This window comes from Pseudomonas sp. JV241A (genome assembly GCF_900275665.1).
Taxonomy (GTDB): Bacteria; Pseudomonadota; Gammaproteobacteria; order Pseudomonadales; family Pseudomonadaceae; genus Aquipseudomonas; species Aquipseudomonas wadenswilerensis.
Genome location: NZ_OPYO01000018.1, coordinates 1 through 57,671 on the forward strand (window position 1 = coordinate 1; position 57,671 = coordinate 57,671).

General features: G+C 63.9%; 41 protein-coding genes (1 of these 41 running past the window's edge). 12 read left to right on the top strand and 29 right to left on the bottom strand.

Annotated features, from left to right (window positions below; translation table 11 throughout):
- Nucleotides 1-229: 229 nt before the first annotated feature.
- The 4 genes from JV241A_RS11255 to JV241A_RS11270 are packed head-to-tail and all read right to left on the bottom strand — an operon-like array spanning nt 230 to nt 5,726.
- Nucleotides 230-1,609: a curlin gene (locus tag JV241A_RS11255; protein WP_134062524.1), complete on the bottom strand. Its 1,380-nt coding sequence runs from the start codon at nt 1,607-1,609 to the stop codon at nt 230-232.
- A 16-nt stretch (nt 1,610-1,625) separates the two neighbouring features.
- Nucleotides 1,626-2,096 carry a curlin gene (locus tag JV241A_RS11260; RefSeq protein ID WP_115086497.1) on the bottom strand — a complete coding sequence of 157 codons (471 nt, stop codon included), beginning with the start codon at nt 2,094-2,096 and terminating at the stop codon, nt 1,626-1,628.
- Nucleotides 2,097-2,112: 16 nt separating this feature from the next.
- Nucleotides 2,113-4,344, bottom strand: a complete 2,232-nt coding sequence (locus tag JV241A_RS11265; RefSeq protein WP_134062526.1) for an Ig-like domain-containing protein — start codon at nt 4,342-4,344, stop codon at nt 2,113-2,115.
- A gap of 35 nt (nt 4,345-4,379) precedes the next feature.
- On the bottom strand, nt 4,380-5,726 hold the full coding sequence (locus tag JV241A_RS11270) for a hypothetical protein (protein ID WP_134062528.1): 1,347 nt from the start codon (nt 5,724-5,726) through the stop codon (nt 4,380-4,382).
- 249 nt (nt 5,727-5,975) lie between these two features.
- Here JV241A_RS11270 and JV241A_RS11275 point away from each other — a divergent pair, with 249 nt between their 5' ends.
- The 3 genes from JV241A_RS11275 to JV241A_RS11285 all read left to right on the top strand — a co-directional run bounded on the left by JV241A_RS11275 (nt 5,976) and on the right by JV241A_RS11285 (nt 10,467).
- Complete coding sequence (locus JV241A_RS11275) at nt 5,976-7,448, top strand: HAMP domain-containing sensor histidine kinase (RefSeq protein WP_134062530.1); 1,473 nt, start codon at nt 5,976-5,978, stop codon at nt 7,446-7,448.
- Nucleotides 7,449-7,574: 126 nt separating this feature from the next.
- The gene (locus JV241A_RS11280; protein WP_115086501.1) at nt 7,575-9,071 is read left to right on the top strand and encodes a HAMP domain-containing sensor histidine kinase; all 1,497 of its coding nucleotides are present in this window, start codon (nt 7,575-7,577) and stop codon (nt 9,069-9,071) included.
- Nucleotides 9,040-10,467 (top strand): sigma-54 dependent transcriptional regulator, encoded by a 1,428-nt coding sequence (locus JV241A_RS11285; RefSeq protein ID WP_115086502.1) that lies wholly within the window; start codon nt 9,040-9,042, stop codon nt 10,465-10,467. Before JV241A_RS11280 ends, JV241A_RS11285 begins: the two co-directional genes overlap by 32 nt.
- Before the next feature lie 67 nt (nt 10,468-10,534).
- Here the strand turns inward: JV241A_RS11285 and JV241A_RS11290 are convergent, their stop codons facing one another.
- The 4 genes from JV241A_RS11290 to JV241A_RS11305 form a co-directional block, all read right to left on the bottom strand.
- Nucleotides 10,535-10,837, bottom strand: a complete 303-nt coding sequence (locus tag JV241A_RS11290; RefSeq protein WP_038995036.1) for a hypothetical protein — start codon at nt 10,835-10,837, stop codon at nt 10,535-10,537.
- A gap of 81 nt (nt 10,838-10,918) precedes the next feature.
- Nucleotides 10,919-12,112 (bottom strand): hypothetical protein, encoded by a 1,194-nt coding sequence (locus JV241A_RS11295; RefSeq protein ID WP_134062533.1) that lies wholly within the window; start codon nt 12,110-12,112, stop codon nt 10,919-10,921.
- Between the two features lie 87 nt (nt 12,113-12,199).
- Nucleotides 12,200-12,667 carry a VOC family protein gene (locus JV241A_RS11300; RefSeq protein ID WP_134062535.1) on the bottom strand — a complete coding sequence of 156 codons (468 nt, stop codon included), beginning with the start codon at nt 12,665-12,667 and terminating at the stop codon, nt 12,200-12,202.
- Nucleotides 12,668-12,775: 108 nt separating this feature from the next.
- Nucleotides 12,776-14,395: an NADP-dependent glyceraldehyde-3-phosphate dehydrogenase gene (locus tag JV241A_RS11305; RefSeq protein WP_115086506.1), complete on the bottom strand. Its 1,620-nt coding sequence runs from the start codon at nt 14,393-14,395 to the stop codon at nt 12,776-12,778.
- Between the two features lie 139 nt (nt 14,396-14,534).
- On the opposite strand from JV241A_RS11305, the gene JV241A_RS11310 reads away from it, so the two are divergent.
- Together JV241A_RS11310 and JV241A_RS11315 are read left to right on the top strand one after the other, a co-directional pair.
- A complete protein-coding gene (locus JV241A_RS11310) occupies nt 14,535-16,775 on the top strand; it encodes an EAL domain-containing protein (protein WP_134062537.1) in 2,241 nt (746 codons plus the stop codon).
- Nucleotides 16,776-17,545: 770 nt separating this feature from the next.
- On the top strand, nt 17,546-17,848 hold the full coding sequence (locus tag JV241A_RS11315) for a DUF3077 domain-containing protein (RefSeq protein ID WP_115086508.1): 303 nt from the start codon (nt 17,546-17,548) through the stop codon (nt 17,846-17,848).
- Between the two features lie 141 nt (nt 17,849-17,989).
- Here the strand turns inward: JV241A_RS11315 and JV241A_RS11320 are convergent, their stop codons facing one another.
- The 16 genes from JV241A_RS11320 to JV241A_RS11395 are packed head-to-tail and all read right to left on the bottom strand — an operon-like array spanning nt 17,990 to nt 35,896.
- A complete protein-coding gene (locus JV241A_RS11320) occupies nt 17,990-18,778 on the bottom strand; it encodes a ChbG/HpnK family deacetylase (RefSeq protein ID WP_115086509.1) in 789 nt (262 codons plus the stop codon).
- The gene (locus JV241A_RS11325; RefSeq protein ID WP_115086510.1) at nt 18,750-19,922 is read right to left on the bottom strand and encodes a GNAT family N-acetyltransferase; all 1,173 of its coding nucleotides are present in this window, start codon (nt 19,920-19,922) and stop codon (nt 18,750-18,752) included. Before JV241A_RS11325 ends, JV241A_RS11320 begins: the two co-directional genes overlap by 29 nt.
- A 4-nt stretch (nt 19,923-19,926) precedes the next feature.
- Entirely contained in the window at nt 19,927-20,616 is a 690-nt protein-coding gene (locus JV241A_RS11330; RefSeq protein WP_115086511.1) for an N-acetyltransferase, read from the bottom strand.
- 34 nt (nt 20,617-20,650) lie between these two features.
- Nucleotides 20,651-22,570, bottom strand: a complete 1,920-nt coding sequence (locus tag JV241A_RS11335) for a hypothetical protein (RefSeq protein ID WP_134062539.1) — start codon at nt 22,568-22,570, stop codon at nt 20,651-20,653.
- Nucleotides 22,567-23,871, bottom strand: coding sequence for an oligosaccharide flippase family protein (locus JV241A_RS11340; protein WP_115086513.1), 1,305 nt, complete (start codon nt 23,869-23,871; stop codon nt 22,567-22,569). Before JV241A_RS11340 ends, JV241A_RS11335 begins: the two co-directional genes overlap by 4 nt.
- Nucleotides 23,868-24,878, bottom strand: coding sequence for a polysaccharide deacetylase family protein (locus tag JV241A_RS11345; protein WP_134062541.1), 1,011 nt, complete (start codon nt 24,876-24,878; stop codon nt 23,868-23,870). Before JV241A_RS11345 ends, JV241A_RS11340 begins: the two co-directional genes overlap by 4 nt.
- 9 nt (nt 24,879-24,887) lie before the next feature.
- Nucleotides 24,888-26,024 carry a glycosyltransferase family 2 protein gene (locus tag JV241A_RS11350; RefSeq protein ID WP_115086515.1) on the bottom strand — a complete coding sequence of 379 codons (1,137 nt, stop codon included), beginning with the start codon at nt 26,022-26,024 and terminating at the stop codon, nt 24,888-24,890.
- On the bottom strand, nt 26,017-26,982 hold the full coding sequence (locus tag JV241A_RS11355; RefSeq protein ID WP_115086516.1) for a glycosyltransferase: 966 nt from the start codon (nt 26,980-26,982) through the stop codon (nt 26,017-26,019). Before JV241A_RS11355 ends, JV241A_RS11350 begins: the two co-directional genes overlap by 8 nt.
- Complete coding sequence (locus tag JV241A_RS11360) at nt 26,979-28,349, bottom strand: O-antigen ligase family protein (protein WP_134062543.1); 1,371 nt, start codon at nt 28,347-28,349, stop codon at nt 26,979-26,981. The genes JV241A_RS11355 and JV241A_RS11360 overlap by 4 nt, the downstream gene beginning before the upstream one ends.
- Nucleotides 28,346-29,434, bottom strand: coding sequence for a glycosyltransferase family 4 protein (locus JV241A_RS11365; protein WP_115086518.1), 1,089 nt, complete (start codon nt 29,432-29,434; stop codon nt 28,346-28,348). Before JV241A_RS11365 ends, JV241A_RS11360 begins: the two co-directional genes overlap by 4 nt.
- The gene (locus tag JV241A_RS11370; RefSeq protein ID WP_134062545.1) at nt 29,431-31,020 is read right to left on the bottom strand and encodes a lipopolysaccharide biosynthesis protein; all 1,590 of its coding nucleotides are present in this window, start codon (nt 31,018-31,020) and stop codon (nt 29,431-29,433) included. Before JV241A_RS11370 ends, JV241A_RS11365 begins: the two co-directional genes overlap by 4 nt.
- Nucleotides 31,021-31,040: 20 nt before the next feature.
- Nucleotides 31,041-32,063, bottom strand: coding sequence for a polysaccharide biosynthesis/export family protein (locus tag JV241A_RS11375; RefSeq protein ID WP_115086520.1), 1,023 nt, complete (start codon nt 32,061-32,063; stop codon nt 31,041-31,043).
- A gap of 22 nt (nt 32,064-32,085) precedes the next feature.
- The gene (locus tag JV241A_RS11380; protein WP_115086521.1) at nt 32,086-32,733 is read right to left on the bottom strand and encodes a CpsD/CapB family tyrosine-protein kinase; all 648 of its coding nucleotides are present in this window, start codon (nt 32,731-32,733) and stop codon (nt 32,086-32,088) included.
- Nucleotides 32,734-33,480, bottom strand: coding sequence for a sugar transferase (locus JV241A_RS11385; RefSeq protein WP_115086522.1), 747 nt, complete (start codon nt 33,478-33,480; stop codon nt 32,734-32,736).
- Nucleotides 33,477-34,547, bottom strand: coding sequence for an NAD-dependent epimerase (locus JV241A_RS11390; protein ID WP_134062547.1), 1,071 nt, complete (start codon nt 34,545-34,547; stop codon nt 33,477-33,479). The genes JV241A_RS11385 and JV241A_RS11390 overlap by 4 nt, the downstream gene beginning before the upstream one ends.
- On the bottom strand, nt 34,544-35,896 hold the full coding sequence (locus JV241A_RS11395) for a UDP-glucose/GDP-mannose dehydrogenase family protein (protein WP_134062549.1): 1,353 nt from the start codon (nt 35,894-35,896) through the stop codon (nt 34,544-34,546). Before JV241A_RS11395 ends, JV241A_RS11390 begins: the two co-directional genes overlap by 4 nt.
- A gap of 403 nt (nt 35,897-36,299) precedes the next feature.
- On the opposite strand from JV241A_RS11395, the gene JV241A_RS11400 reads away from it, so the two are divergent.
- The 3 genes from JV241A_RS11400 (at nt 36,300) to JV241A_RS11410 (ending at nt 48,463) form a co-directional block, all read left to right on the top strand.
- Nucleotides 36,300-38,003 (top strand): sulfatase-like hydrolase/transferase, encoded by a 1,704-nt coding sequence (locus JV241A_RS11400; RefSeq protein WP_134062551.1) that lies wholly within the window; start codon nt 36,300-36,302, stop codon nt 38,001-38,003.
- An 83-nt stretch (nt 38,004-38,086) separates the two neighbouring features.
- Entirely contained in the window at nt 38,087-43,288 is a 5,202-nt protein-coding gene (locus tag JV241A_RS11405; protein ID WP_134062553.1) for a DUF6543 domain-containing protein, read from the top strand.
- Between the two features lie 75 nt (nt 43,289-43,363).
- Entirely contained in the window at nt 43,364-48,463 is a 5,100-nt protein-coding gene (locus tag JV241A_RS11410; protein WP_134062555.1) for a DUF6543 domain-containing protein, read from the top strand.
- A 36-nt stretch (nt 48,464-48,499) separates the two neighbouring features.
- Here the strand turns inward: JV241A_RS11410 and JV241A_RS11415 are convergent, their stop codons facing one another.
- A complete protein-coding gene (locus JV241A_RS11415) occupies nt 48,500-49,465 on the bottom strand; it encodes a LysR substrate-binding domain-containing protein (RefSeq protein ID WP_134062558.1) in 966 nt (321 codons plus the stop codon).
- A 146-nt stretch (nt 49,466-49,611) separates the two neighbouring features.
- Between JV241A_RS11415 and JV241A_RS11420 the strand changes: the two genes are divergently transcribed.
- Both JV241A_RS11420 and JV241A_RS11425 read left to right on the top strand, forming a co-directional pair.
- Nucleotides 49,612-50,988 (top strand): L-serine ammonia-lyase, encoded by a 1,377-nt coding sequence (locus JV241A_RS11420; RefSeq protein ID WP_134062559.1) that lies wholly within the window; start codon nt 49,612-49,614, stop codon nt 50,986-50,988.
- A 165-nt stretch (nt 50,989-51,153) separates the two neighbouring features.
- On the top strand, nt 51,154-52,452 hold the full coding sequence (locus JV241A_RS11425) for a serine/threonine transporter (RefSeq protein WP_166675682.1): 1,299 nt from the start codon (nt 51,154-51,156) through the stop codon (nt 52,450-52,452).
- Nucleotides 52,453-52,472: 20 nt separating this feature from the next.
- Here the strand turns inward: JV241A_RS11425 and JV241A_RS11430 are convergent, their stop codons facing one another.
- Nucleotides 52,473-54,131, bottom strand: a complete 1,659-nt coding sequence (locus JV241A_RS11430) for an alkaline phosphatase D family protein (protein WP_134062562.1) — start codon at nt 54,129-54,131, stop codon at nt 52,473-52,475.
- 175 nt (nt 54,132-54,306) lie between these two features.
- Between JV241A_RS11430 and JV241A_RS11435 the strand changes: the two genes are divergently transcribed.
- Nucleotides 54,307-54,714, top strand: coding sequence for an OsmC family protein (locus JV241A_RS11435; RefSeq protein WP_134062564.1), 408 nt, complete (start codon nt 54,307-54,309; stop codon nt 54,712-54,714).
- Here JV241A_RS11435 and JV241A_RS11440 read toward each other — a convergent pair.
- Nucleotides 54,711-55,388, bottom strand: a complete 678-nt coding sequence (locus JV241A_RS11440) for a DUF3313 domain-containing protein (RefSeq protein WP_010226867.1) — start codon at nt 55,386-55,388, stop codon at nt 54,711-54,713. The genes JV241A_RS11435 and JV241A_RS11440 overlap by 4 nt on opposite strands.
- Nucleotides 55,389-55,549: 161 nt before the next feature.
- Here JV241A_RS11440 and JV241A_RS11445 point away from each other — a divergent pair, with 161 nt between their 5' ends.
- Nucleotides 55,550-56,050, top strand: coding sequence for a GNAT family protein (locus JV241A_RS11445; RefSeq protein WP_134062566.1), 501 nt, complete (start codon nt 55,550-55,552; stop codon nt 56,048-56,050).
- 302 nt (nt 56,051-56,352) lie between these two features.
- On the opposite strand, the gene JV241A_RS11450 is transcribed toward JV241A_RS11445, so the two are convergent.
- Complete coding sequence (locus tag JV241A_RS11450; RefSeq protein ID WP_115086537.1) at nt 56,353-57,099, bottom strand: enoyl-CoA hydratase; 747 nt, start codon at nt 57,097-57,099, stop codon at nt 56,353-56,355.
- A 24-nt stretch (nt 57,100-57,123) separates the two neighbouring features.
- Nucleotides 57,124-57,671, bottom strand: the 3' portion of a protein-coding gene (locus JV241A_RS11455) for a cupin domain-containing protein (RefSeq protein ID WP_115086538.1). Its footprint extends 58 nt past the window's final position; 548 of the gene's 606 nt are visible here — the last part of the coding sequence; the start codon falls outside the window, past its right edge — the gene reads right to left on this strand; the stop codon is at nt 57,124-57,126.

Below are 57,671 nucleotides of genomic sequence, written 5' to 3' on the forward strand. Positions count from 1 at the left end.
AGGTAGGAGGCACCCGGAGATCCTGAAACATGAAAGATGCAGTTGCGAATTGTTCGCATTATAGGGGTAAAAAAGGAACCGTGACCACCCTGTCGGTGAGTCACGGTCAAGTGGGGGGAGAATCAGATTGCGGCGGCCGCATCGCTGGCAAGCCAGCTCCCACAAGGTGCATGCGGTCTCTGTGGGAGCTGGCTTGCCAGCGATAGGCTGCGTAGCAGCCTCAACATGGTTACTGCTGCAACACTGTCGCCTGGTTACCCGCACCAAACTGCTGGATGTTCGCGGTCATGTTGGCGCCGCTCTGGTCGACCAGCGCCTGGTTGGCCGAGCCGCCCTGGGTCACGTAGGCGACGTTGACGCCATCGGCCTGCTTGATGCTGGCCTGGTTGTTGTCGCCATACAGCTGCCAGGTGTAGCTCTGGTTGCCGCTACCCGACTGCTCGACCTTGATACTGTTGCCAACGCCGTTGCTCAAGCCCGTGGCGTAGTTGACGGTGCCGCGCTGGTCGGCGATGAGCAGGTTGTCGCTGCCGTTCTGTTCGAAATACAGCTCGTTGTTGCTGTCGGCCTGGGTCAGGTTGGCGCTGTTGCCGTTGCCGGTCTGGTTGATCTCGGCGCGCTGGGCACTGCCGAACTGGCCACCGAGCTTGTCGCCCTTCCAGTTGCTGGCGAGGATCTTGTTGCCATCGCCGGTGGAGGTCACCGTCAGCACATGATTGTCGCCATTCTGGTAGGTGTAGTAGACGTTGCCTTGGCCGTTCTGCAACAGCGTGGTGGTCGACTGCAGCGACTCGTACTGGTCGGCGTAGATGGCGTTGAGGCCGCCGAGCTGGGTGATGCTGGCGATGTTGCCGTCGCCGAAGCTCTGGTCGATCACACTTTCGTTGGTTTGCCCGTACTGGGTCACCGTGGCCTGGCTGCCAAGCTGGGTGTCCTGCCAGACTTCACTGGAGTTGGCGCTGCCGTTCTGGCTGATGGTCACCGTGCCGCCCTGGCCCTCGCGCTGGTCGCCATAGGCCCAGTTGTCGTCGCCGGCCTGGAAGATGCCGATCTGCCCGTTGAGGTGGTTGAGGTGCTCGGCGGCGCTGTAGTTGCCGCTACCGGCCTGGATGCTCAGGGCATTGTTGCCGGCGCCACCGTACTGCTGCTCGACGAAGGCGCGGTTGTTGTCACCGTACTGCAGGGTGGTGCCCTGGCTGCCGGTCTGGGTGTCCTGGTAGACGAACGAGAAGTTGCCGGTGCCTTCCTGGGTCTGCTGGGCGGTGTTCTCGACGCCCAGCGACTGGCTGGCGTGGGTGTTGTTCAGGGCCCCGGCGTTCTGCTGGTTGATCTGGCTGCCGAACTCGAACAATTGCTCGGCGTACCCGGCGTTGTAGTCACCGGCGCCGCTTTGCTGGATCTGGCTGTTGCCGCCTTCCTGCTTGGCGGCGTGGTTGTTGCCCTGGCCCAGTTGGTTCTGGGTGGTGATACTGAGCGGCGCGGCGATCTGTTTGACCTCGGCGATGTTCTCGGTACCGAACTGGTTCTGGGTCGACAGGCTGTCGTCGGCCATGGCCTGGCCGGCAACGGCCAGGACAATGGCGGCGCTTAAAGGAGCGAGCTTGAACATGGTGGTGCCTCCAGGTTTAACGGTATTGGTTGACCTGCACGCGCTGACCGTTGCCGGCCTGGATCACCGAGCTTGAAAGCCCGCTGCCGGCCTGTTCGATGCTGGCGCTGTTGCTGTTGCCGTACTGCTCGATCTGCGCGCGGTTGTTGCTGCCGCTCTGGCTGATCGAGGCGCTGTTGCCATAGCCCTGCTGGCTGATCGAGGCCATCAGGTCGTTGCCTTGTTGCAGGATGAACGCCTCCTGCGCCCCGCCTTGCTGGACGATGCGCCCGAGCAGGGCCTGGCCGTCCTGGCCGATGGCGGCGCGGTTGCTCTGGCCGTTCTGTTCGACCAGGGCCTGCTGGCCGCTCGAAGGCGCCAGCGCCTGCATCGACATTTCGCCCAGGTCACTGCCCACGGCCAGGTCGGCGTTGTCCATCAGGTCGTCGGCCAGGGCGGCCTGACCGCTCAGGGTCAGGCAAAGCAGCAAGGTGGTCAGGCGCGCCATGGTCGTTCTCCTGTAGTTACTGCACGGTGACCGGCACGGTACGCACGGTGCCCTGGCTGCTGCGCACGGTTGCCGTCGGCGCCGCGGTCGGGATCACCGTGGTGCTGTTGCTCACCGTCAGCCGCCAGCGTCCGGTCAGCGGCACCGCGGTGCTGCCGAGGGTGACCAGGCCGGTCGGGGTGGTGACCTGCACGGTGATGGTGTTGCCGGTGGTCACCGACGAAGTGCCGGAGATGTCCCAGTTGAAGCGGTTGTTGGAGCGCGCGGTGACCGTTGCCGCCGTCACCGCGAAGGTTTCCGCCGCTGGCCGTGGCGACACCTGCACCGTGACCGTGGCCGGTGCCGACAGCGCGCCGAGGCTGTCGCGGGCGACATAGCTGAAGGTGGCGGTAAAGGCCGTGGTCACGGTGGCCGGTGGGGTGTAGGTGACCTGGCTGCCATCGGTGCTCGCCGTGCCGCGTCCGGTCGCAGGCTGGGTGACGCTGGCGACCGTCAACGGCACGTTGCCTTCCGGATCGCTGTCGTTGCCCAGGACGTTGATCGGCAAGGCCACGCCCAGGGTCGCGGCCGTGTCGTTGACGGCAGTTGGCAGCTGGTTCGGGGCGACGTTGACCGTCACTGTGGTTACCGCCGATTGCAGCCCTTTGTTGTCCTGGGCTCGGTAAGTGAAGGTGGCCACCAGCGGCGTGTTGACCACGGCCGGTGGGGTGTAGGTGACCGCGGTGCTACCGTTGAGCACCACGCTGCCCTGGCCGCTGGCCGGCTGGGTAAGCTCGCTGATGCTCAGCGGCACGTCGTCGTCCGGGTCGCTGTCGTTGGCCAGCAGGCTCAGGGTCAGTGGCACGCCGAAGCTGGTACTGCCGGTATCGGCTTGCGCCACCGGTGCCTGGTTATCGGCTTCGACCGGTGCATTGCCGACCACCACCACCGGCTCGCTGTCACTGCCGCCCGCGGCGGATTTCACCGTGACGATTGCCGGTGGCTGGGCCAGGTCGTTGACCGTCAGGGTTTGCAGCGTGCCGGACTTCGACAGCCGGCCGTAACCCTGGGCGACCAGGTCGGGCACCTGCACTTCATCGCTGGAACTGGCTTCGATGCGCAGGCGTTTGTTGGCCCAGTCATAACGGGCGGTGGTGACCTTGACCACATCGCTGAGCTTGCTCGACAGCGCGGTGGGGCGGGTGGCGCCGGTCGGGTCGGTGGCGGTGACCACGATCACCGCGGGCGGTGCGGCGCTGCTCAGGTGATGGGCGAAGAACAGGCCGTTATTGTCGGCCAGCAGGTTGAACTGGCAGGGCGAGGGCGGGGTGCCCGGTACCAGCGCCAGGGTGTCGCGCATGCACAGCGTGGCGTTGTTCGGCGCCTTGGCGAACACCTCCACGCGGGTGCCGGCCGCAGTGCGCCGGTAGCTGGCCCGCTGCAGCTCGGCAGGGGTTTGCTTGCGCGGGTCGAGGACCTTGCCGGAGACCGTGAACAGGTTGGTCTGGAGGGTCCCGGCCGGGCCCTGCATACGCACGAAGTTGGTGTTGTTGGGGCTGCCGGTCACGGCTTCGGTAAGGTTCGGGTCGCCGATGTAGGTTTCGCTGGCGCCGGTATCGGGGTTGATCTCGGTGTAGGGGCCGCCGACGCCGCGCAGGAACGGCCCGACCGCACCGTTGAGTACGCCGCTGAAATCCCCCGGGGCACCGATGCCGATGTCACGGGTGATGTTGATCGCGCGTCGCCCGGCGGTGGTGACGTTGACCGTCTCGACCCCGTACGGGTGGGTGATCACATAGGTACCGGTACGCGGCACCGAGGCACGAATGCGGATGCGCGCGAAGCTTTGCTGGTCGCCGTCCACCGGGTTCTCGCTGGCGAACGCCGCTTCGATGCCGGCGACGTAGACCTCCAGCTCGTAACCGCTGTTGCCCACCTCGGGGATCGCGGTTTCGGCCAGGTACCAGAACATCTCCGGTGGCCAGTTGTCGGGGAACACCAGCGGCAGGCTGTCGTCGTAGACGCCAGGCTCGGGCAGCAGGGTGCACATGTAGTTCGGTGGCACCGAAGCCGGCACCCGCGAACTTGCCGCCCGCGACTGGCACAGTTCCAGCGACAGGTTGCCGTGGTCCTGGTACCACATCGGGTAACGCCCGGTGGCCAGGGTGTAGGGGCCGGGATCGACCGCCTTGAGGCCGGCCCAGGCAGTGCCGGCCAGCGAGAGGGAAAGCCCGGCTGCGCAGAGCGCCAGGCGTGGCCAGTTGTTCATGCTGCCTCCTGCTACGGGACGTGGCGTAAGAGTGTTCATGGCACGAGCACCACTTCTTCGCTGTCGCTACCGCCGTTGGCGCTGGTCACCGTGACCTTGGCGGGCGGAATCGGCGACAGGCCGGTGGTGAGGGTCTTGACCGCGCCATTGCCGCTCAGGGTGCCAATCGTGGCGCCGTTGCCGGTGCGGGCGCTGAGCATCGGCGGGCTGGTTTCGTCGCTGGTGCTGGCGACCAGGGTCAACTGCCCGGAGGCCAGGCTGTACTCGGCGCGCTGGATCACCACCAGGTCGGTCAGCGGCAGGGTCAGGGTGGTGGGCGTGCTGCTGGGGATCGCCAGGTGGTTGTCGGCGGTCACCTGCAGGTTCATCGGCAGGGCCGGGTTGAGCACCGACTGGGCGTACCAGGCGCCGGTGGTGTTGGCCTCGGTGAGGGTGAGGTTGGGGGTCTGGCTGATCAGGGTGGCGCTTGCCGGTGGCGGCGGGGCCTGCACGAAGACGTCCTGCTGGGCGCGCAGGTCGCCGTTCTCGCTGTGGCGCGAGTAGGTGCTGCGCTGGGCGATTACCGGGGTTGGGCGGACGACGTCGGAGAGCTTGCCCGAGACCGAGAACAGCTCGGTGCGCAGGTCCAGGCCGTTGGGCCCTTCGATGCGCACGAAGTTGGTATTGAACGGGCTGCCGGTCACGGCTTCTTCCAGGTTCGGGTCGCCGATAAAGCGCTCGCTGGCGCCGGTGGCCGGGTTGGTTTCGGTGTAAGGGCCGCCAACGCCGCGCAGGAACGGGCCGACATCACCTTTGAGCGCGCCCATGTAGGTCTTCGGCGTGCCGATGCCGATGTCGCGGGTCATGTTGATCGCCCGTCCCCCGGCCGCGGGTACATCGAACACTTCGACGCCGTAAGGGTGGGTGACGATGTAGGTACCGGCGGTGGGGACGTCGACGCGGATACGCACCCGGGCAAAGCTGACCTGGTCGCCGTCGACCACTTCCTCGGCGGCAAAGGCCGCCTCGATGGCGGTGCCGTAGCTCAGGTCGATGCCACGGGCAGCGTCGACGATTGCGGCATCGGCGGTGAACCAGAAGGTCTCGTCGGGGTAGTTGCTGGGGAAGCTGATCGGCTGAGTGTCATCGAACACCCCGGGGGCGGGGTTGAGCACGCACATGTACGACGGCGTACCGGGGGCGCCGGGCACCCGCGAACTGACCGCCTTGGACAGGCACAGATCGAGCACCCGGCCGTGGGTGTCCTGGTACCAGGCCGCAAAGCCGCCAGTGGCCGGCAGGTAAGGGCCGGGGTCTACTTCGAACAGGGCGGCCTGGGCCGGCGTCTGGAGAATGCTCGCCAGGATCAGCAAAGCCAGTGGGTGGGGCGTTGGACGGTGCATGAGTCTTCCCTCTTGCAATCGGGCCCATGGACTTGGGTCGTCTGCACAGGCATCGGCAACATCCGTACCAACAGTTTGTCAGCGGCCTGCAGGCCGCTGCCGGCAAGGCCTGGAGAGCGGTCAACGGGTGCCGGGCGGGTTCACCGTCACGGGGCGTGGGCCCCAGGGTTGGGGGCAAGTGGGGCAAGCCTGCGGGGGAATTCCCCGGGCTGGGCTATAACCTATGGAGCGTTCATTCGGGAGTCAGTGATGAGCAGCCAGCCACGCCTCGATTCGTCATCCTTGCAGGTCGCAAGCCCGGCCCCCGCCGCCGTGCGCAAACCGTTCGACCTGCTGCGCTGGTACGCCTTCGTCAGCCTGGCGATCATTCTTTCGGTGGCGGTCGGCCTGGGGCTGATCTCCAGCCGCTTTGTCATCAACGAAAGTGTCGAACGCGACGCCTTGCTCACGGCCCAGTTCATCCAGGCGATTGCTTCAGCCGAAGTGCGCAGCGTGGCCATCCCCAATGTGCGGACCATGGGCGACCTGCTCGACCCCCGCCTGGACCAGGCCTTTGCCGATGTCAGCCCCGAGGCCCGGCGTGCTGCCCGTGGCGAGTTCCTCGACCACATCGCGCATTTGCCGGACATGCTCCTGGCCAATATCTACGCCCCGGACCGCATGGTGATCTGGTCGACCAACCCGGCCCTGATCGGCAAGATGATCGACGCTGATGACGACCTCGATCAGGCGTTCCTCTACAAGCGGCGGGTATCGGCCAGCTACCACACGGTTGATCAAGCCCGCAGCGAGCAGAAGTTCGTCACCCCGCCCGAGCAACTGTTCATCGAGAACTACATTCCGCTGTTCGACGCCGACGGCGAGAATGTCACGGCCATGGTCGAGATCTACAAGGAACCCCGTGACCTGATCGTGCGCATCGAACGTGGCCTGCTGCTGATCTGGCTGGCGATTGCCGTGGGCGCCGGGGTGGTGTACCTCGGCCTGTTCTGGATCATGCACCGCGCCGCCCGGCAACTGGCCATCCAGCAAAAGCAACTGATCAGCAATGAAACCTTCGTCGCCCTGGGCGAGATGTCTTCGGCCGTCGCCCACAGCCTGCGCAACCCCTTGGCCAGCATCCGCTCCAGCGCCGAGCTGGCCCAGGAGATCGAGGAGGGCCCGGCGCAGAAGAACATCGGCGACATCATCAGCCAGGTCGACCGCATGTCGCATTGGGTGCGCCAGCTGCTGCAATCATTGCGGCCCCTCAATGATGCAGCCGAACCTGTGGAGTTGCTGCGCATCCTGCAAGACAGCCTGCAGGCATTCGAACCACAACTGCTGCGCCAGGGGGTCAAGGTGCAGATCGACGCCGTGCCGGCGGTGCAGGTGTTCAGCCAGCCGGTACTGCTCGGGCAGATTTTCAACAGCCTGATCGCCAATGGCCTGGAAGCCATGCCCGAGGGCGGTACGTTGCGCATCGAGCCTGTGCGGCACAAGCGCCACAGCCTGATCCTGCGCCTGTGCGACACCGGCAAGGGCATGAGCGACCAGCAGCAGCGCATGGCCTTCAAACCGTTCTACAGCACCAAGCAAGGTGGCCTGGGGGTTGGCCTGGTGCTGGTCAGGCGGATCATGGAGAGTTTTGGCGGCACGGTGCGCCTGAGCAGTCGTGAAGGCAAGGGCACCTGTGTGCAGCTGAGTTTCAGGCTGGCCAGGGCCGCCCGTGAACGGCGCTGATACTGCTGTACAGGCATGGCTAAATACTATCACTGCATCTTCGCTCATTAGTATTGATGTCAGGCGCCCCGGATGGCCTGAGCTATACATTTGAAGAAAAAAAGCATCCCGGAAGGAAACCATCCGATGCAGATGCTCAACCGCCAGTTGGCCGATGAAGGCCAGCAATCCCAGGCTGCACAACACAAACCGCCGCGCCAGTTCAACCTGCTGCGCTGGTTCTCCGTGGTCAGCCTGCTGATCATCGCCTCGGTTGCCGTGGGCCTTGGCTACGTGTCGACGCGGTTTGTCGTCAATGACAGCGTCGAGCGTGATGCCATGCTCACCGCCCAGTTCATCCAGGCCATGGCCCAGGCCGAAGTGCGCCATTCGCGTATTGCGCCGGGCACGACCATGGCCGAACTGCTCGACCCGCGCCAGGACAGCCAGCACAGCCAGGTCAGTGCGCAGGTAGCGGCGGCGACGCGCACCGAGTTCCTCGATCATGTCGACAGCCTGCCCGATACCCTGCTGACCAATGTCTACGCCCTGGACCGGACCATTGTCTGGTCGACCAATCCGCAGTTGATCGGGCAGCAGATCGAGGGGGACGCGGACCTGGACGAGTCGTTCGCGTCGAAAGTGCCGGTGTCGGCCAGCTACCACCGGGCCGATGAAGAGCGCGAAGAGCAGAAATTCCAGCGTGAGCCCGAGTACCTGTTCATCGAGAACTACCTGCCGATGTTCGACGCTTCCGGCACCCGGGTGGTGTCGATGGTGGAAATCTACAAGGAGCCCCATGATCTGGTGCGGCGCATCCAGCGTGGGTATGTGCTGATCTGGACCTCGACCATCCTCGGCGGCGCGCTGATCTACTTCGGCCTGTTCTGGATCGTGCGCCGCGCGGCGAGCATGCTGCGCACCCAGGAAACCCAACTGGTGGCCAGCGAGACCTTTGCCGCCCTGGGCGAGATGTCCTCGGCGGTGGCCCACAGCTTGCGCAACCCGCTGGCCAACATCCGCTCAAGCGCGGAACTGGCCCAGGACATCGCCAGCGCACCGGCGCAGAAAAACATCGGCGACATCATCAGCCAGGTTGACCGTATGTCGCGCTGGGTGCGTGATCTGCTGGTGTCGTTGCGGCCGATGAATGACGATGCCGAAGCGGTGGAACTGGTGGCAGCCATCGACGACACCCGCCATGCATTCGCCCAGCAACTGGATCGCAACAAGGTCCAGGTACAGATCGACACACCGGCGCTGGCCTGGGTGGTCAGCCAGCCGGTGTTGCTGACGCAGATCCTCAACAGCCTGTTCGCCAACGCCCTGGAGGCCATGCCCACGGGGGGGCGCTTGAACGTGGCGGTGCAGGTGCTGGAAGACCGCCGGCAGCTGCAACTGACCCTGAGCGATACCGGCAAGGGCATGACCCAGCAGCAGGAACGGATGGTCTTCAAGCCTTTTTTCACCACCAAGCAGGGCGGCCTCGGGGTCGGTCTGGTGCTGGTCAAGCGGATCATGGAACGTTTTGGCGGCTCGGTGAGCCTGGCCAGCCGTGAAGAGGAAGGAACCCGTGTCTGCCTGATTTTCAATGTTGCAGCGGGAGGGGACCATGGAACAGAGCATCCTGGTAGTCGAGGATGATGAAATCCTTGCCGAGAACATCCAGACCTACCTTGAGCGCAAAGGCTTCGAGGTCACTGTCTGCCATAGCGCAGAAGAGGCCCTGGAACAATTGCCACGCTGCCAGCCCGATGCGGTGTTGACCGACAACTCGCTGCCCGGCATGAACGGCCACGAACTGCTCAAGGTCTTGGCCCAGCGCGAGCCGGAGCTCAAGGTGATCATGATGACCGGCTATGGCAACGTCGAAGATGCCGTGCTGGCGATGAAAGAGGGCGCGTTCCACTACCTGACCAAACCGGTGGTGCTGGCCGAACTCAAGCTGATGCTGGAAAAGGCCCTGGCCACCGAGCGCATGGAGCGCACCTTGTCGTTTTACCAGGAACGCGAGGCGCAAAAATCCGGTGGGCAGGCACTGATTGGCGAGTCACCGGCCATGCTTGGCCTCAAGCACACCATCCGCCAGTTGCTCGACGCCGAGCGGCGCATGGCCAGCGGCGACCTGCCGCCGGTGCTGGTAGAAGGCGAGACCGGCACCGGCAAGGAGCTGGTAGCCCGCGCCCTGCATTTTGACGGGGTGCGCAGCAAGGGGCCGTTTATCGAATTCAACTGCGCGTCGATCCCGGCCAACCTGCTGGAAGCCGAGCTGTTCGGCCATGAGAAGGGCGCGTTTACCGATGCCAAGGATCGCCGCGTTGGCCTGGTCGAGGCGGCGGACGGCGGTACCTTGTTTCTCGACGAGATCGGCGAGATGGACCTGCTGTTGCAGGCCAAGCTGCTCAAGCTGCTGGAAGACCGCACCATCCGCCGCATTGGCGCGGTGAAAGAACGCAAGGTCGACCTGCGCATCATCAGCGCCACCAACTGCAACCTGGAGCAGATGGTCCAGCAGGGCAAGTTTCGTCGTGACCTGTTTTTCCGCCTGCGCATCATCTCGATCAAGGTGCCCAGGCTGTATGCCCGTGGTGAAGACATCCTGTTGCTGGCTCGGCACTTTCTTGCCCAGCACGGCAAACGCTATGGCAAGCCGAACCTGCGCTTCAGCGACGAGGCCGAGGAATTGATGCTCAACTACAGCTGGCCGGGCAACGTGCGCGAATTGCGCAACATGCTTGAGCAGACGGTGTTGCTGGCGCCCCAGGAGCTGATCGCCCCGCACCAGCTCAACGTGTGCATGAGCCTGGTGGATGAGCCGCTGGAGATGCCGGCGCTTGCCGTGCACGAAGCGTACGGCAATGGCGATGCCCAGGCCTCGGCGAGCCTGCCGGAAGTGGAGCGCGACATGGTGCGCAAGATGCTTGATCGCACCGACTGGAACGTCACCAAGTCGGCGCGGCTGCTGGGTTTGAGCCGGGATATGTTGCGTTACCGGATCGAGAAACTTGGACTGACCCGGCCTGACAAGCGCCAGTGGTAGAGGTCCTGTGGGGGCTTGCCCCGCGATGGGGCCATGCCTGGATCACTTCGCGCTCAATCACAGCGGCCTAGTAGTTGCCAGCACCGCCTTCACTGTCTCCCCCTTTTTCCGACCCGGTGCCATCTTTCGGCTCGCGCCGGCTGCCATCGCTCTCACTACCACCCTGGCGCCCGGCATCATTGCCCTGGGTGCGCGGATCGGTACCGCTGGGCAGCGGTGTATCGGTGGGGTTGATGCCGGTGTTGACGCCCGGCAATGGTGTAGTCGGGGTGGTATCCGGGTTGGGATTGGTCGGGCCGGTGCCGGCAGCTACGGCCTGGGTGCCAACTAGCGCGGCGAACAGCAGAGCGGTGAGGGCGCTACGGGTCATGGTCAAACTCCTTTTTTTGGGCAGGTGTCAGCCGTTAGGCCCAGCCACCCCTCGAAGGTGCGACGCACTCGACCAACGGCGCTACTCGCGCCCGCGCATGAAGAACCCCGCCACGTACTTGCGGAAGGTATCCAGGCTCTTGAAGTCGGCATAACGCTTGAACGTTTCACCCTCTGGCTCCGGCCCCAGCGGCTGCTCGGTCAGCGACACCGACAGCACCCGGTCCTGGTCGGAGCTGAGCACCAGTGCATCCATGCCCTGACCACCCAGCACCGGCCGGCGCATGATCACCTTGACGCCCTTGCTGGCCATCCAGTCAATCAGCGAGATGAGCATCTTCAACGGCTCTCGCTCTTCATCGCGATACACCGGAAACAGCTGCCCGCGCGACAACACCGGCACGCTGGCGACATGAATCAGCTCATAGAAATGACTGCCGGCACTGGCCGGCGAGTAGATCGCCAGGGCCAGCAACGGGCCCGGGGTCTTGCTGCCGCCCCAGAGCAGGTGATGGCCCTGGAAGTCGAAGCCGTCTTCACTGCGCTCGTTGAACACCTTGCGCGCCTTGACCTGGCTGATGCAGTCGAGCAGCAGGCCATGTCGGCGATGGTTGCCAAAGGCCGTGGACTCACGCAAGCGCGCCTTGAGCATCATCATGTGCTTCATGTCCAGGCGGGTTTCCAGGTAGTTGCTGGCCGGCACCCGCTCGATCAAGGGGTAACGGCTGGCCACCCCGCGCAATTCGGCGAACTGCCCGGTGAGGTCTTTTTTCAGGTGAGTGGCGTAGACGTTCAGGCCGCTGGCCTCGATCAGGGTCAGCAGCAGCGACAGCAGCCGGTGCTGTTCGCGTTTGTCGCCACTGCCTGCGGATTCGCCTGCGCCATCGCTGGCACGCTTGAAATCGCCGATCAGGCGCAACGGCGCGTCGGGCGCGAGCCAGGCCGCCGGTGGCGAATCGTTGTCGCTGTCGCGGCTGCCACTTTCACGCTCATCCTTGATGAACGCGCAGTCTGGCGCGTGCTCGGCCGTGCCTGGGTTGTTCTTGAGGAACAGGGTGCCGGTGTTGCCATTGAGGTTGACGTTGAGCACCGGCATTGCCCTGGGCTGGCAATCGCAGGCCAGCCAGTGGCCGGCGGCGCGCACCTTCATCAACAGCTGGTTGGCCTGCAGCAGGCGCGGGCCCTCAAGATTGCCCTGGGCAAAGCCACGCAACAGCTCGTCTTCAGCAGGGGTGAGGGTGCGCACCAGCGCGATGTTTTTTTCGATGATTCGCATGGACAATCCTGGCCAGCCTTCCTTTGCCTGCCACCTTAATGCAAAGCCCGGCTGGCGAACATGCCCGCCAGCCGAACCAAGCGCTGCTTACTGGCCGCTAAACAGCTTGGCGGCGCGGGCGCGGATCTCTTCCACGGAGAGGTCTTCCTTGTGGGTGGAGACGAACCACAGGTTGCCGAACGGGTCTTTCAAGGTGCCGCTACGGTCGCCGTAGAACTGGTCTTTGACTTCAGTGACCTGGGTGGCACCGGCGGCGAGGGCCTGGGCATAGGTGGCATCGGCATTTTCGACATACAGGTGCAGGCCGATGGCGGTGCCATTGAGCGACTGGCTGCTGGTCAGCCCGCCAGACTGCTCGCACGGATCGGCGAGCATCAGCGAGGAGTCGCCGATTTTAAGCTCGGCATGGCCGACGCGCCCGTCGGGGCTGTCGAGGCGGAACATCTCGATCGCACCGAAGGCCTTCTTGTAGAAATCGATGGCCTTGGCGGCATCCTTGATGCCCAGGTAGGGGGTAATGCTGTGTTGTCCTTCGGGGATTGGTTTGACTGCCATTTTATTGATCCTCCTTTAAAGCGCCGCAGGGGAATGGCGCGAAACTGTATGTTTATACAGTTTCGGCGATTCGGCAAATCAAAATTCACAGCGCTGGACGGAAGGTCGTCAGAAAATGTAATCGGTGGTCAGGAAGCTCGACTCGCGGTTGCGGATGATGTCGCTGATCAACTGCTTGTTGCTCTCCTGGAACCTGGTCGCCACCAGCGTGCGAATGGAGAACACGCGCAGTGCGTCGTGCACCGACAGGGTGCCCTCGGCCGAGTTCTTGCGCCCGTTGAACGGGTAGGTGTCCGGGCCGCGCTGGCACTGGGCATTGAGGTTGATACGGCCGACCTGGTTGGCGAAGGTATCGACCAGCATGCCGACTTCAGCCGAGTTGCTGCCGAAGATGCTCAGTTGCTGGCCGAAGTCGGAATCGAGCACATAGTCGATCACCGTCTGCAGGTCGCGATAAGGCACCACCGGCACCAGCGGGCCGAACTGCTCTTCATGGTACACGCGCATCTGCGCATTCACCGGGTACAGCAGGGCGGGGTAGAAGAACGAGCCACGGCTGGCGCCACCGCCTTCATTGATGACTTTTGCGCCCTTGTCGACGGCATCGGCCACCAGGCCGTTGAGGTAGTCGATCTTGCCCGCTTCCGGCAGCGGCGTCAGGGCCACGCCCGGCTCCCAGGGCATGCCCGGCTTGAGCGCGGCCAGCTTGCGCTGGAACTTGTCGAGAAAGCTTGCGACCACGTCTTCATGGACGAAGAGAATCTTCAGCGCCGTGCAGCGCTGGCCGTTGAACGACAGGGCACCGGTGACCGCCTCGTTCACCGCGTTGTCGAGGTCGACCTCGGGCAACACGATCCCCGGGTTCTTGGCATCCAGGCCGAGGGCGGCGCGCAGGCGGTGCGGGCGCGGGTGGAGTTTTTTCAGGTCGCTGGCGGCCTTGTTGGTGCCGATGAAGGCGAACACATCGATCTTGCCGCTGGCCATCAGCGCACTGACGGTCTCGCGGCCACGGCCATAGATGACGTTGATCACCCCGGCCGGGAAACTGTCGCGAAAGGCCTCAAGCAGCGGACGGATCAGCAGCACGCCGAACTTGGCCGGCTTGAACACCACGGTGTTGCCCATGATCAGCGCCGGGATCAGGGTGGTGAAGGTTTCGTTCAGCGGGTAGTTGTAGGGGCCCATGCACAAGGCCACGCCCAGCGGCGCGCGGCGGATCTGGCCGAGGGTGTCCTGCTCCAGTTCGAAGCGGCTGGAACGGCGGTCCAGCTCCTTGAGCGCACCGATGGTGTCGACGATGTAGTCACAGGTGCGGTCGAACTCTTTTTCCGAATCCTTGAGGTTCTTGCCGATTTCCCACATCAGCAGTTTGACCACCGCCTCGCGCTGTTCGCGCATCTTGCCCAGGAAGGTCTCGACATGCTGGATGCGTTCGGCCACCCGCATCGTCGGCCAGGCGCCACGGCCCTTGTCGTAGGCATGTACGGCGGCGTCCAGGGCGGTGAGGGCGGTATCGGCGTCCAGCAGCGGCGTATTGCCGAGGGTCACCTGGCGCTCTTCGTTACCTTCCTTGAGCCACACCGGGCTGCGCACCGTGGCCAGGGGCCCGTCCCATTGCTGCAACTGGCCGTTGACCAGGTACTCGCGTTGCACCAGCGGTTCACCCAGGCGGTACGCCTCGGGGATCTCGTTGGCAGTGGGAAACAGCGAATCGAGCAGACGGTCCATGGGCGCAGCACCTCTTTTTCTGTAATGGGTGAAACGTTTCAGTCCGAGCATAACGCCAGGGCGCTAAAAAAAGCCAGCCTCGCTCAACATTGCGCCCAAGGCGCCGATAAAGCAGTAATCCGATGCGAATAACGGACCCATGAGCACAAGAACCCTCGCCCTTGATGACAATCTGGTCCTGCCAAAGAACCTGCGCACCACCCTCAATCGCCTGCTGCCGGTAGGTTTTGCCCTGATCGGTATCGGCCTGTCGGTGGTGCTCGGGCGTCTGGACGTGCAGCGCCAGGAAGCCGAAGTGATCGCCAATGCCAGCGCGCGCCTGTCCGGTGTGCGCGCCAGTATCGAAGCGCAATTGCGCTCGGCGTTCGGTGAGACCGAGGGCATTGCCCAACTGCTGAGCGCCGACGGCGAAATCAGCCCCGAGCATTTTCACGACATGGCCCGCCAGGCCATCGCCTCGGTGCCGCACATCCGGCATATCTCCCTGGCCCCGGGCGATGTGATCGCCGACGTCTACCCGCTGCACGGCAACCAGAGCGTGCTGGGCATGGACTACCGTCAGTTGCCGGACCAATACCCGCTGCTGCAGCGCGCCCGCGACAACTACAGCCCGGTGCTGGCCGGCCCGGTGCAACTGTTCCAGGGCGGGCGCGGGCTGATCTATCGGCGCCCGGTGTTCCTCAAGGGCCACAAGGGCGTGCAGCTGTACTGGGGCAATGTCTCGATCGTCGCCGATATCGACCGTTTGCTCAGTACCGCCGGGCTCGACCTCGACCCGGGCTTCGAGCTGGCCCTGCGCGGCGCCGACGGCCAGGGTTCGATCGGCGGCATGATCTGGGGCGACCCGAAGCTGTTCGAGCAGCACCCGGTCACCGTCAACGTCGACGTCCCCGGCGGGCTCTGGCAACTGGCGGCCAGCCCCCTGAGCGGCTGGCCATCGATGAGCCTGTTTGCCTCGCCGTTGTTCCTGTTTGCCCTGACCTGCACCGGCCTGTTCAGCGTGTTCGTCGCCCAGCTCAACCGCAGCAACCACCTGATCAACCTGCGTAACCGTGAACTCAAGCTGTCCCAGGCGCAACTGGAGCGCCTGGCGCATTTCGATGCGATCACCGGCTTGCCCAACCGCCTGCGCTTTCATCAGCAACTGCTCGATGAAATCAACCAGGGCCAGCGCCTGGCGGTGCTGGTGCTGGATATCGACGGCTTCAAGCAGGTCAATGACAGCCTCGGCCATGCCATGGGCGACCTGCTGCTGCAGCAGGCCACGGCGCGCTTCATGCAGATCATCGAACCGCAGGATTGCCTGTGCCGGCTGGGCGGCGATGAATTTGCCTTTGTTTTCAAAGGGCCGGATGGCCGGTGCATCGAGCGCATCCAGGCGTTGCTGCAAACCCTGCAGTTGCCCTTCGACCTCAAGGGCAACGCTGCCCTGGTCACCGGCAGCATTGGCCTGGCCTGGTGCCCGGAACACGGCCAGAGCGCCGACCGCCTGCTGCGCCATGCCGACACCGCGATGTACGCGGCCAAGGAGAGCGGGCGCAACGCCTACCGCCTGTACCAGCCGGAGATGACCCAGCGCCTGCAGCAGCGCCTGGACCTGGAACACAACCTGCGCCGTGCGCTGAAGCACAACGAATTCGAGCTCTGGTACCAACCCAAGATCGACCTGTTCAGTGGCCGCGTCGAAGGCGCCGAAGCGCTGCTGCGCTGGCGTGATCCAGAGCACGGGCTGGTATCGCCAGCGCAGTTCATCCCCCTGGCCGAACGCACGGGGCTGATCATCCCCTTGGGGGAGAAGGTGCTGGATCTGGCCTGCGCGCAGATCGCCGCCTGGCGCGCCGCCGAGCGCCTGCCCGGGCCGGTGGCAATCAACGTCGCGGCCCTGCAGATCGAGCGCAGCGACTATGTCGCCAGCCTCAAGCGCAGCCTCAAACGCTACGACCTGGCGCCAACCCTGCTGGAGGTGGAAATTACCGAAAGCCTGCTGATGGAAAGCCAGCAGCATGCCTGCGCGGTGCTGGCGCAGTTGCAGGAACTGGGCGTGACCACGGCGGTGGACGACTTCGGCACCGGTTACTCGTCACTGGCCTACCTGAAGATGCTGCCGATCGACCACCTGAAGATCGACCGCGCCTTCATCAAGGATTTGCCCGAAGACGACGATGGCGCGGCGATTACCCGGGCGATCATCGACCTGGGCCATGCCCTGGGCTTCAAGATCACCGCGGAGGGCATCGAGACCGCCGAGCAATATGCCTTTTTGCGCAACGCTGGCTGCGACCAGGGCCAGGGTTTCTGGATGGGCCGGCCGATGCCGGTGGCTGAATTCGACAGCTGGCTGGAAACAAAAGTAGCGGATAAAGGCATTTTGACTCGGTGAATTTAAGATTGTCGAATTTCGGCTGAGATGTGATAGCAGATCGCTTGGCTTTTCCTATACTCGGTGAACATGCCACTGGGGTGGAGTAAAAAAATGCGACGCGACGGAACATCAACCCTAAATTCTTACGATGCGATTCAAATATTGAATGACCAAGGCTTATGCCTAAGCGCTATAAGTTCTTTATGTAGATATAACGATTCGAAAGGGAAGCTCTCTGAGCAAGAGGTCGAGATTCTTCGTGTTGAAGCCGAGTTGCAATTCGCTAGGTTGCAAGAGTTCTACCTAAGAAAATTGGGCGGATACGCTTTCGTTCGTCATTGACTCGCTTCGTGGCGCCTAATTTGGCTGAAATGTCTGTGCTCACAGGTGACGGCGTTACTGCTGTTAGTAGATAGAGGACTTCCTAGATTTACTTGAAAATTCGCCCGTCAAGCCTTTTTAAGCTAGTTCAAATGGTTCCTAGGATTTATCCTACGCGCTCTGTCGCCTTCAGTCGCTTGCTTGGGCTAAATGTTCAAACTAGGCTCGCTCGGTCACTAAATTTTTGGTGATCGGGTTTGGCGACCCGGGATCTATATGCAGATATGTCCCTGAAGAAAGGCGGGCGTTTTCATGCCCGTATGTCTTTTATGGTGGCTGTACGCGGGAGGGCTTAGGCCCTGCCGGGGTTTCCTGCGTTGATCCGGTTCGCCAACCCGCGTACAGCTGCCACCTAATCTCGTTTGGCGACGAGTTCGTGGTAGCTCCACTCAACCAGGAGCCTATCGATGAAAAAGCCAGTACCCGACCCACCATCACTTCATCTTGTCGAAACCATAGAAACCAGTGTCAATAGTTGTCCAGATCATCCACCACTTTTCAATGTTCGAGCTGGTGTGTGTGCAGAGGATGCATTAGTTCATGCGCTCCTTTACCTGAAATGTGCAAGCGCGACAATCTCGCAGGCTGCTCAGCATACCGGTGAGGCAGGGCGTGCTTTTGTATGGTCTTCGCAGCACTCTGTTGAAATGGCCAGCGCGCTCATGGACGCCTTGCTAGATGGAGTCGAAGCTCGACAGCTCCAGGTCTGAGCCATAGCTGAAAGCGGGTACGAATTAGATCCTGCTCTATTGGATAAAATCACTCGCTTTCAGTAACCGGACCTATTGACAGGGGAATCGACAGCCCAGTCAGCGCAACGGCTATGCGCTGACTGCTTACACTCAAGCATCCTAAGATGGTGCCAGCATATTTCTTTCCACAGTAAGCACACTATACCCAACCCGCGGCACCCCCCCCAACCGCTGCTCCACCAACGCCTTCAACGACTCCCCACTCCCCAAATACGCATCACCAAAATCATGCCCCCCCAACGCACTCGGGTGCGCCACCACCTCCAGCAACCCTTCAGCCGGCGCCAACCCCGCCCTTAGATCAGCAGGCGTACACACATAATCCGCCGTCGCCCCCGCCAACTGCTTCAACCTTCGATTAAGCAACGTCTTGAACACCCGCTTCAGCGGCCCGATGTTATGCCCAAGGTTGCGCGCCAACCTCACCGCCACGCCTTCACGCGCCGCAAACCGGGCGACGATGACGCCAATGGGCCAGATGTTGTGCACATGCTGGTGCGAGTCCAGGTGGCTGGGCGTCAGGCCCTGGTTCAGGCAGTGCTGCCACTGCGCCTGCAATTCCTGTTCGACGGCTTCGCGCTCGGCCCGGCTCAGGCGCAGGGTGCGCTGTTTCAGGCGCAGGTCGAATTCGCCATTGGGCGCGCAGAAGCGCGGCTGCTTGGCGATGGCTTCGCTCAACGGCCGGCCATAGGTGAGGTTGAAGTGCAGGCCGATGCGCCCGCGCAAGGCCGGCAACTGCGCCAGGCTGCACGCCGCGCTGAACGCCGGCATGTTGGCCATGGCCGTGGCCGAGCTGATCAGCCCGGCCTGGAAGGCATGCAGGATGACCGCGTTGGTGTGGGCGCTGAGGCCGAAGTCGTCAGCGTTGACTATGACCTGTGAGGGCATCCGGGTTCTCCTGTGGCGAGTCGGGCTCGGCAGTCGTTACCGAGGGTGGGCGGCGCAGGCGCTGCAGCTGCGGCTTGAAGCGTTGCCACAGGCGCAAGGCCAGGCCCAGGGCCAGGCCGCTGGGGCGCCAGCTGTAGAAGCTTTGGCGGTGGTGTTCGAGGGTGCCGGTCATGCGTTCGTGCAGTTGGTGGCTGGAGTTGTTCAGGCTCACCCGCGAGGCGTCGACCCATTCCCAACCCTCATCCAGGCCCCAGTGAATCCATTCCTCCAGCAGCACGCGGCCACTGCCAAGTTCGGCATGGGCGGGGACGAAGGCGAGGTTGTAGTCGTACACCCGGCCGCGCTCGAACACGCCCAGGCGGTAGCTGATGCAGCGGCCATCGAGCTCCAGCAGCACCACGCGCACCAGGCCCTGGGCCGCCAGGGCGGTGAAGGCCTGGTACATCCATTGACGGCGCAGGCGCCCGGAAAAGATGCCGACGTCGTCGTCGCCTTTCCAGCTGAGGTGTTCCACGGCGCTGACGGCATCGAGCAGTGCGCTGATGGTCTCGGCGTCGGGCGTCACCCGGCGTACCTGGGCGCCGCAGGCGGCAATGCGCTTGCGTGCGCGGCGCAGTTTGTAGCGCGGGTCGCCGCTGATTTCCTGGCGGTCTTCAGGGGCGATGCGGTGCACCGGTACCCGGCAGCTCAGGCGCTGTTGATGGGTGGAGCTGCGCCGTGCCCAACGGCGCAGCAGCGTGTGGGCCGCCGAGCCGTCGGGCACTTCGTCCAGTTGCAGCAGGGCGTGGGGCAGGTGTGTGCGGATCGCCCGCAGCACCGGCGCGGCAGCCTTGGCGGGCAGGTCGCAGAGCAGGGCGATGCGGTCACTGAGCGGATACCCCAGGTGGCGTACCACCGGTACCGTCAGTGGGCCGAAGCGCTCGTTGCTGCGGATCAGCGGCAGGCACAGGCACAGCCGGCCCTGATCGCGGCCAACCAGTACCTGCAACTGTTGCCCGACTGCCAGCGCCGCTTCGGCCGCCTGCATCCAGCCCAGGTGGTTGAACGGTGTGCTGTCGGCCAGTCGCTGGCGCAGCTGCTCGTACTCGGCGGCGGGGAAGTCCGCCGCCGCCAACGACGGGTACCACTGCAATTCAAGGCTCATGGGCTCAGGTCACCGTGGCCGGGGCCGGGCTGGCTTCAGGTTTGCGCAGGGGCTCCAGGCGCGACTCGCTGTAGCGCGTTTCGCGGAAGAACTTCCAGCGCCCGAACAGGCAGTACACGTGCATGATCCGCCCCTGTTCCTGATAGCCCATGCGCAGGTGCAGTTTCAGCGCCGGGATGTTGTGGCTCTCGCACACGTCGACCACGGTGTCGCAACCCTGGGCGGCCATGGCCTTCCACAGTTCCAGCTGCAAATCGACCGAGAGCAGGGTGCCCCAGTATTTGCGCGTCAGCTCGCCACCAAATTCGAAAAACTGCCCGGGTTCCACCGGGAACCAGCAGCCGTAGAAGTGGCGGTCGTGGTAATGGCGCTGGCTGCCCCAGATAAAGGCCACGGTGTCGCCGGCGTCATCGAGAAACATCAACCCGGTGTGGCCTTCGACGGCCAGTTCGCGCATGGTCTCGATCCGGTCGCCGAAGTGTTTGGCAAAGGCCCGCACGTTGTGCACGGTGATGGTTTCGATGCGCAGCGCCGGGTAGGGTCTGAGTTTGTGCGGTGGCACGGGGCTGACCAGGTCGCGTTCCATCCACAGCAGTTCCCAGTGGTAGAACAGGTAACGCTTGACCCCGGCGTTAAGGGTATTGCGCAGTCCTTTGCGCTTTATACGGTCCTGGATTTTGCTCAAAGCACTCATGGTGCCTCCTGTTTCCAGCAGGTGAGGTGCGCGCTCATGACGCGCTCCAGGTCAGGGCGAACAGGGTTTGCCCCGGCAATTGAAAGTGGATGCGGCCTTGCTCGCAGGCGAACGGCGCGCTGCGGGTCTTGTTGTCCGGGCCGAAGAAGCTCAGCGCGCCTTGCGGGCAGGCTTGCTCGGTGGCCAGGCTTACCTGCTGCAGGCGCTCGCCCTTGTTCACCCCCAGCAGGCTGCGCTGCTTGCCGCGGGCCATGGCCAGGGCGTCGACCTCGAAGGCGTCGTTGTCCAGGGCCAGCACCTGGTCGAGCCAGTGCTGCTGGATGAACTGCTGGGCCAGGCCCACCGGCTTGAGCTCAAAGCGGTTCTCGCCGAGCACCCGGACCATGCCTTTGGGCCACTCGGGTTCGTCGGCGACATGGAACCAGTTGAGCATGTCGAGCAGGCCGTCCTGGGAGGCGTTGATCACCACCGAGGTCCACCACAGGGCGGTGAAGTGGGTTTCCTGGTCGTAGGGGCTCAGGCTCGAACCGCTGGAAAGGTTGGTCTGGTCGAGCAGCAGGGCCTTGTTTGGCCGGCCCTGGGCGTTGAGGCCGACCAGGTTGGCCGCCTGGCGCACCGAATCGCGGTAGCTGCGGGTGGCCAGCAGGTCGCGGACCATCCATTCGTGCCAGGCCAGGGCGTCGATCTGGCTGCCATGCTCCTTGAGCAGGCGCCGCGCCCAGTCCAGGCCGATGCGTTTTTCGCTGCTGCCGTGCAACGGGCCGTTGACCAGCCGGGAGCTGGCCGGCATGGCGATGCGCACCCCGGCTTCGCGGGCGCCGGGGCTGCGTTGCACGCGCTCGGCCATGGCCTGGAAGTAGCGGCTGAAGCTTGGGTAGTCGCTGTAGTTGAGGTTGGGCTCGTCGGCGAAGGCCAGGTAGTGCAGGGTGCTGCCGCCCAGCTTGCGGGTGGTGTTCAGCCAGTCGTCGAGGCCGTCGTGGCTGGTGCGGTCGGCGGCCAGTACCGATTCGCGGCCGGTGCCGGCCAGCAGGGTGATGTCCTGTTTGATGGTGTAGCGTTGCTGGTAAAAGCTGCGGAATGCCGTTTCGTACCCCGGCTTGCGCGCGAGCAGGTCGGCAAAGCTGTAGTAGCCGGCGGCTTGCGGCTGCAATGCATCGAGCACGGCGTAGCTGGACGGCGGCGGCAGCACATAGGGCAGGTTGACGCCCAGGTCCGGGGTGCGGCCCAGCACCGTGTGGCCGAGGGTTAGCGCGACCTTGCCGTCGCTGTTGTGCAGCGGCCGCAGTTGCCCGGGCTGCTGGGCGAACAGGTTGGCGCTGCCGTCGAGCCAGAACGCCACCTTGCCGCGCCCTTGCAGTTGCAGGCGGAAGGTCTGCTCTTTACTCGACTGCGGTAGCGCCAGGCGATCGAACTGCCAGTAGGCGGGGTAGGGCTTGAGCGCCAGGCTCAGCTGTTGAGCATCGCCCAGGCGCTGCACCTGCAGGCCGCGCACGCCGCCGTGGTACTTGCCGGCCAGGCTGGCTTTCTCGCCCGCGGGCACTTTGAAGTACAGCTCGACGTTGGGCCCAACCTCGGCGCTGAAATGCACCTTGGCCGGGGCGAACAGGGCGCGGGTGCTGTCGGCGTGCTCGATGCGGTAACGCCGGAAGCTGTAGCCGGGGATTTCCAGTTGGTAGTCGCTGTTGCTCGCCGCCAGTGGCCACTGCACCCGGCCACGGGGTTCATCGGCCTTGATCGGGCGATCGGTCTGCAACTGGCCCTGGCCATTGAGCAGGAAGATGTGTTCGGGGTTGGCGTCGGCCTGCCAGGCCGGTTGCCAACTGACCGTCACGGTGTCGGCCTTGGCCGCCTGCAAGTACAGGCTGCCGTCGCGAATGTCGCCCCATTGCAAGGGCGCAGCCTGCAGCGTGGCACTGAGCACCAGGGTGGCGAACACCAGGCCGGCGCGTTTCATGCCGGCCGCCGTTGCAGCATCTGCCGCAGGGGCGCCAGGTCGCTGGGCAGTACCAGCAAGGTTTGCCAGAACGGCACGCCGCTAAGTTTGCAGTACAGCAGCAACATCGCCAGGGTCACCGCCAGGTAGGCAATGGACGAGGCCATGGCGGCGCCGACGATGCCGTAGACGGGAATCAGCAGCACGTTGAGCACCAGGTTCAATGCCGCACCCAGGCCCATCAGCAGCGATACCGTGCCGGGGCGGTTCTTGCCCAGCAGGTCGAGGCGCAGGATGCTCGCGTAGCACAGGCCGAACAGCCCGGGCAGCAAGGCCAGCAAGGCCGGGTAGGCCGGCTGGTATTCGGCGCCGAACAGGGTGACGATCAGCCACTCGCCGATCAGCGCCATGCTCAGGCAGGCGCCGAGCATCACCGTGGCGGTCAGGCGCAGGGCCAGCGGGGTCAGTTTGTCCATGCCGGCGTCCTGCTGCAGCAGGCGTTTCATCAAGGGCGTGGTCACCGCTTCGGGGACGATCAGCAACAGTTCGGCGGCAGCGCTGGCCATGGCGTAATGGCCCAGCGCCGCACTGCCGAGCATGGCGCTGATGAACAGGTAGTCCGAACGCAGGATCACTTGCTGGAACAACAGGTCCGGATGGCTCTTGGCACTGTAGGAGAGCAGCTCGCGCTGGCCGCTGCGGTCCCAGCACAGGCGGATTGCATGTTGCCGGCCGAGCCAGTACAGGCCCAGCAGCACCACCAGGCTCAGGCCCAGCAGCCAGCTGATCAGCGCCGCTTCCAGCGCCGCGTTCTGCCACATCCAGAACATCCCGACAAACAGCAGCAGCGGCACCAGCGACTCGGTCAGGCGCAAGGCGTTGAAGGCGCCAACGCCGCCGGTGGCGTTGTGCAGGGTCAGCAGGCCGCTTTTGAGCACCGTCAGCGGCACCGCCAGCAGCAACAGCCAGGCCAGCAGGCCGAGCTGGGTGGTCACTTCAAGTTCGTTGCCGAACGCCCGGGCCAGGGCCACGCAGATCAGGGTCAGGGCGCCGGCCACCAGGCAGCCGTAGATCAGCACCTGGCTCAGTAGCAGGCCCATGCTGCGCTGCTTGGCCGCCTGGTAACCGACGGCTGTATTGAGGCCGCCGCTGGTGGCGGCGCTGATCAGGTCGGGCAGGGTGCTGAGCAGGGCGAACAGGCCACGCTCGCTAGGGCCGAGAATGCGCGCCAGCAGCACGTTGCGCATCAGCCGCAGGGCGATCATCGCCAGGCGCGTGCCCATGCTCAGCAGCAGGTGGCGAACATAGTGGCTGCGGCTCATGGGCGGCCCCCGCGGCTGATGCGCCAGGCCAGCAAGGAAGGCCGGCTGGCGGTGCGCTGGCTGACGCTGATGCGCGGCAGGGCCAGGGGGTCGTCATGGCCCTGGCAGATCCCGGCGCGGGTGCTCAGGGCAAACGGGTACCGGTGCGCGGCCAGGCGTTCGCGCACCCGCGCATCGTGGTCGCCATTGGGGTAGCAGTACACCGGCAGCGGTTGTTTGCAGCCTTGTTGCAGGGCGTAGTGGCTGCGGCTCAGTTCTTCTTCCAGGCGCTGGTCGTCCAGGCCAGGCAGCAGTGCGTGGCTGGCGCCGTGGGGGCCGAAGCTGATCAAGCCGGAATTCTCCAGGTGACGCACCTGGTTCCAGTCCAGGGCCTGGGGCAGGGATTCGGCCGGGCAGGCATCGGTGAGGTGATGCAGGGCCATGGGGCTCAGGGTTTTCAGGCTTTGCAGGTATTTGCCCAGGGCCTGGCTGCGGGCATGGGACCGATCGCTCATGAAGTAGGCGGCCGGCAGCGGCCGGCCGATCTTGCGCAATTGCTCGATCAACGCCCGGCGCGATGTTTCGCCGTGGCTGCCCCAGAGGGTTTCGCCCAGGCTTTCCCACCAGAAGCGCTGGCGGCTGCCGATGTAGTCGGTGGACAAAAAGATGCTCGCCGGCACCTGGTATTGCTGCAGCAGCGGGAAGGCATTGAGGGCATTGTCGCGCCAGCCGTCGTCGAAGGTCAGGGCGACCTTGGGCCGGCCGCCGTTGCGCGGCTGCTCGTGGGTTTTCAGCAGGTCCATCAGGTGCACGCAGTCAAAGTAGCGTTGCAGCCAGCGCAGCAAACGCTCGAAGGCCTGGGGGCCGACGCACAGTTCGTTGCGATGGGGCAGGGCGGCGCTGCTGTCGTCGGCCAGCACCCGGTGCAACATGAGGATTACGCCGGCGCCGCGCAACTGGCTGCGACCCTTGGGCGAGTTGAGGTAAAACCAACCGCTGGCACGCTTGATACTGGTTTTTATCGGCATGTCAGGTGCTCATCGAGTCTGGTCGGGGTTCCATTGGTTGTAGCTGTGCCCGCGCAAGAACTGCCACAGGCCGACGCTCATGCCGGCCAGGGTCACCAGCACGAAGGCCGCCAGGCGAAACGGTTTGGGCAGGCGTTGGCGCACATCCAGCAGGCCGGCGATGGCAATGGCATAGCCAAGCAGTTGCGCGGCCAGGGTCAGTTGGTAAAAGCCGTGGCCATCGAACAACCACAGGTTGGCCAGCAGCAAGGGCAGCAACAGCACCGGCGCCAGGCGGCGGATCAGCTTGTGGCTGATCAGGGCAATGGCGTACAAGCCATGGCGCAGCGGGTTGAGCAGTTCGCGGCGGGCGGCCAGGCTGATCAGGCCGCCGACGGTGACCCGCTGGCGACGGCTGAACTGGCGGTCGGCTTCGTCCACGCCCTGGTCGAGGACCTGGGCCTCGTCGACATACACCACGCGCTTGCCGGCGACCGGCGCACAGGTATTGATATAGAAGTCGTCGTTGACCCGCGCCGGGATCGGCTGGTACAGCTCGCGGCGCACGGCCTGCAGGGCGCCGTCGGCGGACACCGTGCAACCGGTGCGGCTTTCCACCCGTCGCAGCCAGGCTTCGTAGTGGCGGTACAGGCTTTCGCCCAGGCTCAGGCCCTTGCCGGCCACCGGGATGATCATCTTGCCGACCGTGCCGCCGACCTGCGGGTCGGCAAAAGGCGCCAGCAACGCCGCCAGGGTGCCGTCGATCCAGTGCACATCGGCATCGGTGAACACCACGATGTCGCCCGTGCACTGGGTGACGGCGACGTTGAGCACGCTGTTCTTGCCCATCCGCGGCAGGTCCAGGACCCGAATGCGCGGGTCGTCGAAGCTGCGCGCCAGGGCCACGGTGCGGTCGCTGGAGCCATCGCTGGCGACGACGATCTGCAGGCTTTCAGCGTGATAATCCTGGGCCAGCAGGTTGCGCAGCTTGTTGTCGATGTTGCGTTCCTCGTTGTGCGCGGCCACCACCACGCTAACCCGTTGCGGTGGCAGCGCTGCCGGTGTGTGGCGCGGGAACAACGGCCCCAGCACGGTGAGCAGCAAGGGGTAGCCTAGCCAGGCATAAAACGGCAGCAACAGGCACAACCAAAAAATGAATTCAGCCACGGGCGGGCCTCCTTGCGCTCCAGTTGAACAGGCTGAGCACGAAGGCCGCGCCGGCCAGGTGCAGGCGGATCCAGTGCAGGCCCCAGAGCTGCAGGGCGAACAGCAGATCACGGTGTTTCAGGCTCTGGCGCAGGCTCAGCACCAGCGCCGGGACACTGGTGACGAACAGCATGAACAGCGCCACGTGCGGGTAACCATCGAGCAGCGCCAACAAGGCCAGGGCATCGAGCAACCAGGCAGCCAGTGACAACAGCGGGAAGCGCAGCAGGCGCAGGCTCAAGCCATTGCAGCGCAGCAGTTGCAGGTTACTGCCCTGGCGCCACAGCTCCTTGCCCAGCCACTCGCTCCAGCTGCCCTCGAAACCCCAGTGCAGCACCACCGGGTCGCGCAGGGCCAGCAGGCGTGCGCCGGCCTTGTTCAGGTGCCAGGTAAAGTCCTTGTCTTCGCCGGTGCGCAGGGTTTCGCTAAAGCCGCCGACCTGGTCGAACCAGTGGCGCTGCATCAGCAGGTTGGGGGTCGGCAGCCATTGCATGCGGTGCAGCGCCGGCAAGCCTGCGCGCAGGGTGCGCCGTTGCCAGGCGCGGGCGAACCAGGGCGCCAGGCGCGGGGTGTCGCAGTCCAGGGCAAACACATCGCCACGGCCTTCGGCATGCAGGTCGAGTAGCAGGCTCAGCCAGTGCTCCGGCACTTCGATATCGGCATCGAGGAACGCCAGCCACTCACCGCTGCTGGCCTGCACGCCACGGTTGCGCAGGGCGCCGATGGTCAGCCCCGGCAGGCTCAGCACCTGGGCACCGAGGCTGCGGGCGATCTGCGGGCCGTCATCGCTGGAGCCGTTGTCGACCACCACCAACTCGCATTCGAGGCCGGCATCGGCGGCGGCTTGCATGGCCGACTGCAGGGTCCGGGCAATGTGCCGCGCCTCGTTGAACATCGGCACCACGACGCTGACTTTCATGCCTTCACCTGCGCCAGTTGTGCCTGTTCAGCCTTCAGGCGCAGCACGCTGGACAGCGCCAGCAGGATCCACAGGTATTTGTGGTTGGGCGCACTGAGGAACATCAGGAACAGGCTGATGGCGAGCATGCTCATGCACAGGTGCGTCAATAGATCCGCCTGGGCGTGATCACCCTGGCGCAGCCACAGGCGCCGGGCGTACCAGACGTTGTACAGCGCCATCAGCACCAGGCCGACGAAGAGGATGCCGGCCGGTATGCCGACTTCGCTGAAAATCTCCAGGTAGGTGTTGTGTGCCCGGCGGTACAGGTCGCCAACCTTGCGGTTGGCCGAGAAGGCCTTGGCATAACCGGTGGTGGCGTAGTGCAGGGGGAAGGTACCCGGGCCGGTGCCCAGCACTGGATGCTCGCGGATCATCTTGCTGCCGACCACGATGTAGGAGGAGCGCCGACCCAGGGAGTCATCCTTGAAGGCATTGACCCCGGACTTGAGCAGTGCCAGCGACTGGATGCGCGCCACGTAGCTTTCCGGCATCAGCGCCACCAGGGTCGGCAGCAGGATCGCCAGGCCGAGCATGGCAAAGCCCAGGTGCCGCGGGCGCAGGTGGGCGACCTGGGTGCGGTAGTGCACCAGGACAATCCCCAGGCTGATCAACAGCACCACCAGGCCGGAGCGCGAGTTGGTCTTGGTCATGCCCGCCAGCAGGAGGATGCAGCAGGCGATCCAGAACAGCTTGTGCAGCCGTCGGGGGCTGTTGAACACCAGCCACAGGGCCATCGGTACGGCAATGGCGATGAGCATGGCGAATAGGTTGGGGTCTTCCAAAAGGCCGGCGGCGCGGCCTTCGTCCTGGTACTTGGCCGAGACCATGGCCATGATGCAGGTCAGGCCGACGCTTAAGGTCACCAGCCGGTACATCATCGGCAGGTTGAGGTCGCGGCCGATCAGCAGGGTGATGCCGAACAGCAGCAGGCCCACCGCCAGTTCACGAAAATGCCCCAGGGACATCTCGCTGCTGTCGCTGGCCCACAAACTCAGCAGGTACAGCGCCAGAAAACCCAGCAACAGCCGCCACATGGGGCTGCGCAGGCGCTCGGCGGGCAGTTGCTTGACTGCCAGTTGCAGCACCAGCACCAGGGCCAGGGCCGCGCCGATCAGTTTGGTGGCGGTCAGTTGGCTGTCCTTGAACAGGCCTTCCAGCGGTACCAGGGTGATGATCGCCAGCAGGCCCCAGGCCGGGCGTTTGTACAGCGCCAGCAAACCGGCCAGGCCGATGACCGCGCCGGGGGCGAGGAACGGGTAGGGGCTGGCCAGCAGCGCCAGGCAGGCAATGGCCAGCAGGCCGATCAGCGACAGGGGGATGATCATGCGCAGGTCTCCTTGGCTGCGCCCAGGTACACTCGGGCCCAGCGTTGCGCCAGCGTCGGCAGGTGATAACGTTCGCGTTGGGTGCGCCGCGCCTGGGCGATCAGCTCGCCGGCCTGGGCCGGGTCGAGCATCAGCGCCTCAAGCTGCGCCGCCAGCTCTTGCACCGCCAGGGGCCGGGCCAGCAGGCCGCTATGCCCGTGTTCGATCACATCGGGGATACCACCGACGCCAAAGGCCACCACCGGCACGCCATCCTGCATGGCTTCGAGCAGGATCATCGGCGTGCCTTCGGTGCGCGAGCTGATCACCAGGGTATCCAGGCGCGCCATCCACTGGCGCATGTCGGCCTGAAACCCCGGCAGGCGGATGCGCTGGCTCAACTCCGCGGCGTCGATGCGCGCTTGCAGCGCGTCGCGCTCCGGGCCGTCGCCGAGCATCACCGCATCGAGCTGCGGGTGGCGCTGGCACAGCGGGATCAGGGTATCGAGAAACAGGTCCGGGCCTTTTTCACTGCTCAATCGCCCGACATAACCGGCCAGCCAGCGGCCATCGCCATGATTGCGCGCGGGCAGGGCGTCGGCCTCGGGCAAGCCGTTGGGGATGACCTGCAGCTTGGCTTCGGCAACCCCGGCCTGGCGATGGATGCGCTTGATGCTCTCGGCCACGCAGACCACCCGTTCGATGGTGGCGGTGCGGCACAGTTGCAGGCTGATCCAGGTGTACAGGCGCTGTTTGCGGCTGGTGGGGGTAAAACCATGCTGGGTGGCGACCATCGGCAGGCGCCACAACCTGGCGCCCAGCCAGCCGAACAGCAGGCCCTTGAAGTTGTGGCTGTTGATCAGCGGCTGCTGATCGTGACGCTGGCGCAGTACGCTGAGCAGCTCGCCCACCCCGTCGCAGGTCTGGCAGGCCACGCCGGCGGCGCGAAAACGCGCCACCAGTTGCTCCGGGGCCCCGAGAAACAGCACTTGGTGCTGCCCCGGGGTGGCCTGGCAGTGGTCCAGCAGCATCCGCTCGGCGCCGTAGAAACCACCACTGCTGAGCAGGTGCAGGATCGGCCGTGGCGGGGTCAGGGCTGCGTTCAATTGCGCACCCAGTGCACCAGCCGCGGCAGCGACCAGCCTTTGTAGGGGTTGGGGGTTTCCGGTGTCTGGTCGTTGATCACCAGCAGTACCGGCAGGTCCAGTTGATGGCTGATTTGCGCCGGGTGCTTGAAGCGCCGGTCAAAGAACTCTTTGACGTACACCAGGGCAATCGCCAGCAGCAGGCCGGTGAGCATGCCGAACGGTACGATCAGCAGCGGCTTGGGAAACGCCGCCTCGGCAGGCTCGTACGGGGCGCTGAGGATCCGCGCGTTGGACAGACCGTCCAGCAGGTCGGCACCGCGCGATTCTTCGTAGCGCTGGGTGTAGGTGAAGTAGGCCTTGTGCAGGGCGTCGATCTCGGTGTCGAGCTGGCGCGCCTTGCTCTGGGTCTCTTGCAACTGGTGCACGCGGCCTTTGAAGTCAGCAATGCGCGCGGTCTTCTGGGCGATCACGTTCTGCACCACGGCCAGGTCTTTTTCGCGCTCCTTGATGCGGTTGGCGACGATCTTGAGGAACTGCTGGCGGGTCTTGGCGATCTGCTCGCGTTGCAGCAGCATCTGCTCGCTGCCGGGCTGGAACACCGCCAGGTCGCTGACGTAGGTCAGCACCAGGGTGGTCAGCTGTTCACCGAGCTGCTTGATCTCGCGGTCTTCGAAGGCCACGTTGTCGACCGTGGTGGTGAAGGTGTAGGGGAAGGCGAAATCGCGCATGTTGGCGTTGTTGGCCGCGGCCAGGCTGGTTTTCAGGTACTCCAGCCACTGCTGGCTTTGCAGCAGGCGGTCGCGGTACAGGTTCAGCGCCTGTTCTTCGGTGTTGATGGCGTTGAGACGGAAGGTGATCTCTTCTTTGGGGTCCGAGGAGCCGATCTTTTCGAGCATCCCCAGGCGCTTGCCTTCGAGGTCATCCATGCGCACCTGGTACTGCAGTTTCTTCTGCTCGTAGAACTGCTCGGGCAGCTCGTTGGACTGCAGGTTCTGGCGGTTGCGCAGGTAGTTGTCGAGCAGGCGGCTGACGAACAGCGTACCGAGTTTCGGCTCGGGGAAGCTGTAGGTCACCGAGACCACGTTGGAGCCCGGCAGGGTCTCGATCTTCAGGTCCTTGATGGCGTCATCGGTGAGGGCATCGAGCTGGGTGTCGCGCACCGGGTCGACTTCCAGGCCGAACCGCGCCCGCAACGGGTTGATCACGTGCTCGCGCAGCGGGTTGATCACCGCCGTGCGCAGCGGGTCGAACACCACACGCTGCATCAGGCTTGGCGGCACCTCGTACTTGCCCTCGTCGCGCAGCTGGCTGATGGTTTCGCGGATCAGGGTCGGCGAGCGCAGGATGTTGCTCTCGGTTTCCATGTCGGCCAGCGACGGCGGGATGAACTTGTCGGTCTCCTGGGCCAGGGCGGTGTTGGTATCGCTCTGGGACAGTTTCTTCGACTGCACGATCACTTCCGCAGTGATATCGAAGCTCTGTTTGAGCACCAGGGGCAACAGCAAGGCGATCACTGCGAACACCAGGAAGACTCGTTTCACCAATTGGCGGTTGGCGAAGAAGATCCTGAAGAATTCATGCAGGTAGTTTTCTTTTGTATTCATGCTCGGATACCCGCCTGGGATTAGTTGTTGTCGCTGTCTTTGTTGTCAACGCGATAACCGAAGCTGAAGCCCACTCCCTGGAACAGCACCACGTCAGCCAGTTGCCGGGCCAGGTCGCCGGCGCTGGCGAGCTTGGTCTTGGGCACGTAAAGCATGTCGTCCGGCTGCAGATAAGCCACTTGCGCCGCGCTGGCATCCAGGGCCTTGTCGACGTTGTACGGCACGGCCTGCACCTGGTTGCCGTTGCGGCGCATGATCACCACCGAATCGAGCCGGGCCTTGACGTTCGGGCCACGGGCCAGGGTCAGGGCTTCGAGCACCGATACCGGGCGGCGGATCGGGTAGGCGCCGGGCTGGCCGACTTCACCCAGCACGTAGATCTCGTTGACCGCAGTGGACTTGAGCATCACGTCCACGGTCATCCGCCCGGGCAGGTCGGCGTAGCGTTTGTTCAGGTAGGTCTGCAGTTGCGTGACGGTCATGCCCTGCAGCGGTACCGAGCCGATTTCCGGAAAGCTGGCCTGGCCGTCGCTGCCCACGGTGATCTCGCGGCTCATGCCGGTGGCCGGGTGGTTGAGGGCGCTCTTGAGGTTCTGCTCGTTGGTCAGCGGGCTGATCACCTGCACGGTGACGTTGTCACGCCCCGGCTGGAACAGGCGTTTGTTGCGGTACGCCTGCTGGATGGTGCGCCGGGCTTCATCCGGGGTTTGCCCGGCGATGTTCACCGAGGTGTTGGCCCGTGGCAGCTCGATGGTGCCGTCGGGCAGCACCAGCTGGTTGCCGTTGAGCGAACTGGCGGCGGGGAAGGCCAGGCCGACGGTGTCGCCGGACTGGATGCGGTACGACGCCGATCCGCTGGTGCTGATGTGGAAGATCACATCGAGCACGTCCTGCGGGCGCAGCACCTGCTCGCTGCGCGGCAACTCGGCATCCTGGGCGTTGGCCGGGGCGGCGGTCATGATCTGTACCGGCATCTGCCGGGTGTCCTGATTGGCGCAGCCGGCCAGGGTCAGCAGGCACAGCGCGAACGTCGTGTATTTCATGTGAGGCTCCTGGGCTGCTGGCCTAAAGGTTGTTGTACAGCCACTTGGGCATGTAGTACTTGCGCCGGTTGAACACGCTGCCGATCAGCCTGGCGCCGGCCTGGGTCAGGCGCTGGGCGGCGGCCTGGGCCACTTCCCACCGGGTTTCCTCGGCGCACACCACCAGCACCACGCCATCGACCAGGGTGCCGATGATCAGGCTGTCGGCGCTGGCGTACACCGCCTCGCCGTCGACCACCACAAAGCGGTAGTGCTCGCCCATGTGCTTGAGCAGCACGCGCAGCAGGTCGGGGTTCAGGCGCTCCTTGCCGCGCTTGTAGGTGCCGGCCGGCAGCACGTCGAACGGCTGGTCGGACAGGCGCACGATGCAGTCCTGCATCAACGGCGGGGTGTCCTGGTTGAACATCAGGTCGTTGAAACCGCGCAGTTTGTGCAGGCTCAACTGCTGGCTGAGGTTGTTGTTGCTGGGGCTGCTGTCGACCAGCAATACCGGGCCGCCGCTCATCAACGCCAACTGGCTGGCAAAGGCCAGGGCGCTGGTGCTGGTACCGCTGCCGGTGTTGGCGGCGGTTAGCAGCAGGATGCGCTGGTCTTCATCGAGCACCGTGGAGGTCAGGTTGGTTTCGCTCGGGGTGGCGATCGTCAGACTTCTAGAAGTAGAACCGTCCATTCAACTTGCTCCGTGGCCGCTGAAGACTTTGAAAGGAGTCTTGAAGAGGATCTTCAGATCCAGCATCAAGCTCTGTTCGTTGATGTAGCTCAGGTCCAGTTCGACTCGCTGGTCGAAGTCTATGTCGCTGCGTCCGGAGATCTGCCACAGGCCGGTCATGCCGGGGTGGATGCTCAGGCGGGCGAGGTGGTTGTCTTTGTAGCGATAGGCGTTGAACGAGGTGGGGCGGGGGCCGACCAGGCGCATGTCACCGCGCACCACGTTGAACAGGTTGGGTAACTCGTCCAGGCTGCTGCGCCGCAGCCAGCGGCCGATCGGGGTGACGCGCGGGTCCTTGTCGATCTTGAAATCGATGGCATCGGCGCCGTGCTTGTTCAGGTGGCGCACCGAATCCTTCAAGGCTTCGGCGTTGGCGACCATGGTGCGGAACTTGTACATGCCAAAGGTGCGGCCGCGGTAGCCGGTGCGCTTTTGCACGAAGAACACCGGGCCGGGGCTGCTGAGCTTGACCAGTACGGCCAGTGGCACCAGCAGCGGCGAAATCAGCACCAGGATGCACAGGGCGCCGAAACAGGCCAGCACCCGGTTGGTCCGCGACAGGGTCCAGGGACGCCCGCCAGCGCGGCCGGTCAGCCAGCCACGGCCTTGCATGTGAATGGCCGCGTCGATGCGTTGGCGATGCGCAGGGTCCATGCGCTTGTCTTGGTACAGTGCCTGCAGTTGCGCACTTTTAGGTTGTCCTGTCATACCGCCCTCCGTTGATGCTCGGGCGCCTGCCCGTTATCGCGTTTGGCGTCCTTGCCAGTGTGCGAGTAGTACTGATGAAACCAGGCAATAAAGCGCCCGAGCCCTTCATCCAGCGAAACCTGGGGGGTGAAGCCGGTGATCCGTTCCAGGGCGCTGCCATCGGCACAGGTGGCTAGCACATCGCCCGGTTGCAGCGGCAGCAGTTCGATGGCTGCCTTGCGCTGCAGGTGTTTTTCCAGCAGCGCGACGTAGTCGGTGAGCTCCACCGGGCGCTGGCCGCCGATGTTGAACAAGCGCCACGGTGCATGGCTGCTGGCCGCGTCCGGTTGATCGCGGTCCCAGCCCGGGTTGGCCTGTGGCGCCAGGGGAATCAGGCGCACCAGGCTTTCGACGATGTCGTCGATGTAGGTGAAGTCGCGCTGGTGCTGGCCATAGTTGAACAGCTGGATCGGCCGGCCCTCGGCAATCGCCCGGGCAAACTGGATCGGCGACATGTCCGGACGGCCCCAGGGGCCGTACACGGTAAAGAAACGCAAGCCGCTGGCGGGAATGCCGAACAGGTGGCTGTAGCTGTGGGCCATGGCCTCGTTGGCCTTTTTGGTCGCGGCGTACAGCGACAACGGATGGTCGACGGCATCCTCGACCCGGTACGGGGTGTGCTGGTTGGCGCCGTACACCGAGCTCGACGAGGCATACAGCAGGTGCTGCACGGGATGGCGGCGGCAGCCTTCGAGAATGTTGAGAAAGCCGCAGAGGTTGCTGTCGATATAGGCCCGCGGGTTCTCCAGCGAGTAGCGCACCCCGGCTTGCGCGGCCAGGTGAATCACCACGTCGGGTTGCTCGCTGGCGAACAGTTCGGCCATGCCGGCGGCATCGTTGAGGTCCAGGCGGTACAGGGTCAACGGACCCGCTTCGGCTTCGACCCAGCGCACCCGTGCTTCTTTGAGCGCCGGGTCGTAGTAGTCGTTGAAGTTGTCCAGGCCGATCACCTGATGGCCGTCGCGCAACAGTCGCAGGCTGCAATGAGCGCCAATGAAACCGGCAGCGCCGGTGACCAGGATCTTCATGGCGCCGGCACCTCCGGCTGGACCTGGCGCAGGCCGATGCCAATGTAGCTCAGGCCGAAGGTGGCGACCTGATCGGGGTTGTACAGGTTGCGCCCGTCGATGATCAGGCGGCTGCGCAGCTTCTTGGCCAGCAGGGCGAAGTCGACCACGCGAAAGGTCTTCCACTCGGTGCAGATCACCAGGGCATCGGCGTCTTCCAGGGTGTCGTCGCGGGTGGCGCACAGTTGCAGGTCTTTGCGGTAGCCGTAGAGGCGCCGGCATTCGGACATCGCCTCCGGATCGAAGGCGCACACGGTGGCGCCTTCGGCCCACAGCGCTTCCATCAGGTAGCGGCTGGGCGCTTCGCGCATGTCGTCGGTGTTGGGCTTGAAGGCCAGGCCCCAGACGGCAATCGACTTGCCCGCCAGGCTGCCGGGGAAGCGTTGCTTGAGCTTGGCGAAGAGGATCTGCCGTTGCGCGTCGTTGACCTCGCTGACACTTTGCAGCAAGCGCAGCGGCATGCCGCTATGCTCGGCAGTGTGCAGCAGGGCGCGCAGGTCCTTGGGAAAGCACGAACCGCCAAAGCCGCAACCCGGGTAGATAAAGTGATAGCCGATGCGCGGGTCGGAGCCGATGCCCTTGCGCACGGCTTCGATGTCGGCGCCCAGGTGCTCGGTGAGGTTGGCCAGCTCGTTCATGAAGCTGATGCGCGTGGCGAGCATGGCGTTGGCCGCGTACTTGGTCAGCTCGGCGCTGCGGTTGTCCATGAACATGAGCTTTTCATGATTGCGGCAGAAGGGCGCGTAGAGCTCGGCAAGCTGGTCATGGGCCTGGTTGTCGGCGGTGCCGACGATGATCCGGTCCGGGCGCATGCAATCGGCCAACGCGCTGCCTTCTTTAAGGAACTCGGGGTTGGACACCACCCGTACCTTCAGCGCACCTTTGCCCAGGCGCTCCAGTTCGTCGCGGGCCAGGGCGGCGACCTTGTCGGCGGTACCGACCGGCACGGTGGACTTGATGATCAGGGTGCGGTCGGCGTCCATCAGCCCGGCGATCTGCCGGGTCACCCCCAGGACATGGGAGAGGTCGGCCGAGCCGTCTTCGTCCGGCGGCGTGCCGACGGCAATGAAGATCAGTTCGGCGTGGTTGACGGCGTCACTGGCCTGGGTACTGAACAGCAGGCGGCCTTCCTTGATGTTTTCTTCGAGCATGCTCGAAAGGCCGGGTTCGCTGATTGGCGGTACGCCCTGACGCAGTTGACTGATCTTGTGCGCATCAATATCGATGCACAGAACCCGGTGTCCTACGTCTGCGAGGGCTGCAGCTTGTACAAGACCGACATAGCCGGTGCCAAATACGCTCACGTCCATGTCGGCGTGCCTCGTATGGAGTAATGAGGATGAAACAGTGGTGTGATTTCGGTATAGCCCACCCGTAGGAAGTCGTGTCAATGAAATGGCATGTTTCGTCTGATTTACACAGGCTAAGTTTTAGGCTTTTTGCCATCAAGCCGTTCTAAATCCGTGAGTTAGCTTGAGTAAGCACTGGCCAATTGCCGCATAGCAAAACGATGAACGGTCGCAGCCCCCGGTAAACAAGGGCTTAACGGATATCACTGTTTCACGAATGCAACGTTTTCGCATTTTTGAACTGTCAGAATTGGCGCTGCCAAGTTGAGTCATAAAATTGACGTTGTTCCGGTTTGCGCTTTGTCGGGGCACTGCTAACGTGTCAGTGTCCGGGGCAGTTGCAAGCGTTGCTGGCGAGGGAGAGATGCACAGATATTTCAAGGAACTGCTGCTCGCGCTGTACCTGCTGAGCAACTACCCGTACTACATCGAGCGCTTTCAGGCCATCGGCCTGAGCCCGGCGTTGCTGTTGTATGTCGGTGTACTGGTGCTGCTGGTGCTGGCCTTGCTGCTGTGCGCCAACATCCGCCAGGCCTGGCTGCGCTGGGGCCTGGCCCTGGTGTTCAGCGCCAGCGCGGTGTTTTTCGATGCCTACACGCGCATTACCGCCGACTACCTGACCTACAGCGGCTTTATCTCGATGGTGTATTCCGGTGGTTTTGTCGGTGAAGCCATCGAGCAGTACCACAGCGTGATCCTGCAGGTGCTGGGCAGGTCGTTGCTGTTGCTGCTGGGCCTGGGGCTCGCACCACGGCACAGCGTGCCAGGGCCCAGGGCACTGCCGTGGGCCGCGCCGCTGCTGGGCATCGCCTTGCTCACCGCGATCCTGTTCGTGCGCGCCGGCGAGGGGGCCCGCGGCCTGCCGATCATGTACACGCCACTGGCCTACGCCAACCTGATGCTCTACGAATCGCTGCACGACAGCGTTGGCCCGCGCGAACCGGTGACCCTGGCCCGCAGCGGCCCGGCCCTGGCCCGCGACATCGTGCTGATCATCGACGAAAGCGTCTCGGGCAATTACCTGGACCTGAACACCGCCCATGGCGTACGCAGCCAGCTCAACCAGGCGCGCCCCGGGGTCAGTATCTTCAACTATGGCTACGCCGCCTCGATTGCCAATTGCAGCTCCGACACCAACGTCACCCTGCGCTATGGCGGCACCCGTGACGACTACCTGCGCATCAACTCGACCCTGCCGTCGATCTGGCAATACGCCAAGGTCGCAGGGCTTGGCACCGTATACATCGATGCCCAGCGCACGGGCGGCAACCTGCAGAACCTGATGAATGCGGCGGAAAAACGCGACATCGACCAGTTCATCCAGTTCGACAGCACCCCGGTGCGCGACCGCGACATGGCCGCAGCGGCCAAGCTCACTGAACTGTTGGGCGATGAAAAGGCGCAGCTGATCGTGATCAACAAGGTTGGCGTGCATTTCCCCGTGCACGACAAGTACCCGGACGACTTCATGACCTACCGCCCGGCCTTGCCGCGCGGGCAGTACACCGACATCACCGATACCGGCCGGCGCGATGGGTTTTCCGGTCAGCCCGAAGACTGGGTGCTGTACCGCAATTCGTACATGAACAGCCTGTTGTGGAATGTCGGCGAGTTCTTCAATCGCCTGTTCGCCCAAGCTGATCTTAGCCAGGCGGTACTCATCTACACCTCCGACCACGGCCAGGACCTGCACGAACGCGGCAACCCCGGCCTGAATACGCACTGCGACAGCAACCCGGTGGAAGAGGAGGGCCTGGTGCCGCTGGTGGTGATTCAGGGCCAGGGTTTGCACACCCTCGATTGGCAGGCGCACCTGGCGGCCAACAAAGACCGCTCCAGCCACTACAACATCTTCCCGACCCTGTTGCAGCTGCTTGGTTACGACCCGGCCGGGATCGCCGCGGTGTACGGGCGTTCGCTGGCGGTGCCAACGGAGGACCCGTTCAGCTTCAACACCCGCTTCAATGCGCGGCTGGGGGCGAAGCCGGTGTTCAAGCATATCGACCTGAGCGAGGTGGTCACGCCGGGCGAGGCGCAGGCACAGATGCCGATCGGCAAGGCGGACTAACAACGCAGTCGGTAGTTATGTAGCGCCAAAAGCCTGGGCATCGGCGCTTATCTGTAGGTTCATTCACCTGCAGGTACACGACCATGCTCGACACTCCCGAAATCTCCCCCGAAGTTTTTCATCACCAACGCCTGGCCGCCGCTTTGCGGCCCAGGCTCCAGCACCTGACATCCGCCGACCTGCGTGGGCTGTTGCACAGTCAGCGGGCCATTTACCTCGACCCAACCGGCCAGCCGCTGGCCTGGTTCAGTACCAGCAGCGAACCCTTGCGTGAGGCTTTGCTCGCGGCGGTCAACCGGCAACAGGCGACCCGGCGGTCGCTGGCCACGCGCTTGGCCGGCCTGATCAGTATCAGTGATTTTGCCGAGCCCTTGCTGACCCGGGTCTTACATGAGCAGTACGGTTTGCAAGTGGATGTCAAGCGCGCCTTGTTGCACCGCTGGGCCAGTGAGTTCGAAGGGCCCAGCCAGACCATTGGCGGGCACCGGGTCAGAAAGGGGCCGGAGCATCGTGCCAGTCTGCTCGAAGCCGCTTTGCAGAATTTCGAGGAGAAAGAGGACTTTCACTTCAGCTTCATCAGTCATTTCGGCAATCCGATCGAGAAGCTTGACCTGCAGCCCGCTGAATTCGCCCGCCTGAGCCGCCAGCTCGATCTTGGCCAGGCCTACCAGAGCCACCTGCAGCAGGTGTTCGACAGCCCGGCCACAGCACAATTGCTGCGCGAGGACATGATCAACGTTATCCGCTGCGATTTTCAGGTGACTTTGCACCGGGCGCGAATGACCAGCGACATCAGTGAGTCGAGCTATCAGATGCTCCAGGAACTGATGGTGCGGGGCAACGCCAGGCTCGATGGTAAAGCGGTTGTCTGCCGGCGAATTTCGCTGCTCGATTGCGAGCTGGGCGATGCCTTGTTGATCGGTCCCTCGACCACCGCCAGCGCGAGCACCGAGCGTTGTGTGGTGTGGCTGGCCGGGGCGCCAGCGCAGCCGCTCAAGGACTACTCTTCGGTCAGCGCCTTTGCCAACGGCTTGGTGGCACAGCTCAAATCAACAGATTTTTTAGCGGCGATGACGGCCAAAGTACCCCAAGGACTCAAGGGCTTTTTTGCCCGGCGCGTGGACCGTGCGCTGTACGTCGCGCCGGCCACCGCCGAGGGCGCCATGCGTGAAACGGTGGCGCGGCCGCGCCTGGACATCGTCGAGCGTGAGATCAACGGGCCGTTATGGGCGACCTTGCAAGACCTACAGGTGCGTCGCCTGAAAGCCAATGCGCGGGTACTCGCCGTACCGACCGGCGATGAGGATTACCACACGCGCATTCGCCGTCTGGAGACCTGGTTGCAAATTGCAGTGGACACCCTCAACAGTGCCGCCTTCGTGGTGCCTGGGATCAATGAAGTCATGCTGGCGGTGGCTGGCGCGCAGATCATGGACAGCCTGTTTCATGGCGTGCATGCCTGGGAGCAGGGCGAGACCGCCGAGGCGGTGCAACAACTGGTCTCGGTGGGCCTCAACCTGGGCGTGTTTGCCGGCCTGGGCGCTGTCGGTGCAGTTTTGCACCGTTCGGGCTTTGTCGACAGCCTGACCTCCGTGGAATTACCCAATGGCGACTCACGGCTGTGGAAGCCCGACCTGAACGGTTATGCCAGCGACATCACCATCCCCACCACTGTCGAGGCCAATGCACTGGGCCAGTACTTGCATGCGGGTCGCTACTTCCTGCGACTTGACGAACACTGGTATGAGCAGCGCCAAGCCGACAGCGGGCAGTGGCGCCTGGTGCACCCGACTGACCCGGCGGCCTATGAGCCTGTGCTCAGCCACAACGGCCAGGGCGCCTGGCAGTATCAGGGTGAGCAACCGCTGCACTGGCCACGCGGCCAGTTGCTCAGGCGCATCGGTGCACTGGCCGACGGCCTGGATGACGCACAGCTCGAGCAGGCGCTGCACATCAGTGGCGTCGAGGAACAGGCGCTGCGCAGTGTCCACGTTCACCAGTTGCCAATACCTGCGCTGCTGGCCGATACCCTGCAGCGCATGCAGTTCGAACGGCGCATCACCCGGCTGATCAGCGATGTGCGCGCCGGCCTGGCGCCGCAGTCCGGCATGACCTACCCGGTAGCCTTGCTGGTCGAGCTACCGAACTGGCCCGCCAACCGGGTGCTGGAGGTGTTCAAGGGGGCTGAGCTCTGGGGCGCTTCATCCACCTACGGCCTGGAGCGCTGGCCGCAAGGGCGCCCGATCAAGCTGCTGGCCCACGAGATCCGTCAAGGCCAATTGCCGGAGAAAGTCCTGGCGGCGCTCAGCGAGGACGAAATCATTCCGCTGCTGGGCAGCAGCGTGGCAACCGCTGATCGCCTGCAGGCCTTGCGCGAGGCCGTGGCCAAGCAAGTGCACAAACGCCGCGGCGCTATCTTCGACAGCTTGCGGCAAGGTACAGCAGGGCCGTCTTCAGCGGGGGTTGCGCTGCTGCTCAGGGACTTCCCCACGCTGCCCGATAGCATCGCCCGGGAGATCGAAAGCCAGGCCAGCCTGACTGAACATGCCCAGCTCAATCAGGCCGGGGCCCGCCTACCGTTGCGCCTGGCCGAAGAGGCGCGCCTGTATCAGCAACAAGTGCGCCTGAGCCGTGCCCTGGAAGGGCTGCAGTGGTCGGCCCCGCACAACCCGGACAGCCAGCGCCTGGCCCTGGGCCTGCTGGAATCGGTGCCGGGCTGGACGGGTGAGGTGCGTATCGAGCTGCGTGAGGAGGTCGCTAGCGGTCGCCTGCTGGCCCGTGTCGGCCGCGCCGATGGCGAGCTCAAGATCCTGGTCGCCAGCGCCGAGCGCTATCGTGCCTATGATGGCCTGGGTAACGAGTTGTTCAGTGGTGAGGATTACGCTGCCGCCATCCTCAGGGCCTTACCGGACGCCGAGCGCCGGGCATTGAGGATCGAAGTTTTTGATGTCGGGCAGTTGCGCATGAGGCTGCAGCAACTGGCGATCGACGATCGTGCCCGGGCCTCGCGCCTGCTCGGCCAGCAACCGCGTAAACCCTGGCACCGCGCACCGCTGCGCCTGGCAGACGGGCGCGGCGGTTATACCCTGGGCGGTGCCTCCAGTACCTTGCGGCCGGAAACCCACCGACGCCTGGGCGTGCTGTACCCGGAGTTGAACCGGGAGCAGATCACCCGCCTGGTCGCTGAGTTGCGCAAGAGTGGCCGCGACCTGGCCGAGCGTGTCGAGGGGCTGGAGATGGAGTACCGCCAGCTGCAGCTCAAGCTCGACTACTGGCAGCGGTCGGGTCCCGACAGCCCGACCCGGCGCCTGGCGGTTTCCCGGCTGAAACGGGCCTGGCAACGGGGAGGGGGCTCGGAAAGCCACAGGCTTGAACTCAAGGAACTGGATATCACCGGTTTGCCAACGCTTGACGTTCAGTTCCCGCACATCACCGAACTTAACCTGCGCGGCGTGGCCGGGCCTACTGGTGTGCATGGCGGTGAAATTCCGGCACATCTGTTCAGCAGCTTTCCGAAGTTGAAGGCCCTGGGCCTGGTGGGTAACCACTTACCGGAGATTCCGCTGTCGATCAGGCACTGTGGAGAACTGGAAGAACTGGCCCTGGGCCACAACAGGCTGCAGGTCACAGACACCATGTTCCAGCCGCTCCAGGCCCTGCCCAGGCTACAGATTCTGAGCCTGGCCAGCAATCAACTGGGGCAATTGCCCGATGCCGCAATCGACGCGCTGTCGGGGCTGCCTAAGTTGACGTATCTGGACCTGAGCAGCAACAGCCTGGTGCTTGAGGCCCGCCACCTGGAGCAGTTGGCCAACCTTCGCCTGGGCAATCTGAACCTGGCGGACAACCGGATTACCCTTGATGAAGCCGGGGCGGCGGTGTTTCAGCGCTTTATTTACCTGCGCAACCTGAACCTGAGCGTAAACCCGCTGATGCGTGCCCCCGACCTGGTTATCATGCCCTGGCTGCAAAACGTCGACCTGAGCTTCTGCCAGCTGCGCGAATGGCCAGGCGGGCTTACCGGGCTGATGAATCAACACCAGTTTCAACTGCGTTCGATCAACCTGGCCGACAACCAGATTGAACAGCTACCGCAACTGGCGCAAACCCGCTTCGGCCAGACCCTGCGCCACATAGGGCCGCGTGGTAATCTGGCGCTGCGCCTGACCAACAACCCGCTCAATGCCCAGGGCATCTTGCGCCTGCATGCGCTGGGCCTTACCCATGTGTTCTATGGTGACGCTGCGGTCAACCGGCTGTGGCTCGAAGGCGCCAGCGAGGCGCGACAGGGTTTGTGGCAGGACCTGTTCGACAGTGAGCGTAACCGCCCACTGTTCATTGCCCTGAGCACCCTGGAGCGCTCGCAAGCCGCGCAGATCGACGCCGCGCACCTGACCCGCCGGGTGTGGAACTTGCTCGAACTGGCAGCGCAGGATGAAGTGCTGCGCAACGAGCTCAATGACATTGCGGGCAGTTTTCCCGACACCTGCGGCGATGCCGGGGCCGATGTGTTTGCCGCGCTGGAGGTCGAGGTCATGGCCAACCGTCTTGCCGGGCAGGCGCTGGATGACCAGGGGCGCAGCGGTGAGTTGCTGGGGCTTTACCAGCGGCTGTATCGGCGCCATGAAGTGGAGCGAATTGCCGACCGCATCTCCAGTTTGCGCCAACTGCGCAAAAATGCGCTGGACAGCGGCGAGGCATTGCCAGCCCTGGATCCGCTGGACGACATCAGCGACGCCGACCTGGGGTTCACGGTCGACGACATTGAAGTTCGCCTGGCATTGCGCCGTACCCTGGCGACCCGCCTGGACTTTCCCGAGCCTTCGGCCGGAATGCTCTATCGCCAACTGGCCTATGTCAGCGATAGCCTGGCCAGCCGGGTCGAGCGAGAAGTGCGCAGCCTCGACAGTGCCGCCAACCGTCAGCAATGGATGCTCGAGCAGCCGGGCTGGGCAAGGTTTCTCAAGCAACGCTTCAAGCCGCAGTTCGATGCTTTGACCGATCACTGGTATCAGGGTGCGGAGTATGCCGAGCATTGCCTCGACCCGAGCAACCCAGCCGTACCGATGCTCGATGCCAGCCTGATCAGCTTCCTGCATGGGCAGGCCGCTGACGTGGCGTTCATCGAGGCCGGGATCAGCGCCCTCAGCCATGATGAAGCGGGTGCCTTGCGCCGGCAGGTGTTCAATGATCACCAGTACACGGTGTTCCTCAACGTGCTGGCCAGGGGGCAGGCAGCCGCCGAACGCGCACTGTTGTTGCAGCTCACGCGCCAGTCTGGTTGATGCACTACTTATCTAGCACCGTCGCGACTGACGGTGCTGGTCTCCTGACAGCCCCCACTGTCAGGAGTTTTTCCGATGACACCCGTAACGCAAACCTCGCCACTGATCTATCATCGCGCCTTGATCGGCGCGGCCATTCCCGCCTGGGTCAGCCATCTGGCGGCCAAGGATTTTCAGGCCCTGCTGCATAGCCAGCAATTGCCATCCTCGACCGAGCCGCAACTGCGGGCCGCGATCATGGCCTCGCAGTCAGCGCGTCAGGCGCTGGCTTTGCAGCTTGCCGGGCTCAAGGGCATCAGCGCGTTCTGTGCACCGTTGCTGGCCCGCACGTTGCGCGAGACCTACAGGCTCGACCTTGATGTACTGACGGCGCAACTGCACTACATTGGTTTTGAAAGCAGTGGCGGGCGCACCTACCCCAAGGGCGGCAGGCGCCCCAGCAGCCTGCTTGAAGCGGCCTTGCAGAATTTCAGCGCCAACGAAGACTTGGGGCCCTTCAGCTACCTGGTTGACGGGCAGAATCAATCACTGAACCTGACCTGCGCTCAGTTCGTCGCGCTGTGCCGCCAGCTCGACCTTGGCCAGCAGTACCAGGACCATCTGGCGCAGATGCTGGATAGCCCTGGCACGGACGCCAGCATGATGGAGGCGGCCCGGGCCGACTTTGTCGTGCAGGTGCATCGGGCACGCGGCAACGACGAAATCACCGGACAAGTTCTGAACCTGTTGCTGGCGCTGGCCAACGGTGCGCCGGGTACCGTGCCCAAGCTCGACGGCAAACCGGTGGTTTGTCGTCAGGTCAGCGTGCTGGGCAGCGTACTGCAGGGCGTGCTGTTGATCGGGCCGGATCCGGAGACGAGCAACGTTACCGAGCGCTGTGTGGCCTGGATCGTCGGTGCACCGTTGTATCCGGTCAAGGAGTACTCATCGACCAGCGCCTTTGCCCACGACCTGGCCATCAGCCTGCAAAGCGACGGTTATCGCCAGGCGATCCTCAGCTGTGTCCCCCAGGCGGAACGCTCGGCATTCGTCCGCGCCCTGGACGCAGCACTGTACCTCGAGCGCTACCGGGGCGAAGAAAAGATCCGCCAGCCGATCCTTAATCCGCGCCTGCAGGTGCAGGAACATGCGCTCGGCGGCGAACTCTGGAGCCGCTTGCAGCGCCTGCAAGTGCGCAGGCTGAAGGCCAATGCCCGGGTGCTGGCGGTACCTAACGCCGATGAAGATCGCGCCGCGCGCCTGGCGCGCCTGGCGTATTGGCTGGACATCGGCCTGAACGTGCTCAATGCCGGGGCCTTTGTCATCCCGGCGCTCAACCCGCTGATGCTGGCGGTTACCGGCGCGCAACTGATGGGCAATGTGTTCCATGGGGTAGAAGCCTGGGAGGCCGGCGAAACAGCTGAAGCCCTGGCCCAGGTCGAGTCGCTGGCAGTCAACCTGGGGTTGATCGCTGCGCTGGGAGCAGCCGGCAGCGCTGTCGAGTCGTCGCGGTTTGTCGATGCTCTTGAGCGTATCGAATTGCCCAATGGCCAGGTGCGTCTGTGGAAGCCCGATTTGAGCGGCTATGAAAGCCCGGTGCAACTACCCGAGCGCCTGGCACCCAATGACCTGGGGCAATACGCGCTGAACGAGCGGCTGTACATTCGCCTGGACGGCAAGCTCTATGAGCAGCGCTACGATGCCGATGGCCAGCAATGGCGCATCCGCCACCCGCGCCAGGGCGATGCCTTCCAGCCGGTGCTCAAGCAATATGGCGACGGCGCCTGGCAGTTCCAGGGTGAACAACCGTTGCACTGGGAACGCAGCCAACTGCTGCGGCGCATCGGCGTTCTGGCCGAGGGGCTGGACGATGCCACCCTGGCACAGGCTGCCGATATCAGCGGTATCGACGACGATATGCTGCGGCATATGCATGTCGAGCAGGGGCCGCTTGCACCGCTGCTGGCCGATACCTTGCAGCGCCTGCAACTGGACCGGCGCATCGCCCGGATGGTCGCCGATATTCGCAGTGGTGCGGCGCTGGAGCCGGGCATGACCTACCCGGTGGCGTTGCTGGTCGAGCTGCCCAACTGGCCAGCCAACCGCGTACTGCAAGTGTTCAACGGGCCGGAGCCTTGGGGGCAATCGCAGACCTACGGCCTGGAACGCTGGCCGCAGGGCCATGCAATCAAGGTCCTGGCCGGTGATGTACGCAGCGGCAGGCTGGCCGAAGTGCTGTTGCAGGCCTTGAGCGAGGTGCAAGGCAGCGAGCTGCTGGGCCAGCACCTGCCGCAACCTGCGCGTGTGCCGGCCTTGCGCGAGCACATGGCCGAGCTGGCGGAACGCAGGCGTAGCGCGGTGTTCGACAGCCTGTATGCCAGTGTCGAAGGTTCGTCCGATCCGGGGGCCAAGACCCTGCAGCGCGACTTTGCGCTGCTGCCTGATTCACTGGCGCAAGAGATCGCCCGGCATGCCACTGCCCAGGAGCGTGCGCAATTGATCGGCGAGCAGGCGCGGGTGCCTCGGCGCCTGGCAGAAGAAGCCCGGGCCTATCAGCGCCAGCTGCGCCTGAGTCGTGCACTGGAAGGGCTGGTGTTCCCAGCGCACCTGGCGCTGGACAGCGAGCGCTTGGGGCTGCAATTGCTGGCAGATTTGCCGGGTTGGAACGCCGATGTTCGCCTTGAGTTGCACGAGCAAACGCTGGGCAGCGAAGTGCTGGCCAGCGTCGGTGACACCGGGGCAGAGCTCAGGTCGTTGCTCAAGTACGACGGTGGCTACCGCGTCTTCGATGCCCGGGGCAATGAGCTGGGCGTCAGCGATGATTTTTTTGCTGCGCTGTTGCGTGCGCTGCCAGACACCGTGCGAAGGTCGCTTGACGTGGAAATCTACGAGTCCGCGCAACTGCGCCAGCGCCTTGCCCGGCAAGCCCTGAGCGATCGCGCACACAGTTCCACCCTGATCGGCCAGCAACCTTCGCGTCCCTGGCTGCAGTCGCCGCTTAAACTGGCCGACGGGCGTCGCGGCTATCCGTTGGGTGGGGCAGTGGGGACGTTGCGCTCTACCGAGTATCGTCGCTTGAGCGCGCTGTACCCTGAGCTTCGCGAAAGCGAAATCACCGAGATCAAGCATCGGCTGAGAGTCGAGAGTGAAGACCTCGCCGCTGCCATCCAGCGCCTGGAGGATGAGTATCGCCAGCTCGGGCAAAGCCTCGATAGCTGGGTGGCGCAAGGCCCCAGCGCCCGCGAGCGGGTGGACCGTGAGAGGCTGCGTGACCGGCTCAAGGCCGCCTGGCGCCGCGTGGGGGGCGACCTCAAGCACGAGCTGGACCTGTCCTCCTGGGTGCCGGGCGCTTTGCCTGCCATTGAAGCGCGTTTTAGCCATGTCAACCGACTGTTTCTGCATCGGATGGAACTGACGGCAGTGCCGGAGCATTTTCTCTCGGCGTTTCCTGAACTCAGAGATCTGGGGCTGGACCATAACCGCTTGACTGAAATTCCCGCTGCACTCGGCACCAGGACCAAACTCAGCTCGCTCGGCCTTGAGAATAATCAGGTCAGCGTCAATGCCCGCATGTTCGACTCGCTGCAACCGTTGCGGGCCTTGCAGGTGCTCAGCCTCACCGGCAACCAGATGGCCACGCTGCCCATAGAAGCCATCGGCACGCTGGGCAAGCTCCCCAGCCTGACCACCCTGGGCCTGCGTGCCACTGGCGTGACGCTTGACGCCGAGCAACTGCAGGCCCTGGCGGCAATCCCGTTGCAACATCTGGACCTTGCCCGTAACAACATCCGGCTGGACGCGGCCGGAGCCGAAGCCTTTGCAGGCTTGGTGCGGGTGCGCAAACTCAACCTGGCCGACAACCCCCTGGGCCGAGCTCCGCGGCTGGGTACCCTGAGGGCATTGGAGCACCTGGGACTGCGTGGCTGCCAACTTGAAGACTGGCCCGAGGGGCTTGTGGAATTGATGCAGCCGCGGGGGTATCGGTTGCGCACGGTCGACCTGAGCAGCAACGAGCTGACCCAGCTCCCCGACCTGGCAACCACGGCCTTCGGCGCCGACCTGCGCGCCGACGGCCAGCGCAGCCGCTGGATCCTGTTGAACCAGAACCCGCTCAGTGAAGACGCTGCTGCTCACTTGCGCGGCCTGGGCATGCCGTTCAGTCGTCGCGCCAGCGGCCTGGCAGCCGGCTGGCTGCGCGAGGCCAGCGTCGATCAGCAACAACTGTGGGACACCTTGTTCCCGGATGACGACACGCATCGTCCGCTGTTGCTGGTGCTTGACCGGGCGTTGGAGTCCAGCGAGGGCAGGTTCGATTTCGCCAATATATCCGCCAGGGTTTGGAAGCTATTGCGAGCGGCGGCAAGTTCCGATCAGCTGTTCAGTGATCTGCAGGCGGTGGCCGAAGCCTATCCGCCAACCTGCGGTGACGCCGGGGCTGACGGCTTCAGTGCCCTGGAGATCGAGTTCCTCGCCTATCGTCGGAGCCAGGAGGCGCACGATCCGCTGCAGCGCACGGCGGCCGTGGTCGGGTTGTACAAGCAGCTCTACCGCCGTGACCTGGTCAACTCCCTGGCCCAGCGTATAGGCCTGGCGCGTGATCTGCGCCGCAATGGCATTCGTGCCAGTACTCGGCCGCTTCCTGCCTTCGACCCGCTGGATAACATTACCGACCTGGATCTGGAGCATGAATCCGATCCGGTGGAGATCCGCCTGAGGTTGCGTCAGCAACTGGCCAACAAGCTCGACTTCCCCGAGCCGTCCAGCGGCATGCTGTTTGCGCACAGGGCGGATGTCGATGAGCGCATCATCAAGAACGTCGCGCGTGAAGTCCGACGCCTGAGCATTCAGCGGGAACCAAGGCAGGAGTGGATGGCGCTGCAGCAGGGCTGGAAACGTTACTTGCGCAACCTGCACGGGCAACGCTTCGAGGCGTTCGAGCAAAAATGGCGAGATGCAGCGGATTACCTGTTGAGCTGCCTGTACGACTGGCACGAGTTCGACGGGCCGCTGGCGCCCGAGGTGCGCAGTGCCGTGCAGCAGATCCTGCCTGACGCCCCGGTGGACGGGCAGGGGCAACTGCAACGGTTGCCGCTTTCGGAAGGGCGTTATTTCATGGCTGAACGCCAGTTGAAAGAAGTCAGCAGCGCCGCCGAGCACGGGCTGATCCTTGAGCTGACGCGCAGCAGCGAAGTGTAAGGTTGTAGAACGGCCTTGCCTCCCGCTGGCGCAATTTCAGCGGGAGGCAAGCGCGTTTGCAGGTGCCCCGTCCTGGGCGTGAAGCGCCCGAAACCCTTCGGCTTCCTCCACCAGCCAGTCGTGCACTGCCCGTGCCCCCGGGTGCGCCAGGCCACCGGGCGGGTAAAGCAGCACATAGCGCTTGTGGTTGGCGATCGGCAGGCCGAACGGCACGATCAACGTACCGCGTTCCAGCTCGTCATTGAGCAGGGTACGGCGGGCAATGGCCACGCCGATGCCGGCAATCGCCGCTTCAATGGTCAGGTGGTTGCGGTTGAACGTGTGCCCACGGCGCACATCCAGGCCGCTGGCACCAATCCCTTCCAGGTAGAACTCCCACTCGGCGTATTCCGAGCTGCCGCGCCAGGCGGTGATGTCGTGCAGCAACGGGTAGTGCGCGAGGTCCGCCGGGCCATGCAGCGGGGGGCGGCCGCGCAGCAACGCCGGGGCGCAGACCGGGAAGATCTGCTCATCGAGCAGGGGCGTTGAATGCATGCCGGGGTAACTGCCGTCGTTGAGGTCGATGGCCAGGTCGAAGTCGCCTTCGTGCAGGGCCTGGCTGCTGTCTTCGGCCACCAGGCGCAGCTGGATATCCGGGTAGCGTTGCTGCAGGCGCGGCAGGCGCGGGGTCAGCCATTTGGCCAAAAACGAAGGAATCGAGCGCAGGCGCAGGGTGCCGCGGATTTCGCCAGCGTCCAGGCGGCGCAGCTCGGCATCGATGCTGCCATAGGCTTCGCTGACGGTTTGCGCCAGGCGCTGGCCTTCGGCGGTCAGCTCCACGCCGCGGGCGCGGCGCAGGAACAGGCGAAAGCCCAGGCGCTCTTCCAGCTGGCGGATCTGCTGGCTGACCGCGCCCGGGGTGATGTGCAGTTCTTCGGCGCAGCGGGTGAACGACAGATGCCGCGCCGCACAGGCAAACACATGCAGCCAGACGTACATCTGGCCATTCATTTGTCGCTTCATTGTTTAGTTCTGCTAAAGGCTTGCTTAGAAAGTTTCGTTGGTCAACACGGCAGTGACCGGTCAGTATCGCGCAACTTCGCGACATCCATCAATTTTTTAACAGTGCCGTTGCGTGACATGGATTGTTGCCTCGGTCAGGCATTAGCATGGCTATCAGTGTTTTCGACCTTTTCAAGATTGGCATCGGGCCCTCCAGTTCCCATACCGTAGGCCCCATGCGTGCGGCGGCAACCTTTGCCCAGGCCCTGCGTGAGCAAGGTGTGCTGGCGCAGGTTAGCCGGGTCGAGGTGCGCCTGTACGGTTCGTTGTCGGCCACCGGTGTTGGCCACGCCACCGACCGCGCCTGCCTGCTCGGGCTGATGGGCGAATGGCCGGACCAGATCGACCCGCAGAGCATCGAGCCGCTGATCGCCCAGTTGCAGCAGAGCCAGGTGCTGATGCTCGACGGCAGCCGGGCGATCCCGTTCGACTGCGCAACCGATTTACTGCTGCTCGATGAAAGCCTGCCGTATCACCCCAACGCCATGACCCTGGAAGCCAGCAGTGCAACGGGTTCGTTGCTGCAGCAAACCTATTATTCGGTTGGTGGCGGTTTTATCGTCGAGGCGGCGCAAGTGGGCGAGGCGGGCAACGGCGCCGAGCAGGTGCAATTGCCCTATGACTTCGACAGCGCCGCCGAGCTGCTGGCGCTGTGCAAGCAGCATAAGCTGCGGGTCAGCCAGGTGATGATGGCCAACGAACTGGCCTGGCGCGAGGAAGCCGAGGTGCGCAGCGGCCTGCTCAAATTGTGGGCGGCCATGCGCGAGTGCGTCGACAACGGCCTGCGCAACGAGGGTATCCTGCCGGGCGGGCTCAAGGTCAAGCGCCGCGCCGCCAAGCTGCACCGCAGCCTGCAGGAGCTGGGCAAGCCCAACGTCATTGGCTCGACCCTGAGCGCCATGGAATGGGTCAACCTGTTCGCCCTGGCGGTCAACGAAGAGAACGCTGCCGGCGGGCGCATGGTCACCGCGCCGACCAACGGCGCGGCCGGCATCATCCCGGCGGTGCTGCATTACTACATGAAATTCAACCCCGATGCCTGCGACAACGACGTGGTCGACTTCCTGCTCAGCGCTGCCGCCGTGGGCATCCTGTGCAAGAAGAACGCGTCGATCTCCGGCGCGGAAGTGGGGTGCCAGGGTGAGGTGGGTTCGGCCTGCGCCATGGCCGCTGCGGGCCTGGCCGATGTGCTCGGGGCCACGCCGATGCAAGTGGAAAACGCCGCTGAAATCGCCCTGGAGCACAACCTCGGGCTGACCTGTGACCCGGTTGGCGGCCTGGTCCAGGTGCCGTGCATCGAGCGCAACGCGATTGCCGCGGTCAAGGCCATCAACGCCGTGCAGATGGCCTTGCGTGGTGATGGCGAGCACTTTATTTCCCTCGACCGGGTGATCCGCACCATGCGCGATACCGGTGCCGACATGCATGCCAACTACAAGGAGACTTCGCGCGGCGGCCTGGCGGTCGCGTTCGTCGAGTGTTGATCGCTTAAAAAGCAAGGCTTCGCTGGCAAACCAGCTCCCACAGGGATTGCACCATTCCTGTGGGAGCCGGTCTTGCCGGCGATGGGCTGCACAGCAGCCCCAGGTTTTACCCAGCAACAAAGCAGTTCGTTCATACGCAACAAAAACAACTACAAGGCAATATCGATGACTGATGTAAATAGCACCACGACCGTTCGTGTGGAATCGGCTGCGCCTGCGCAAAGCCGTGCCTGGAGCCGCTACGACACCACCTGGGTTCTGGGCCTGTATGGCACCGCCATCGGCGCCGGCACCCTGTTCCTGCCGATCAACGCCGGGGTAGGGGGCTTCTGGCCGCTGCTGGTCCTGGCAGTATTGGCCTTCCCCATGACCTTCTACGCCCACCGCGGCCTGACCCGCTTCGTGCTATCGGGCAAGCGCGGCGCCAGTGAAGACATCACCGAAGTGGTCGAAGAACACTTCGGCGTCGGCGCCGGCAAGCTGATCACTCTGCTGTACTTCCTCGCCATCTTCCCGATCCTGCTGGTGTACAGCGTCGCCCTGACCAACACCCTGGGCAACTTCATGGAGCACCAGCTGCACATGACCCCGCCGCCGCGGGCGCTGCTGGCCCTGTTGCTGATCTGCGGGCTGATGATCGTGGTGCGCAGCGGCCAGGGCATCATCGTCAAGGTCATGAGCCTGCTGGTCTACCCGTTCGTGGCCGCGCTGTTGCTGCTGGCCGTGAGCCTGATCCCCAACTGGAACGGCGCCTTCTTCGCCCAGGCCAGCGAAGGCATGCCCCTGGACCTGTTCTTCAAGACCTTGTGGCTGGCCATCCCGGTGATGGTGTTCTCGTTCAACCATTCGCCGATCATCTCCGCCTTTGCCGTTGACCAGAAGCACCGCTATGGCGAGCAGGCCGATGCCAAGAGCGGCAAGATCCTCGCCAGCGCCCATGTGATGATGGTGCTGACGGTGATGTTTTTCTGCTTCAGCTGCGTGCTGGCGCTGAGCCCGGCCGACCTGGCTGCCGCCAAGCAACAGAACATCTCGATCCTGTCGTACCTGGCCAACCACTTCCAGACCCCGGTGATCGCCTTCGTCGCGCCGCTGATTGCCCTGGTGGCAATCACCAAGTCGTTCCTCGGTCACTACATCGGTGCCAGCGAAGGCTTCCAGGGCATGATCGTGAAAACCCTGCGCAGCCGTGGCAAACAAGTGTCGGCCAAGCGCCTGGAGCAGATGACCGCGCTGTTCATGGTGGTTACCTGCTGGGCCGTGGCGACCCTGAACCCGAGCATCCTCGGCATGATCGAGAACCTCGGCGGGCCGATCATCGCCTGCCTGCTGTTCCTGATGCCGATGTACGCCATCCACAAAGTGCCGTCGCTGCGCAAATACTCGGGCAAGGCCTCGAACGTGTTTGTGGTGCTGATCGGATTGATTACCCTGTCGGCGATTCTGTTCTCGTTCTTTGCCTGATCCGGGCTCCGGGCGCCGGGTTATTTGAGCAACACCCGGCGCTTGGTCAGCTCACCATCCTCGCCACTGGGCCAGTGCAGCTCCACCAGCACTTCGGTCTGCTTGCCGTCCAGTGACGGGCGCACGCTGAGCAGGGCGAAGTTCTTTGAACCGGCCATGGCGTACCAGCGCTCGCAGACCATGTTGGCAATGCCCGGCATCTCGCCACCGCCGCTGATGGCCATCTTCAGCATGTCCGGCGCCGGTATGCGCGAAATGGCACTGGAGGTGACCTGGTACACCTTGGCCGCCGGGTACTGCTTGTGCAACAGGCGAAACACCGCCGCGCAGTGCACGTCGCCACTGAGAAATACCACCGGCTTGGCACTCTTGCCCAGCGCCGCGTAGACCTGATCGAGCAGCACCTTGCGTTCGGCGCGGTTGGTCTTGTGGTCCCACTCATCCATGCAATCGTCCTTGAGCGAGCCAAAATCGGCGCCGTTGGTGACCGCGTTGTTCCAGTGCATCACCGGCACCGGCGAGACAATGAACACCGCCTTGGCGCTCTGCACCACGGCACTGTTCAACCAGTCCTTGAAGCGCTTCATTTGCGCACTGCCGAGGATCTTGTGCGGGTCGTTGGCCTCGACATCGTGATGGCCGCGCATGTCCAGCACATAGAAGGCCGAGCCGCCTTGCTCGAAGGCGTAGTCCCAGTGGCAGTCGTCGGGCTTGTCGAGGTTGATCGAGGTCACCGGGTTGTGGCTGTGCTCGTATTCGTAATAGGCGCGGCAGGCGGCGCGCCACATGAGGTCGACGAGCATCTGGTTGTTGGGGCCGTTGCTGGTGCTTTCGAACAGCAGCGAGATGCGTTTTTGCCGCTCCTTGTTGGTCAGCGAGCCCCAACCGTCCATGATCTCGTGGTCGTCCCAGATCATGTACTGCGGGAACTGCTCGTACACCTCGCGCAGGGTCGGGATGTTCCAGTACACCCGGTAGTACCAGCGGTAGATGTCCAGCAGGTACTGCTCGATGCCGGGTTTGTCGTAGCTGTTGCCTTTCTTGTAGTGGGCCAGCAGGGCCTGCTTGTTTTCTTTCAGCCATTCCCAGATATCCAGGAAGCCGTTTTTCTTGTTGGTGTCGACGTACATCTGGTCGCCACCGCCGATGACGAACTGCGCGCGCTGGTCGATCAGTTGCTGGTGCAGCAGCGGCCAGGCGCCGGCACTGCCGTCGGCGCTGATCGGGTCGTGGCAGCTGTAGAAACCGAAGGTCAGGGTTTCGGGATCGATCGCCGGGGTGATGAAATTTTTCGGCGAGTCGGCGCCGATTTCGGTGCGCCGACGGATGATCAGGTCGTCGGTTTCGCTGCTGATCAGCGCGTAGTAATAGGTGCTTTGCGCCTTCAGTCCAGTCACTGCAAAGACACCAGTGAGGTCGCTGTCGAAGCTGAATTTTTGCGCCTGGATGAACACCGGCTTGATCTTGTGCTTTTTCAGAAAGTCGGCCACGGGCAGCTCATCCAGGCGCTGCAGGTCGCCGCTCAACGGCGCGGTGGTGACCACCAGCACCCACTCGCCGGGCATGTACACGCGAAACCACAAGCGAACGCTGGTTGGCGTGATCGCACCGATGATCGCGGCGCTGGCCAGCTTGGCGTACTTGCTTTCGTTGGAGGTGGGGTCCAGGAGCTGGGACATGGTCGATTTCCTTATCAGGTCAAGTTGTTGTCCCGGTAAGTAAAGCGGATGGGCGTGGTTCTGCCATTGTGCGTCGTTCTGCGCGCAGGACGCTGAAGTTCAACCGCGCGACTGGCGGCGGCGGGTCTTGGGCGCTAGGGTAGGCGGGTGTACCCATCTCCGATTAAGGAAGCTCATGAGCGCATCAACCGTTTACGCCGACCTTGGCGATGTCCCGTATCAGGTAAGCCTGGCTGCCGGTGCCCAGCAGTGGCTGGCTGATGAGGGCCGCGAGCTGGGCGGCCACGACAGCGGTCCCAATCCGCATCAATTGCTGCTGTCGGCCCTTGGCGCCTGCACCGCAATCACCTTGTCGATGTATGCAAAACGCAAGGATTGGCCGCTGCACCATGTGCATGTGCAGTTGGACATCGTCAGTGAGGTGAAAAGCCCTGAAGTGCGCACCGAGATCAAGCGTGTGATCGAACTGCACGGTGATCTCGATGCGGCCCAGCGCGAGCGCCTGCTGGGCGTGGCCAATGCCTGTCCGGTGCACAAGCTGCTCAGCGGCAGCATCGTCATCGACAGTGAACTGAGCGACTAGCGCGATTCGCTCTTGAGCTTGGCGAAGCTTTTGCGCAGGTCGCTGGCCCAGCCGTCCAGCACTGGCTTGACGTTCTCCAGGGCCAGCTTGGAGGTGTTGTTTTCCAAGGCCTCGCCGGTGCCTTTGCGTACCACCTGAGCGATCACCTTGTTGTTGCCACCGTCGAGGAAGGCCGCCTCGGTGGCGATGTCCACTTCCTGGTCGCGGCCACCGGCGGCAGTGTTGACGGCGGCGGCCACCAGGGCGATGGGGATCACTTCGTAGGGCTTGAGGCCTTCGGTCTTGGTCGACACGGCGGTGATCGCCGGGCGCACCACCAGCACACCCGGGCCCGGACCCTGGGCCAAGGGCAGCTCGGCACCCAGTTCACGCTTGAGCGCGGTGTTGTAGTACTGGGTGATCTGCCCCAGGGTCTGCGGCGATATCGCCGCAGTGGGCTGGGGCTTGGGGTAGAACTGGCTGGGCTCGATATACACCTTGGTGAAGCGCGCGGCTTTCACCTGCGGGTCGATCCAGCGCATCACCGGCTGGCCGGAGATGCTTTCGGCGGGCTTGAGGCGGCTATAGTCCTTGAGAAACCCGGAATACTGGCTGGGGTCGACCCGGGAGCTGGCGCAACCGGCCAATACGATAAGGGCGGAGCAGAGCAGGGTGGAGCGCAAGGTGGGTTTCATCGACTTTCGTATCCTTGGCAATGACCGCACGGGGCAGGGGATTGATCGCCTGAACAACGCTAGCAGCTCTTGGCCAGGTCGCCAGCGATCCAGCGCAAAGCGCTCGTAAAGGATAGGTCTATGCAATACTCGTCGCTCCTTACCCACCTCAGGACCCCGCAATGGACTTGCCCCGCCGCCTGCGCAGCAAACAGCTGAAACTCCACGCCCCGGAACTGACCTTTGCCGCGCAACTGCAGGCTGTGCTCAACGCCAACTACGGCTTCCACCGTGAATTTCTGCCCTGGGCCCGCGACGACTGGACCCTGGAACAAGCGCGACAAAGCCTGCTTCAGGCCCGGCAGAACTGGGCAGCGCCCCAGGGCGAAAAACGCTATTACCTGTTCCTGGCCAGCGGCGAACTGATCGGCTGCCTGGGCGTGCGGCCGGATGCCCAGGGCAAGGTCGGGCTGGGCTACTGGATCGCCGAGGTCCATGCCCGGCAGGGCTTGATGACAGAGGCGCTGGACACGCTGTTGCCGGTGCTGGAAGGCTCGCTGCTGTGGCTGACCACTTCGCCGGCGAATGTGGCCTGCCAGCGGCTGGCGGAAGGGCTGGGGTTCAGGCGGGTGGCTTCGGCGGGTGGGGCGAATGCGCGGTTGCGGTATGAGCTGAGGTGTTGATTCAAAGTCGGCGTTGCCTGGATTACGAGCGCTTTGCGCTCGATCGCTGGCAAGGCCAGCTCCCACAAGTTCAGCGTCACGCCGGCCACTGTGGGAGCTGGCTTGCCAGCGATGAGGCCGGCACAGCGCTAGCCACCCATTCGTTGCTCGATGGAATTGAGTTGAGGGTGCTGAAAGACTGACTCGGTATCGCCTGGATTTTCGAGCGCTTCGCACTCGATCGCTGGCAAGCCAGCTCCCACAAGGTCAGCATGTGGGAGCCGGACTTGCCGGCGATGGGCTGCAAGGCAGCCCCGCAATCGTCAATCCTTGACCAACGCCCGCAACGCCGCTTTCGCCTCGGGCGTGTGCAGACGCTCGATAAACAGCAAGCCTTCACGTTGAACAGTGACCTCCAGCTCCTGCCGATGGGCATCCTTGAGCAAGCGCTTGCTGATCCGTAGCGCATCCTGGGGCAAGGCCTGCAGGCGCTCGGCCAGTTTGCGCGCCGCTGCCAGGCACTGCTCACCATCCTCATGCAGTTCATTGGCCAGGCCCCATTCAACGGCCTGTTCGCCCGTGAGCAGTTCATTGCATAGCAACAACCGCGCCGCACGCGCATGGCCGAGCAGCCGCGGTAGCAACAGGCTGGAACCAAACTCCGGGCACAAGCCCAGTGGCACGAACGGCATGCGCAGCTTGGCCGAACGACTCACCAGCACCTGGTCGCAGTGCAGCAGCAGGGTGGTGCCGATGCCGATGGCCGGCCCCGCCACCGCCGCAATCAATGGCTTGTCCAGGGCCATGACCAGCCGCATCAGGCGGAACACCGGGCTGTCCATGTCGCTGGGCGGGTTGTCGAGAAAGTCCTTCAGGTCGTTGCCGGCGCAAAAGCACTGCGGGCCACCGGTCAGCAGGATAACCTCGACTTCAGCGTCCTCAGTCGCTGCCAGCAACTGATCGCCCAGTTGCGTATACATCGCGGTGTTCAGCGCATTGAGCTTGTCTGGGCGGTTGAAGGTCAGGGTCAGCAGGCCCTGGTGCAGGTCCCGTGTGATCAACTCGTTCATGGCTTGCCTTTGTTGTTGTAGGTATCAGAACGTCGGCGGGGTGATCACCCAGATCACCACCGCATCCACCTCGCCAGGGTTGCCGTAACGGTGCGGCTCCTGGCTGGAAAAACTGAAGCTGTCGCCTTCGCTCAGCTGAAAATGCCGCTCGCCGACCCACAGCTCGAAACTGCCGGACAGCAGGTAGCCGGCTTCTTCGCCGTCGTGGCTGTAGCTTTGCTGGCTGTAGGTGCCCGGCGGGAAGCGCGAATGCAGAATCTCCAGCTGGCGGTTGGGTTGCGGGGTCAGCAACTGGTCGACGATACCGTCTTCGTAATGCACGCTCAGGCGGCTGTTCTTGCGCACCACGTAGCCGTTGTCTTCCGGGGCGGTGCTGGCTTCGCTGGCGAAGAACCACTGGATGGTCACGCCGAGGCTGCGGGCAATATTGAACAGCGCCGGGATCGACGGGTAGGAAAGGTTGCGCTCCAGCTGGCTGATGTAGCCGGCAGTCAGCTCGCTTTGCTCGGCAAGCTCGGCCAGGGTCATGCCGCGGCGCTTACGCAGGCCGCGGATGCGGGTGCCGAGAAAAT

What these genes read in the sequence shown, in the direction of transcription:
- JV241A_RS11255 (WP_134062524.1), bottom strand. Translation starts at nt 1,609, where the DNA reads ATGTTCAAGCTCGCTCCTTTAAGCGCCGCCATTGTCCTGGCCGTTGCC.
- JV241A_RS11260 (WP_115086497.1), bottom strand. Translation starts at nt 2,096, where the DNA reads ATGGCGCGCCTGACCACCTTGCTGCTTTGCCTGACCCTGAGCGGTCAG.
- JV241A_RS11265 (WP_134062526.1), bottom strand. Translation starts at nt 4,344, where the DNA reads ATGAACAACTGGCCACGCCTGGCGCTCTGCGCAGCCGGGCTTTCCCTC.
- JV241A_RS11270 (WP_134062528.1), bottom strand. Translation starts at nt 5,726, where the DNA reads ATGCACCGTCCAACGCCCCACCCACTGGCTTTGCTGATCCTGGCGAGC.
- JV241A_RS11275 (WP_134062530.1), top strand. Translation starts at nt 5,976, where the DNA reads ATGAGCAGCCAGCCACGCCTCGATTCGTCATCCTTGCAGGTCGCAAGC.
- JV241A_RS11280 (WP_115086501.1), top strand. Translation starts at nt 7,575, where the DNA reads ATGCAGATGCTCAACCGCCAGTTGGCCGATGAAGGCCAGCAATCCCAG.
- JV241A_RS11285 (WP_115086502.1), top strand. Translation starts at nt 9,040, where the DNA reads ATGGAACAGAGCATCCTGGTAGTCGAGGATGATGAAATCCTTGCCGAG.
- JV241A_RS11290 (WP_038995036.1), bottom strand. Translation starts at nt 10,837, where the DNA reads ATGACCCGTAGCGCCCTCACCGCTCTGCTGTTCGCCGCGCTAGTTGGC.
- JV241A_RS11295 (WP_134062533.1), bottom strand. Translation starts at nt 12,112, where the DNA reads ATGCGAATCATCGAAAAAAACATCGCGCTGGTGCGCACCCTCACCCCT.
- JV241A_RS11300 (WP_134062535.1), bottom strand. Translation starts at nt 12,667, where the DNA reads ATGGCAGTCAAACCAATCCCCGAAGGACAACACAGCATTACCCCCTAC.
- JV241A_RS11305 (WP_115086506.1), bottom strand. Translation starts at nt 14,395, where the DNA reads ATGGACCGTCTGCTCGATTCGCTGTTTCCCACTGCCAACGAGATCCCC.
- JV241A_RS11310 (WP_134062537.1), top strand. Translation starts at nt 14,535, where the DNA reads ATGAGCACAAGAACCCTCGCCCTTGATGACAATCTGGTCCTGCCAAAG.
- JV241A_RS11315 (WP_115086508.1), top strand. Translation starts at nt 17,546, where the DNA reads ATGAAAAAGCCAGTACCCGACCCACCATCACTTCATCTTGTCGAAACC.
- JV241A_RS11320 (WP_115086509.1), bottom strand. Translation starts at nt 18,778, where the DNA reads ATGCCCTCACAGGTCATAGTCAACGCTGACGACTTCGGCCTCAGCGCC.
- JV241A_RS11325 (WP_115086510.1), bottom strand. Translation starts at nt 19,922, where the DNA reads ATGAGCCTTGAATTGCAGTGGTACCCGTCGTTGGCGGCGGCGGACTTC.
- JV241A_RS11330 (WP_115086511.1), bottom strand. Translation starts at nt 20,616, where the DNA reads ATGAGTGCTTTGAGCAAAATCCAGGACCGTATAAAGCGCAAAGGACTG.
- JV241A_RS11335 (WP_134062539.1), bottom strand. Translation starts at nt 22,570, where the DNA reads ATGAAACGCGCCGGCCTGGTGTTCGCCACCCTGGTGCTCAGTGCCACG.
- JV241A_RS11340 (WP_115086513.1), bottom strand. Translation starts at nt 23,871, where the DNA reads ATGAGCCGCAGCCACTATGTTCGCCACCTGCTGCTGAGCATGGGCACG.
- JV241A_RS11345 (WP_134062541.1), bottom strand. Translation starts at nt 24,878, where the DNA reads ATGCCGATAAAAACCAGTATCAAGCGTGCCAGCGGTTGGTTTTACCTC.
- JV241A_RS11355 (WP_115086516.1), bottom strand. Translation starts at nt 26,982, where the DNA reads ATGAAAGTCAGCGTCGTGGTGCCGATGTTCAACGAGGCGCGGCACATT.
- JV241A_RS11360 (WP_134062543.1), bottom strand. Translation starts at nt 28,349, where the DNA reads ATGATCATCCCCCTGTCGCTGATCGGCCTGCTGGCCATTGCCTGCCTG.
- JV241A_RS11370 (WP_134062545.1), bottom strand. Translation starts at nt 31,020, where the DNA reads ATGAATACAAAAGAAAACTACCTGCATGAATTCTTCAGGATCTTCTTC.
- JV241A_RS11375 (WP_115086520.1), bottom strand. Translation starts at nt 32,063, where the DNA reads ATGAAATACACGACGTTCGCGCTGTGCCTGCTGACCCTGGCCGGCTGC.
- JV241A_RS11380 (WP_115086521.1), bottom strand. Translation starts at nt 32,733, where the DNA reads ATGGACGGTTCTACTTCTAGAAGTCTGACGATCGCCACCCCGAGCGAA.
- JV241A_RS11385 (WP_115086522.1), bottom strand. Translation starts at nt 33,480, where the DNA reads ATGACAGGACAACCTAAAAGTGCGCAACTGCAGGCACTGTACCAAGAC.
- JV241A_RS11390 (WP_134062547.1), bottom strand. Translation starts at nt 34,547, where the DNA reads ATGAAGATCCTGGTCACCGGCGCTGCCGGTTTCATTGGCGCTCATTGC.
- JV241A_RS11395 (WP_134062549.1), bottom strand. Translation starts at nt 35,896, where the DNA reads ATGGACGTGAGCGTATTTGGCACCGGCTATGTCGGTCTTGTACAAGCT.
- JV241A_RS11400 (WP_134062551.1), top strand. Translation starts at nt 36,300, where the DNA reads ATGCACAGATATTTCAAGGAACTGCTGCTCGCGCTGTACCTGCTGAGC.
- JV241A_RS11405 (WP_134062553.1), top strand. Translation starts at nt 38,087, where the DNA reads ATGCTCGACACTCCCGAAATCTCCCCCGAAGTTTTTCATCACCAACGC.
- JV241A_RS11410 (WP_134062555.1), top strand. Translation starts at nt 43,364, where the DNA reads ATGACACCCGTAACGCAAACCTCGCCACTGATCTATCATCGCGCCTTG.
- JV241A_RS11415 (WP_134062558.1), bottom strand. Translation starts at nt 49,465, where the DNA reads ATGAAGCGACAAATGAATGGCCAGATGTACGTCTGGCTGCATGTGTTT.
- JV241A_RS11420 (WP_134062559.1), top strand. Translation starts at nt 49,612, where the DNA reads ATGGCTATCAGTGTTTTCGACCTTTTCAAGATTGGCATCGGGCCCTCC.
- JV241A_RS11425 (WP_166675682.1), top strand. Translation starts at nt 51,154, where the DNA reads ATGACTGATGTAAATAGCACCACGACCGTTCGTGTGGAATCGGCTGCG.
- JV241A_RS11430 (WP_134062562.1), bottom strand. Translation starts at nt 54,131, where the DNA reads ATGTCCCAGCTCCTGGACCCCACCTCCAACGAAAGCAAGTACGCCAAG.
- JV241A_RS11435 (WP_134062564.1), top strand. Translation starts at nt 54,307, where the DNA reads ATGAGCGCATCAACCGTTTACGCCGACCTTGGCGATGTCCCGTATCAG.
- JV241A_RS11440 (WP_010226867.1), bottom strand. Translation starts at nt 55,388, where the DNA reads ATGAAACCCACCTTGCGCTCCACCCTGCTCTGCTCCGCCCTTATCGTA.
- JV241A_RS11445 (WP_134062566.1), top strand. Translation starts at nt 55,550, where the DNA reads ATGGACTTGCCCCGCCGCCTGCGCAGCAAACAGCTGAAACTCCACGCC.
- JV241A_RS11450 (WP_115086537.1), bottom strand. Translation starts at nt 57,099, where the DNA reads ATGAACGAGTTGATCACACGGGACCTGCACCAGGGCCTGCTGACCCTG.